General features: G+C 63.5%; 49 protein-coding genes and 3 pseudogenes (2 of these 52 running past the window's edge). 26 read left to right on the plus strand and 26 right to left on the minus strand.

Annotation, left to right across the window (positions count from 1 at the left end):
• A protein-coding gene (locus EN807_RS01335; RefSeq protein ID WP_135933590.1) for an NAD(P)/FAD-dependent oxidoreductase crosses the window boundary here: on the plus strand, positions 1–594 show its 3' portion. Its footprint begins 303 nt before the window's first position; the window shows 594 of its 897 coding nt (coding positions 304–897); its start codon lies off the left edge, out of view; the stop codon is at positions 592–594.
• Here the strand turns inward: EN807_RS01335 and EN807_RS01340 are convergent.
• On the minus strand, positions 591–1367 hold the full coding sequence (locus tag EN807_RS01340) for a DeoR/GlpR family DNA-binding transcription regulator (protein ID WP_127318215.1): 777 nt from the start codon (positions 1365–1367) through the stop codon (positions 591–593). The two genes, EN807_RS01335 and EN807_RS01340, sit on opposite strands and share 4 nt — an antisense overlap.
• 435 nt (positions 1368–1802) lie before the next feature.
• Here EN807_RS01340 and EN807_RS01345 point away from each other — a divergent pair, with 435 nt between their 5' ends.
• Entirely contained in the window at positions 1803–2687 is an 885-nt protein-coding gene (locus tag EN807_RS01345; protein WP_135933591.1) for a phosphotransferase family protein, read from the plus strand.
• Positions 2684–5137: an FAD-dependent oxidoreductase gene (locus tag EN807_RS01350; RefSeq protein WP_135933592.1), complete on the plus strand. Its 2454-nt coding sequence runs from the start codon at positions 2684–2686 to the stop codon at positions 5135–5137. The genes EN807_RS01345 and EN807_RS01350 overlap by 4 nt, the downstream gene beginning before the upstream one ends.
• Position 5138: 1 nt before the next feature.
• On the opposite strand, the pseudogene EN807_RS01355 reads toward EN807_RS01350, so the two are convergent.
• Positions 5139–5273, minus strand: a pseudogene (locus EN807_RS01355) (SAM-dependent methyltransferase); the annotation flags it as partial.
• 155 nt (positions 5274–5428) lie between these two features.
• On the opposite strand from EN807_RS01355, the gene EN807_RS01360 reads away from it, so the two are divergent.
• On the plus strand, positions 5429–6424 hold the full coding sequence (locus EN807_RS01360; RefSeq protein ID WP_082982110.1) for a methyltransferase domain-containing protein: 996 nt from the start codon (positions 5429–5431) through the stop codon (positions 6422–6424).
• Positions 6425–6687: 263 nt separating this feature from the next.
• Here the strand turns inward: EN807_RS01360 and EN807_RS01365 are convergent, their stop codons facing one another.
• Positions 6688–7320, minus strand: a complete 633-nt coding sequence (locus EN807_RS01365; protein WP_135933593.1) for a class I SAM-dependent methyltransferase — start codon at positions 7318–7320, stop codon at positions 6688–6690.
• 158 nt (positions 7321–7478) lie between these two features.
• Here EN807_RS01365 and EN807_RS01370 point away from each other — a divergent pair, with 158 nt between their 5' ends.
• Complete coding sequence (locus EN807_RS01370) at positions 7479–8381, plus strand: phosphotransferase family protein (protein ID WP_135935744.1); 903 nt, start codon at positions 7479–7481, stop codon at positions 8379–8381.
• Positions 8382–8421: 40 nt separating this feature from the next.
• Here EN807_RS01370 and EN807_RS01375 read toward each other — a convergent pair whose 3' ends face one another.
• From EN807_RS01375 to ilvD, 4 genes are all read right to left on the minus strand, one after another.
• Entirely contained in the window at positions 8422–9342 is a 921-nt protein-coding gene (locus tag EN807_RS01375; RefSeq protein ID WP_127318923.1) for a DMT family transporter, read from the minus strand.
• Positions 9343–9581: 239 nt separating this feature from the next.
• On the minus strand, positions 9582–9836 hold the full coding sequence (locus tag EN807_RS01380; RefSeq protein ID WP_127318925.1) for a hypothetical protein: 255 nt from the start codon (positions 9834–9836) through the stop codon (positions 9582–9584).
• A gap of 119 nt (positions 9837–9955) precedes the next feature.
• The gene (locus tag EN807_RS01385) at positions 9956–11242 is read right to left on the minus strand and encodes an amidohydrolase family protein (protein WP_135933594.1); all 1287 of its coding nucleotides are present in this window, start codon (positions 11240–11242) and stop codon (positions 9956–9958) included.
• A 28-nt stretch (positions 11243–11270) separates the two neighbouring features.
• On the minus strand, positions 11271–13115 hold the full coding sequence (gene ilvD, locus EN807_RS01390; protein ID WP_135933595.1) for a dihydroxy-acid dehydratase: 1845 nt from the start codon (positions 13113–13115) through the stop codon (positions 11271–11273).
• Positions 13116–13392: 277 nt separating this feature from the next.
• Between ilvD and EN807_RS01395 the strand changes: the two genes are divergently transcribed.
• Positions 13393–13866, plus strand: a complete 474-nt coding sequence (locus EN807_RS01395) for a VOC family protein (protein WP_127318931.1) — start codon at positions 13393–13395, stop codon at positions 13864–13866.
• Between the two features lie 171 nt (positions 13867–14037).
• Here the strand turns inward: EN807_RS01395 and EN807_RS01400 are convergent, their stop codons facing one another.
• Complete coding sequence (locus tag EN807_RS01400; RefSeq protein ID WP_189522316.1) at positions 14038–15630, minus strand: peptide chain release factor 3; 1593 nt, start codon at positions 15628–15630, stop codon at positions 14038–14040.
• 136 nt (positions 15631–15766) lie between these two features.
• On the opposite strand from EN807_RS01400, the gene EN807_RS01405 reads away from it, so the two are divergent.
• The gene (locus EN807_RS01405; RefSeq protein WP_135933597.1) at positions 15767–16843 is read left to right on the plus strand and encodes an FAD-binding oxidoreductase; all 1077 of its coding nucleotides are present in this window, start codon (positions 15767–15769) and stop codon (positions 16841–16843) included.
• Here EN807_RS01405 and EN807_RS01410 read toward each other — a convergent pair.
• The 3 genes from EN807_RS01410 to EN807_RS01420 all read right to left on the minus strand — a co-directional run bounded on the left by EN807_RS01410 (position 16837) and on the right by EN807_RS01420 (position 19449).
• Complete coding sequence (locus EN807_RS01410) at positions 16837–18210, minus strand: amidase (RefSeq protein ID WP_135933598.1); 1374 nt, start codon at positions 18208–18210, stop codon at positions 16837–16839. The two genes, EN807_RS01405 and EN807_RS01410, sit on opposite strands and share 7 nt — an antisense overlap.
• Positions 18211–18379: 169 nt before the next feature.
• The gene (locus EN807_RS01415; RefSeq protein ID WP_135933599.1) at positions 18380–19180 is read right to left on the minus strand and encodes a class II glutamine amidotransferase; all 801 of its coding nucleotides are present in this window, start codon (positions 19178–19180) and stop codon (positions 18380–18382) included.
• A gap of 14 nt (positions 19181–19194) precedes the next feature.
• Positions 19195–19449 carry a DUF6356 family protein gene (locus EN807_RS01420; protein WP_135933600.1) on the minus strand — a complete coding sequence of 85 codons (255 nt, stop codon included), beginning with the start codon at positions 19447–19449 and terminating at the stop codon, positions 19195–19197.
• 115 nt (positions 19450–19564) lie between these two features.
• Here EN807_RS01420 and EN807_RS01425 point away from each other — a divergent pair, with 115 nt between their 5' ends.
• The 6 genes from EN807_RS01425 (at position 19565) to EN807_RS01450 (ending at position 24073) form a co-directional block, all read left to right on the plus strand.
• Positions 19565–20035, plus strand: a complete 471-nt coding sequence (locus EN807_RS01425) for an Lrp/AsnC family transcriptional regulator (protein ID WP_135933601.1) — start codon at positions 19565–19567, stop codon at positions 20033–20035.
• An 84-nt stretch (positions 20036–20119) separates the two neighbouring features.
• Positions 20120–20605, plus strand: a complete 486-nt coding sequence (gene dut / locus EN807_RS01430; protein ID WP_127318944.1) for a dUTP diphosphatase — start codon at positions 20120–20122, stop codon at positions 20603–20605.
• A gap of 13 nt (positions 20606–20618) precedes the next feature.
• Positions 20619–21275, plus strand: coding sequence for an HAD family phosphatase (locus EN807_RS01435; RefSeq protein ID WP_135933602.1), 657 nt, complete (start codon positions 20619–20621; stop codon positions 21273–21275).
• A gap of 84 nt (positions 21276–21359) precedes the next feature.
• Entirely contained in the window at positions 21360–22208 is an 849-nt protein-coding gene (locus EN807_RS01440) for a hypothetical protein (RefSeq protein WP_135933603.1), read from the plus strand.
• Positions 22209–22277: 69 nt separating this feature from the next.
• Complete coding sequence (locus tag EN807_RS01445; protein ID WP_135933604.1) at positions 22278–23081, plus strand: oxaloacetate decarboxylase; 804 nt, start codon at positions 22278–22280, stop codon at positions 23079–23081.
• Positions 23078–24073, plus strand: a complete 996-nt coding sequence (locus EN807_RS01450) for a proline racemase family protein (RefSeq protein WP_135933605.1) — start codon at positions 23078–23080, stop codon at positions 24071–24073. The genes EN807_RS01445 and EN807_RS01450 overlap by 4 nt, the downstream gene beginning before the upstream one ends.
• A 145-nt stretch (positions 24074–24218) precedes the next feature.
• Here the strand turns inward: EN807_RS01450 and EN807_RS01455 are convergent, their stop codons facing one another.
• Complete coding sequence (locus tag EN807_RS01455; protein WP_135933606.1) at positions 24219–24914, minus strand: sulfate transporter family protein; 696 nt, start codon at positions 24912–24914, stop codon at positions 24219–24221.
• Positions 24915–25109: 195 nt separating this feature from the next.
• Between EN807_RS01455 and EN807_RS01460 the strand changes: the two genes are divergently transcribed.
• Positions 25110–26102 carry an adenosine kinase gene (locus EN807_RS01460; protein WP_135933607.1) on the plus strand — a complete coding sequence of 331 codons (993 nt, stop codon included), beginning with the start codon at positions 25110–25112 and terminating at the stop codon, positions 26100–26102.
• 64 nt (positions 26103–26166) lie between these two features.
• Here the strand turns inward: EN807_RS01460 and EN807_RS01465 are convergent, their stop codons facing one another.
• On the minus strand, positions 26167–28446 hold the full coding sequence (locus EN807_RS01465; protein WP_135933608.1) for an NADP-dependent malic enzyme: 2280 nt from the start codon (positions 28444–28446) through the stop codon (positions 26167–26169).
• A gap of 48 nt (positions 28447–28494) precedes the next feature.
• Between EN807_RS01465 and mutS the strand changes: the two genes are divergently transcribed.
• On the plus strand, positions 28495–31338 hold the full coding sequence (gene mutS / locus EN807_RS01470; protein WP_246683993.1) for a DNA mismatch repair protein MutS: 2844 nt from the start codon (positions 28495–28497) through the stop codon (positions 31336–31338).
• Positions 31339–31392: 54 nt separating this feature from the next.
• Here mutS and EN807_RS01475 read toward each other — a convergent pair whose 3' ends face one another.
• The 3 genes from EN807_RS01475 to EN807_RS01485 all read right to left on the minus strand — a co-directional run bounded on the left by EN807_RS01475 (position 31393) and on the right by EN807_RS01485 (position 35266).
• Entirely contained in the window at positions 31393–32238 is an 846-nt protein-coding gene (locus EN807_RS01475) for an aldo/keto reductase (RefSeq protein ID WP_135933610.1), read from the minus strand.
• Between the two features lie 80 nt (positions 32239–32318).
• Entirely contained in the window at positions 32319–32720 is a 402-nt protein-coding gene (locus EN807_RS01480) for a DUF305 domain-containing protein (protein WP_135933611.1), read from the minus strand.
• 44 nt (positions 32721–32764) lie between these two features.
• A complete protein-coding gene (locus EN807_RS01485) occupies positions 32765–35266 on the minus strand; it encodes a heavy metal translocating P-type ATPase (protein ID WP_135933612.1) in 2502 nt (833 codons plus the stop codon).
• A gap of 241 nt (positions 35267–35507) precedes the next feature.
• Between EN807_RS01485 and EN807_RS01490 the strand changes: the two genes are divergently transcribed.
• Together EN807_RS01490 and murJ are read left to right on the plus strand one after the other, a co-directional pair.
• Positions 35508–38309, plus strand: a complete 2802-nt coding sequence (locus EN807_RS01490; RefSeq protein ID WP_135933613.1) for a [protein-PII] uridylyltransferase — start codon at positions 35508–35510, stop codon at positions 38307–38309.
• Positions 38310–38355: 46 nt separating this feature from the next.
• Positions 38356–39939: a murein biosynthesis integral membrane protein MurJ gene (gene murJ / locus EN807_RS01495; RefSeq protein WP_135933614.1), complete on the plus strand. Its 1584-nt coding sequence runs from the start codon at positions 38356–38358 to the stop codon at positions 39937–39939.
• A gap of 46 nt (positions 39940–39985) precedes the next feature.
• On the opposite strand, the gene EN807_RS35375 is transcribed toward murJ, so the two are convergent.
• The gene (locus EN807_RS35375) at positions 39986–40147 is read right to left on the minus strand and encodes a hypothetical protein (RefSeq protein ID WP_164783944.1); all 162 of its coding nucleotides are present in this window, start codon (positions 40145–40147) and stop codon (positions 39986–39988) included.
• A 433-nt stretch (positions 40148–40580) separates the two neighbouring features.
• On the opposite strand from EN807_RS35375, the gene trpS reads away from it, so the two are divergent.
• From trpS to EN807_RS01515, 3 genes are all read left to right on the plus strand, one after another.
• Entirely contained in the window at positions 40581–41678 is a 1098-nt protein-coding gene (trpS, locus tag EN807_RS01505) for a tryptophan--tRNA ligase (protein WP_135933615.1), read from the plus strand.
• A gap of 133 nt (positions 41679–41811) precedes the next feature.
• Positions 41812–42303: a universal stress protein gene (locus EN807_RS01510; RefSeq protein WP_095493836.1), complete on the plus strand. Its 492-nt coding sequence runs from the start codon at positions 41812–41814 to the stop codon at positions 42301–42303.
• Between the two features lie 177 nt (positions 42304–42480).
• Positions 42481–43050, plus strand: coding sequence for a NifU family protein (locus EN807_RS01515; protein WP_029347737.1), 570 nt, complete (start codon positions 42481–42483; stop codon positions 43048–43050).
• Positions 43051–43166: 116 nt separating this feature from the next.
• On the opposite strand, the gene EN807_RS01520 is transcribed toward EN807_RS01515, so the two are convergent.
• Complete coding sequence (locus EN807_RS01520; RefSeq protein WP_135933616.1) at positions 43167–43784, minus strand: L,D-transpeptidase; 618 nt, start codon at positions 43782–43784, stop codon at positions 43167–43169.
• Positions 43785–44008: 224 nt separating this feature from the next.
• Here EN807_RS01520 and EN807_RS01525 point away from each other — a divergent pair.
• Positions 44009–44200, plus strand: a pseudogene (locus tag EN807_RS01525) (MerR family transcriptional regulator); the annotation flags it as partial.
• On the opposite strand, the pseudogene EN807_RS01530 reads toward EN807_RS01525, so the two are convergent.
• Positions 44192–44513, minus strand: a pseudogene (locus EN807_RS01530) (GYD domain-containing protein); the annotation flags it as partial. The pseudogenes EN807_RS01525 and EN807_RS01530 overlap by 9 nt on opposite strands.
• Before the next feature lie 147 nt (positions 44514–44660).
• On the opposite strand from EN807_RS01530, the gene EN807_RS01535 reads away from it, so the two are divergent.
• The gene (locus EN807_RS01535) at positions 44661–44960 is read left to right on the plus strand and encodes a DUF1330 domain-containing protein (protein ID WP_127317620.1); all 300 of its coding nucleotides are present in this window, start codon (positions 44661–44663) and stop codon (positions 44958–44960) included.
• 326 nt (positions 44961–45286) lie between these two features.
• Positions 45287–45547, plus strand: a complete 261-nt coding sequence (locus tag EN807_RS01540; RefSeq protein WP_135933617.1) for a hypothetical protein — start codon at positions 45287–45289, stop codon at positions 45545–45547.
• Positions 45548–45786: 239 nt separating this feature from the next.
• Here the strand turns inward: EN807_RS01540 and EN807_RS01545 are convergent, their stop codons facing one another.
• The 3 genes from EN807_RS01545 to EN807_RS01555 form a co-directional block, all read right to left on the minus strand.
• Complete coding sequence (locus tag EN807_RS01545) at positions 45787–45984, minus strand: hypothetical protein (protein WP_135933618.1); 198 nt, start codon at positions 45982–45984, stop codon at positions 45787–45789.
• Entirely contained in the window at positions 45981–46769 is a 789-nt protein-coding gene (locus EN807_RS01550) for a hypothetical protein (RefSeq protein ID WP_135933619.1), read from the minus strand. The genes EN807_RS01545 and EN807_RS01550 overlap by 4 nt, the downstream gene beginning before the upstream one ends.
• A gap of 657 nt (positions 46770–47426) precedes the next feature.
• On the minus strand, positions 47427–48368 hold the full coding sequence (locus tag EN807_RS01555) for an IS1595 family transposase (RefSeq protein WP_135933620.1): 942 nt from the start codon (positions 48366–48368) through the stop codon (positions 47427–47429).
• Between the two features lie 109 nt (positions 48369–48477).
• Between EN807_RS01555 and EN807_RS01560 the strand changes: the two genes are divergently transcribed.
• From EN807_RS01560 to EN807_RS01570, 3 genes are all read left to right on the plus strand, one after another.
• Entirely contained in the window at positions 48478–48978 is a 501-nt protein-coding gene (locus tag EN807_RS01560) for an MmcB family DNA repair protein (protein ID WP_135935745.1), read from the plus strand.
• Between the two features lie 186 nt (positions 48979–49164).
• Positions 49165–49911 carry an SDR family oxidoreductase gene (locus EN807_RS01565; RefSeq protein WP_135933621.1) on the plus strand — a complete coding sequence of 249 codons (747 nt, stop codon included), beginning with the start codon at positions 49165–49167 and terminating at the stop codon, positions 49909–49911.
• 43 nt (positions 49912–49954) lie between these two features.
• Positions 49955–50977 (plus strand): RNA polymerase subunit sigma-70, encoded by a 1023-nt coding sequence (locus EN807_RS01570; protein WP_135933622.1) that lies wholly within the window; start codon positions 49955–49957, stop codon positions 50975–50977.
• Here EN807_RS01570 and nhaA read toward each other — a convergent pair.
• The 4 genes from nhaA to hrpB form a co-directional block, all read right to left on the minus strand.
• Positions 50974–52164 carry a Na+/H+ antiporter NhaA gene (gene nhaA, locus EN807_RS01575; protein WP_135933623.1) on the minus strand — a complete coding sequence of 397 codons (1191 nt, stop codon included), beginning with the start codon at positions 52162–52164 and terminating at the stop codon, positions 50974–50976. The genes EN807_RS01570 and nhaA overlap by 4 nt on opposite strands.
• 201 nt (positions 52165–52365) lie before the next feature.
• Positions 52366–52929, minus strand: a complete 564-nt coding sequence (locus tag EN807_RS01580; RefSeq protein ID WP_135933624.1) for an ActR/PrrA/RegA family redox response regulator transcription factor — start codon at positions 52927–52929, stop codon at positions 52366–52368.
• A 64-nt stretch (positions 52930–52993) separates the two neighbouring features.
• Positions 52994–54319, minus strand: a complete 1326-nt coding sequence (locus EN807_RS01585; RefSeq protein ID WP_189522438.1) for an ActS/PrrB/RegB family redox-sensitive histidine kinase — start codon at positions 54317–54319, stop codon at positions 52994–52996.
• Positions 54320–54352: 33 nt separating this feature from the next.
• On the minus strand, positions 54353–56700 hold the 3' portion of the coding sequence (gene hrpB, locus EN807_RS01590; RefSeq protein WP_135933626.1) for an ATP-dependent helicase HrpB. The gene runs 259 nt beyond the window's last position; only the last 2348 of its 2607 coding nucleotides appear in the window; the start codon falls outside the window, past its right edge; its stop codon occupies positions 54353–54355.

Consider the following 56700-nt stretch of genomic DNA (forward strand, 5'->3'; position numbering starts at 1 on the left):
GCACGGCTGGTTCTTGCCACCGGCGTGCGCGATATCCTGCCCGATGTCCCCGGGCTTGCCGAGCATTGGGGAAAGAGCGTGCTGCATTGTCCCTATTGCCATGGCTTCGAGGTGGCCGGCGGGCCGCTTGGCGTGCTGGCAACCGGACCGATGGCGGTGCATCAGGCGCAATTGATCGCCGACTGGGGCGACGTCACGCTGTTCGCAAACGGCGTGTTCGAGCCTGACGCGGAACAGATGCTTGCGCTGGAAAGGCGGAACGTGCGGCTTGAGCCGGCCGGCGTGGCCGAACTGGAAAAGGATGGTTCGGGCGGGCTGACCGTCAGTCTCGAAGACGGCCGCAAAGGCGGCGTCAAGGCGCTGTTCACCGCGCCGCGCAACACCATGGCGAGTCCGGTTGCCGAACAGCTCGGCTGCAGCTTCACGGAAGGTCTTCTCGGTCCAGTGATCACCGTCGACGACCGCCAGCAGACGACAGTCCCAGGTGTCTATGCCGCCGGAGACGCGGCACGATCGATGCACAACGTCGCCTTCGCCGTATCAGATGGCGCCTTCGCGGGCGTATGCGCCCACCAATCGCTGGTTTTCGGTTAAATCCCGCTCTCGTCGCCGACAATGCTGAGCCGCGCGCCGGCTTGCCCCAGTGCAGCGGCAATGTCGCGCGGCGGCGACCGGTCGGTGGCAAGTTCGGAAAAACCGTCGAAGCCGCAGACCTGGACCAGGCCCTGGCGGCCGAATTTGGTGTGGTCGGTGATGACAAGCGTGCGCTGGCCGCGCGACAGCACCATGCGGGCGAATTCCGCCTCTTCCAGATCATAGTCCATGAGGCCCGTGACAGCATCGGCCGCGCCGATGGAGATCACCGCATGGCTGACGGAAAACCGGCTGACGAATTCGATGGCCGAGACGCCGAAGGCGGCGCCCGAATCGCTGCGCAGTTCGCCGCCGGCCATATAGACCTTGTTGCCGTTGACCGTAGCCAGCGTGCGGGCGATGTCGGAAGAGTTGGTGACCACCGTCAGCCGTCGGTGGCCGAGCAGTTCGCGAGCCAGGAAAGAGGTGGTGGTGCCGGTGTCTAGCATGATCGATTCGCCGTCGCGGATGGTCGCGGCAACCATGCGGGCAATGGCGCGCTTGGCATCGGCATTCTCGCGCATGCGCCGCTCGAATGGCGCCTCGCCGGCCATCGACGGCAGGCCGACGGCGCCATGCATCTTCAGGATCGAACCGTCAGTGGTCAGCGGCTTGACGTCGCGGCGCACGGTCTCCAGCGAGACGCCCAGCCGGTCGGCCAGGCTGGCGATGGTGACGGTGCCCTCTTCCTGCAGGAGACGCAGGATTTCGCCATGTCGCTTCGAATGCATCATCGGGTTCGCCCAATCGGATTGTTGCGCTACTGACTGCTTCTAAGGCAAATCGGCCACAGTTCACAAGGAATCCTAAAGGATTCGGGCAAGAAGACAGAAAAAGCCACAAGTTTTCGTTGACAAGCCGGATCACATGGCGTGACACTGGCTCGTGACAGGCTCGGAACTGCCACGGGAAAACGATGGCAGAGCCGCACCAAAATTCGCCTGCCCGAACGTCTGGAAAATCGTCTGACGTAAGGGAAAAGGACTGTTTCGAATCCGCGGGGGCGGATGCCGGCGTCGAAGAACCCGGCACAGGGGCTCGTCGGTGCGGTGCGGGATACCGATCCTGGCATCCCGCACCGACGAGATTTTCGCATTGCGCCCTCCTGCCGGCCGCCATCTTTGTCTCGCCCGCGGCGTCTTGAACCCCGCCCAACGAGGGATGAACCTGTGACCGCCGAGGACCGCATCCGCGCCCTGCCCTGCTGGACCGGCAGCATCGAGATCGCGCCGCTGCCGGGCGGCCTGAGCAACGCCAACTATCTGGTCAAGGACGCGGCTGGGCGGCATGTCGTGCGCTTTGGCCAGGACTTTCCATTCCACCACGTCTTTCGCGAGCGCGAGGTGATGACCGCGCGCGCGGCGCACGCCGCCGGCTTCGCGCCTGCGGTCCACCATTCCGAGCCCGGGATCCTGGTGACGGAATTTCTCGGCGCCAGGACCTATGTCGCGGAAGACGTACGCGCCAATATCGGCCGCGTCGCCGCCCTGATGCGCGGCTTCCATCGGGAGATGCCCAATCATGTCTCCGGCGCCGGCTTCATGTTCTGGGTGTTCCATGTCATCCGCGACTATGCGCGCACGCTGGAGGAAGCCGGCAGCCGCATGCGAAGCGAGTTGCCGCGGCTGCTGACGCTTGCGGACGAACTCGAACGGGCGCAGAAACTGCTGCCGATCGTCTTCGGCCACAACGATCTCTTGCCGGCTAATATTCTCGACGACGGCCATAGACTGTGGCTGATCGATTTTGAATATGCCGGCTTCAACACGGCGATGTTCGACCTCGCGGGCGTCGCCTCGAACGCAAGCATGAACGACGAGGAGTCCTTCGCCTTCCTGACTGCGTATTTCATGAAGGAGCCGGACGAGGCGATCCGCCGCTCGCATGCGGCCATGCAATGCGCATCGCTGCTGCGCGAGGCGATGTGGAGCATGGTTTCCGAACTTTATCTCGACGCGCCCGGCATCGACTACGTTGCCTATACCGACGAAAACCTGACGCGGCTCGATGCCGCGCTGGAAAACTACCGAACGAAATACGGACAGAAATCATGACATTGCCCGCTCACGCCGAGATCGTCGTTATCGGCGGCGGCATCATCGGCTGTTCAACGGCCTATCATCTGGCGCGTGACCACAAGGCCGATGTCGTGCTTTTGGAACAGGGCAAACTGACATCGGGCTCCACATGGCATGCGGCGGGGTTGGTCGGCCAGTTGCGGTCTTCGGCCTCTATCACCCGCGTGCTCAAATATTCGGTCGATCTCTACAAGGGGCTGGAAGCCGAAACCGGGCTGGCCACCGGCTGGAAGATGACCGGGTGCCTCAGGCTCGCTACCAATGCCGACCGCTGGATCGAGTATAAGAGGCTGGCGACGACGGCGAAAAGCTTCGGCATGGATATGCAGTTGCTGTCACCGGCCGAGGTCAAGACAATGTGGCCGCTGCTGGAGGCCGGCGATCTCGTCGGCGCCAGCTGGCTGCCGACCGACGGGCAGGCAAGCCCTTCCGACATCACGCAATCGCTGGCCAAAGGCGCGCGCATGCATGGCGCCAGACTGTTCGAGGATGTCCGCGTTACCGGCTTCGACATGAAGGATGGCCGCATCACCGCGGTAAAGACCAACAAGGGCGATATCGCCTGCGGCAAGGTGGTGAACTGTGCCGGGCAATGGGCGCGGCAGGTAGGCGCCCTTGCCGGCATCAACGTGCCGCTGCAGCCGGTGAAGCACCAGTACATCGTCACCGAAAGAATAGACGGGTTGGCGACCGATGCGCCGACGATCCGCGACCCCGACCGCCGCATTTATTTCAAAGAGGAGGTCGGCGGGCTGGTGATGGGCGGCTATGAGCCGAACCCGCAAGCCTGGACGACCGATCTTCCCGGCGGCGATGTCCCTGATGACTGGGAGTTCCGGCTGTTCGACGACGATTACGATCATTTCGAGCAGCATATGAACCAAGCGATCGCGCGGGTTCCGGCGCTCGAAACCGTCGGCGTCAAGCAGATGATCAACGGGCCGGAGAGTTTTACGCCGGACGGCAATTTCATTCTCGGCGTGGCGCCCGAATGCGCCAACATGTTCGTCGGCGCCGGCTTCAACGCCTTCGGCATCGCGGCGGGCGGCGGCGCCGGCTGGGTGCTGGCGCAATGGGTGGTCGACGGCGAGGCGCCACTCGACCTGTGGGTGGTCGATATCAGACGCTTTTCCGACCTGCACCGCGACCGGCAATGGGTCCGCGACCGCACGCTGGAAGCATATGGCAAGCACTACACGATCGGCTTCCCGCATGAGGAGTATGTCATGGGCCGGCCACAGATCGTGTCGCCGCTCTATGAACGGCTGCAAAAGCACCGCGCCGTGTTCGGCTCCAAACTCGGTTGGGAGCGGCCGAACTGGTTTGCGCCCGAAGGCGTCGAGCCGAAGGACATCTATTCGATGGGCCGGCAAAACTGGTTCGCGCCGGTCGGCGACGAGCACCGGCACGTGCGCGAGAACGTCGGTATCTTCGACCAGTCGTCCTTCGCCAAATACGAAATGACCGGTGCGGATGCGCTGAAGGCGCTCGACTGGATCTGCGCCAACGACATCGCCAAGCCGGTCGGCCGGCTCACCTACACGCAGCTTCTCAACACGCGCGGCGGTATCGAGGCCGACTTGACCGTGGCCCGGCTCGGCGAAGAACGATTCTACGTGGTCACCGGCACCGGTTTTAGGACGCATGATTTCTCGTGGATCGGCGACCATGTCGGCAACGAGCTCGACGTGACGCTTACCGATGTCACCGAGGATTACGGCACGCTGTCGCTGATGGGGCCGCGCGCCCGCGACGTGCTGGCTGCGGTGACCGATGCGGACGTGTCGAACACCGCTTTCCCGTTCGGACATGTGCGGGAAATCTCCATCGCCGGCCACACAGTTCGGGCGCTGCGCGTCACCTATGTCGGCGAGCTCGGCTGGGAGCTGCATATGCCGATCGCGGCGACGGGCGAAATCTTCGACGCGCTGATGAGGGCGGGCGAGAAGCACGGCATTCGCCCGGTCGGCTACCGGGCGCTGGAATCGCTGCGGTTGGAAAAAGGCTACCGCGCCTGGGGCTCCGACATCACGCCCAATGACACGCCGCAGGAGGCCGGCCTCGGCTGGGCGGTGAAACTTCGCAAAAATACCGATTTTCTCGGGCGGCGGGCACTGGAAGAGATCAGCGGCGCCGCGCTGAAAAAACGCTTTGCCGGCTTCACGGTCGAAGATCGCGAGATCGTGCTGCTCGGGCGCGAGACGATCCTGCGCAACAGCGAGCCGGTCGGCTACCTGACTAGCGGCGGCTATGGCTATACGGTCGGCAAGAACATTGGCTACGGCTATGTGCGCAACGCCGACGGCGTCAGCGACGACTTCCTCGCCTCCGGCGATTACGAGCTGGTGGTAGCGTTGGAGCGGACGCCGGCAAAAATCCATATCGAGCCGCTTTACGACCCGGCGGGAGCAAGAATCAGAGCCTAAATCAGCTCACGCGCAGAACGAGGCCGCGGCTCGGCACGGTGTCCGCCTCGCCCGGCATGGAGACATAGGGCGACGTCTCCTCGGCACGCGTGACGACGCGCTTCGTCTCGAGGTCGGCGATCCGCGCGGCAAAACCGGCGCCTATAAGCACTGAGCTTGAGTCCGTACGTCAGATCGAGAACCGCTCTAGGGTTACTGAGATAACACGCTATTCACTTTTCCTGAAACTTGTCTAGCGTTTCACCTGGATTCTACACGTTCGAGACTGTCTTTCTATGACGAGGGCACAATATGCAAATAAACGAAATCAAGGAGAAAAAGCAGAAGATTATCGAAAGGTTCGGCCCCTGGACGGCAGGTTCCATCCATCTGGCCGATCAAATTGACACGTTCGATGAGCCGCACTGGGACGCCCGATTGAGGCGCTTCGTGCAGATCGCTGCAGATCTTGCCGGGAAGCCGTTGGAGAAGCTTCGCGTTCTGGACCTGGCGTGTCTCGAGGGGCAATACGGGATCGAGTTCGCGCTCCATGGGGCCGACGTGCTCGCCATCGAGGGTCGGGAGGCGAACCTTGAGAAGGTGCACTTCGCTAAGGAGGTACTCTCCCTGGACAACCTCGAACTCGCCCTAAATGACGTGCGCAACCTCGACGAGGAGCGCCATGGTCGTTTCGATGTTGTTCTATGTTTGGGGATCCTTTACCACTTGGATGCTCCGGATGTCATGGACTTCGTGGAGAGAATCTCGAAGGTTTGCGGAAAGATATCAATAATCGATACCCATATCAGCCTCAGCGACGAAGCGTCATACACTTGGAAGGGGAAGACCTACTGGGGCAGGTATGGCAAGGAACACGATACTGATGCGACCTCCGAGGAGAAGCTGGCAGCGCTCTGGAACTCGCTCGACAACCCGAAGGCCTTCCTCTTCACGCGTGCATCGCTCTGCAACCTACTCCGACACGTGGGCTTCACGTCCGTCTACGAGTGCTTGAACCCCTACGAGTATCATAATCCCAACTGGCCGCTGGCTGCAGAAGGGGACAGGCATGTCGTCTGGAGGGATCGCATCACCCTGGTTGCTATCAAAGGGCGGAGTCAGCCACTGCTCTCCTCGCCCATTACGGACGCATCGCCCGAGATCGATCGCCCCGAAAGGCCAGAGTATATCGAGCAGCTCCCGTGCATTACCGGAGTGTCGCGCAGAAGGTCGAGAGGTCTGCGGTCGCGATTGAGCAGGTTCCTGCCCGGCCCTGTGAAGGCAGTGCTGAGGAGGATAATCCAATGAAATGTCGGACAGACGCCGGCGTTGACGCACCTTCACCGACGGCTGCAAGCCGCCTGACTTCCCCGGAGGCGTAAAGGAGGTCGGCTCTTGGGCACTTTTGATACTGCTGGCGAAGTCGGAAATAAGCCCAGTTCGGGGGCAACATGTTGCTTGTAAACTCGGGCTGTCAATTGTCTAGCCGCGGCCAAATTGGCTTCGCCAGCAGTATCACTTTTGGTGACATCGAGCGCACGGGAACCTTAACGAGGGGAATGGAAGAATGATCAGTTCACGCGCAGAACGAGGCCGCGGCTCGGCACGGTGTCCGCCTCGCCCGGCATGGAGACATAGGGCGACGTCTCCTCGGCACGTGTGACGACGCCCTTCGCATCGAGGTCGGCGATCCGCGCGGCAAAACCCGCATCCCACAGCGTGTTCTTGACGGTCAGCACGATTATCCCGCCCGGCCGGCAAATGCGGATCAGTTCGTCGAGCCCCTCGGCGCCGACATGGCCCGAGGTGAAGACGCCGGCCGATATGATCCCGGCATAGGCATTATCGGCGAAAGGCAGCGGGCCGCCGAGCGCCAGGCAGTGAAGCGCCGAATAGACGCCCTTGCGCTCCGCTTTGGCCAGCATGCCCGCCGAGATGTCGAGTGCCTCGACCTGCGGATAGCCCGCGATCTTCAGCCACTCGCCGATGAGCCCGGTGCCGGCACCGGCATCGAGGAGCGGTGCCGCGCCGCGCGGCAAGTGGCGGGCAAGCAGGGCGAGGCAGATGGTCGGATGGCGATAACCGGCCGCCGACATGTCGGCGTCGTAGGTGTCGGACCAGCGGTCGTAGAGCGCCGCCACTTCTTCAGGCCGCTTCGCTGCATAGGCCGCGGCGAGCGCGCCTTCATTTTTCCTGTCCGCCATCGCAGTCCCGTCCGCAAAATCAAAGTGCAGCAGCGTCCTTCCGCGTCCGACAGGACCGTGCGGCGCTGGAGTGAATCGCATGCCGCTGATGATAGCCAAACGGCGAAATTTGTGGAACCTTCGTGGCCACAAATAAAGACGCAAAGAGGGCGGAAGCGATGGTGGACGAGGAAGCACGTGCGGCGCTTGCAGCCATTCCCGTGCTGGCCGGCTACGAGGGACCGCTGGAGCGGCTTGGTGGCCTCACCAACCTCGTCTTCAGGGCTGGAGATGTCTGCCTGCGGATTCCCGGCAAGGGCACGGAGGAGTATATCAACCGCGCCAACGAGGCGGTGGCGGCACGGGAAGCCGCGAAGGCCGGCGTCAGCCCCGAGCTGCTGCATGTCGACGGCGAGACAGGCATCATGGTGACGCGCTTCGTTGCCGGCGCCGAGACGATGTCGCCGGAAAAGTTCAAGACACGGCCGGGCAGTCCGGCGCGCGCCGGCAAGGCCTTTCGCAGGCTGCACAGATCCGGCGCGGTGTTTCCCTTCCGCTTCGAGCTTTTCGCAATGATCGACGACTATCTGAAGGTGCTGTCGACCAAGGACGTCGCCCTGCCTGCCGGTTACCACGATGTCGTGCGCGAGGCGGAAACCGTGCGCTCGGCGCTTGCCGCGCATCCGCTGCCTCTTGTCGCCTGCCACTGCGATCCGCTGTGCGAAAACTTTCTCGATACCGGCGACAGGATGTGGATCGTCGACTGGGAATATTCCGGCATGAACGATCCGCTCTGGGATCTCGGCGACCTCAGCGTCGAAGGACAATTCGACGTCGCGCAGGAGGAAGAGATGATGCACGCCTATTTCGGTGGCGAGCCGACGCCGGCGGAGCGCGGCCGCGTCGTCATCTACAAGGCGATGTGCGATCTCTTGTGGACGCTGTGGGGGCTGATCCAGCTTGCCAACAGCAATCCGGTCGATGATTTCCGCGCCTATGCCGACGGGCGGTTCGCGCGCTGCAAGGCGTTGATGGAGACGGCCGATTTCTCAAGGCATCTGACGGCGGTGCGCGCGGGTTAGGTACCAGAAACCTGGACCTTAGGTACCAGAAATCTGGACCTTAGTTGACGCCCTTCGGCACGTTTTCCGGCGGCACAGTATCGACCACCTTCTGGCGATGGAAGATGAACAGGCCGGCCAGCACGATGATGCCCGAGCCGATCAGGATGCGCGGGCCGGGCATGTCGCCGAAGAAGGCCAGCCCGAAGATTACGGCCCACAGCAGCAGGCTGTAATGCAGCGGCGCCAGTGTCGAGGCGGGCGCCAGCTTCAGCGCCCTGGTAATCATCAGATGCGCGCCGCAGGAGACGATGCCGAGAAGCAGCATGGCGCCGAAATCGAGCGAGGACGGCGTCTGCCAGTTGCCGATGGTGAGAAAGCCGCCGACCAGCAGCGTGCCGATGGTTTGCCAGGTAACGAGCGAGGTGTCGCTGGTGCCACGCAGCCGCCGGTTGAGGATGATGGCGAAGGCGAATGAAATGCTACCGGCCAGCGCGAAGATCGACGACAGCGAAAACGCGGCCGAGGACGGTTCGAGCATGATCAGCACGCCGCAGAAGCCGACCAGGATCGCCATCCAGCGGCGCCAGCCGACCTTTTCACCGAGCAGCAGGTGGGACAGCGCCGCCACGTAGATCGGCCCCGCCATATAGAAGCTCATGACGTCGGCGAGCGGCAGATAGACGACGGCGGCATAGAACAGCGCCGTGTCGAGCGTCGTCATGACGACGCGCAAGACCTGCAGTTCCAGGCGCTCCATGCGGAACAGCTTGGCCGTGCCTTGACGCGCGATCATCGGGCCAAGCACGAAAAAGGCGCCGATGGAACGGATCAGCACGACCTGGCCGACGGAAAAGCTGGCGACCAGCCATTTGCCCATCGCATCGTTCAATGCAAACAGGAAATCGCCGGCCAGCATCAGCAGAATGCCAGCGAGCAGCACGTTCCTTATCGTCGAATTCTGGGCTGTTGGCTGTGCCATGCCGATGTCGCTTCCTCCCGCATGAAGGCTCGGTGAGCAGCGTCGTAGACGCAAGCAGCCGCTTTGACGAGCGGAAATCGGGAGACCGGCCAGACCAGAGCCGGAAATCGGCTGGGCCTACACCAGAGCAGCGGACTTCCAAATCGAATCGCACCGCCGCACTATCTTTTCAGCATCGGATTTTCCCAAAACGGTTATCCACTTTTGCGTCCGACGCTCTAGATCGTCGCTTCAACGGCCTACTTTGGCCGTGGCCGAATGATGACCGGACGATAGATCACCGGCCGGTCCCAAGGATCGAAAGCCGAGGCACTTCTCAGGTCCGCGCGGCGCGCGAGATCGATGCGCTGCAGACATTCGGCAAAGGCGTCATTCTTCCTGACGAAGCCGTAGGACCGGCATTTCGCCTCGTCCGCGGCACGACGGTCTTCGGCCGTCATGCAGCCTGCACAGGTCGCCGCCAATGCGACCACCATCGCCGTCTTGTGCCACATGGTATCCTCCTCGACATAAAGTGGAGGCTGACTGTAGACTTAAGATCAGGACCTATCAATCTGATCGACTGCGCGGCCTGATGCAGGCCCAACGTCCTGTTGTGCCTGCCAATTACTGGTCATGCAGTGGGCGGGCGATGCCTGCGGTTCACTGTTCCCGGCCGTCCCGCGATCGAAAGCCGCGTTTCCTGCCTAGCCCGCTCGGCCACCACCTTGCCCCTGGCGATAACGCAGAGGCGCTCGGGACGCAGACGCAAGGCTTCGACCGGATCGCCGGCATCGAGGACGACGAGACTGGCGCGCTTGCCGACCGCCAGGCCAAGATAGTCGAGGCCCATGATGGCGGCGTTGACGTTGGTGACCATGTCGAAGCAGCGCGCCATGTCGGCCGGGCTCGACATCTGGGCGACGTGAAGGCCCATGAAGGCGACGTCGAGCATGTCGGCGGTGCCCAGCGAATACCAGGGGTCGAGCACGCAATCCTGGCCCCAGCCGACGCGGATGCCGTGGGCAAGCATTTCCTTGACCCGCGTCAGGCCGCGGCGTTTAGGGAATGTGTCGTGGCGGCCCTGCAGCATGATGTTGATCAGCGGATTGGGGATCGCCGAGACGCCTGCCTCGGCGATCAGCGGCAACAGCTTCGAGACATAGTAATTGTCCATCGAATGCATCGAGGTAAGGTGCGAGCCGGCGACCCTGCCCTGCAGGCCGAGGCGTTGCGTCTCATAGGCCAGTTGTTCGATATGCCGCGACAGCGGATCGTCGGTCTCGTCGCAATGCAGGTCGACCATAAGGCCGCGCTCTGCCGCGATTTCGCAAAGTTCCGTCACCGAACGCGTTCCGTCGGCCATGGTGCGCTCGAAATGCGGAATGCCGCCGACGATGTCGACACCCATGTCGAGCGCGCGGATGGTGTTATCGCGCGCCATCGGCGAGCGGTAAAACCCATCCTGCGGGAAGGCGACCAGTTGCAGGTCGATATAGGGCGCGACCGTCTTCCTCACATCGAGCAGGGCTTCGACCGCCAGCAGCCTGGTATCGCAGACATCGACATGGGTGCGGATGGCGAGCAAGCCCATTGTGACAGCCCAGTCGCAATAGGCGAGCGCGCGCTCGCGCACCGCTTCGTGCGTCAACAGCGGCTTCAGTTCGCCCCACAGCGAAATGCCTTCCAGCAGTGTGCCCGACGCGTTGATGCGCGGGATGCCCAGCGAGAGCGTGGCGTCCATGTGAAAATGCGGATCGACGAAAGGCGGCGAGACCAGATTGCCATGGGCGTCGATCGCCGTGCCTGCGGTAACGTTCAGCTCGGGCTCGATGGCCGCGATCGTCTCGCCGATGATGCCGATATCGGCGATCGTGCCGTCGGGCAGCATGCCGCCACGGACGATAAGATCAAAAGTCATCTGTCGTCATCCCTTTGAAGAAGCCGACCTATTCCGGCACATACCTTACCGCACCCTTGGCAGCACTGGTCGCCATTGACGCATAGGCGCGCAAAGCCATCGTCACCTTGCGCTTGCGCTTTTCCTCTGGCTTCCAGGCGGCAGCTCCCTTGGCCTCCATCGCTGCGCGGCGGGCGGCCAGTTCGGCATCGTCGACGGCAAGCCGGATGGTGCGGTTCGGGATATCGATCTCGATCGTGTCGCCCTCATGCACCAGCCCGATGAGCCCGCCTTCCGCCGCCTCGGGAGAGGCATGGCCGATCGACAGGCCCGAGGTGCCGCCGGAAAAGCGGCCGTCGGTGACCAGCGCGCAAGCTTTGCCGAGGCCCTTCGATTTCAAATAGCTGGTCGGGTAGAGCATTTCCTGCATGCCGGGGCCGCCGCGTGGCCCTTCGTAGCGGATGACGACGACATCGCCGGCCTTGATCTCGTTGGACAGGATCGCCTTGACGCTGGCGTCCTGGCTTTCGAACACCCTGGCCGGGCCGGTGAATTTCAGGATCGATTCATCGACGCCGGCGGTCTTGACGATGCAGCCGTCCAGCGCAAGATTGCCCTTCAGCACGGCAAGGCCACCGTCCTTGGAAAAAGGATATTGGGCCGAGCGGATGACCCCCTTCTCCCGGTCGAGATCGAGTTCGTCCCAGCGGCGATCCTGGCTGAAGGCGACCTGCGTCGGCACGCCGCCCGGGGCCGCCAGAAAGAAGTCGCGGACATTCTGGCTTGACGTGCGCGAGATATCCCAATGGTCGAGCGCTTCGCCGAGCGTTCGCGTATGTACGGTCGGCAGGTCGCGGTTGATCAGTCCGGCGTTATCGAGCTGACCGAGGATCGCCATGATGCCGCCGGCGCGGTGGACGTCTTCCATGTGCACATCCGCCTTGGCGGGGGCAACCTTGCATAACACCGGCACGTTGCGTGACAGTGCGTCAATGTCGTCCTGATCAAAATCGATCTGGCCTTCATGCGCGGCAGCCAGGATGTGCAGCACGGTGTTGGTCGAGCCGCCCATGGCGATGTCGAGCGTCATGGCGTTCTCGAAGGCACCTTTCGAGGCGATGCTGCGCGGCAGCGCGGTGTCGTCGTCCTGCTCGTAGTAGCGCTGGGCGAGATCGACGATCAGATGGCCGGCCTCGACGAACAGCCGCTTGCGGTCGGCATGGGTGGCCAGCGTCGAGCCGTTGCCGGGCAGCGAAAGCCCGAGCGCCTCGGTCAGGCAGTTCATCGAATTGGCGGTGAACATGCCTGAGCAGGAGCCGCAGGTCGGGCAGGCCGAGCGCTCGATGGTCTTGACGTCCTCGTCGGAGACTTTGTCGTCAGCGGCAGCGACCATGGCATCGACGAGATCGAGCGCCTGCGCCTTGCCGGCGAGCACCACCTTGCCGGCTTCCATCGGGCCGCCGGAGACGAAGACGGTCGGGATGTTGAGACGCAGCGACGCCATCAGCATGCCCGGCGTGATCTTGTCGCAATTGGAGATGCAGACCATCGCGTCGGCGCAGTGGGCATTGACCATGTACTCGACCGAGTCGGCGATCAGCTCGCGTGACGGCAGCGAATAGAGCATGCCGTCATGACCCATGGCGATGCCGTCGTCGACAGCGATGGTGTTGAACTCCTTGGCGACGCCTCCTGCCTTTTCGATCTCTCGGGCGACCAGCTGGCCGAGATCCTTGAGATGGACGTGGCCCGGCACGAACTGGGTGAAGGAATTGACCACAGCGATGATCGGCTTGCCGAAATCGGAATCCTTCATGCCGGTGGCGCGCCACAGGCCGCGGGCGCCGGCCATGTTGCGGCCATGGGTGGTGGTGCGGGAGCGATAGGCGGGCATACATTGTCCTTGTTGTCTGCGTCGCGCCCGGACAGGCGCGGAAAACCGGAATTGAGCGGCGTTATATACGCCGCGGTCTGGTCTGGCCACGGTTTTGCGATGCGCCGGGATCTTGAGCCAAGACAGTAAGCCGGCCCAGGCAGTAAAAAAGTCAGAGGCGCTGTCGGATCGTGTTTTGCCCGGACGTCCTTGGACAGACGGCGGGAACCGGCATCAATCGCCAGTCGCCGTTTTACGAGTGACAACAAAGGCAAATCCCAGCCCGAGGAGCAAGCAAATGCAAAAGATCACCCCCTGCCTGTGGTTCGACGACCAGGCCGAGGAGGCCATGAACCACTACATCTCCATCTTCAAGAACTCGAAGGTGCTGAGCGTGATGCGCTGGCCCAAGGGCAGCGGCGATAATGAGGGCAAGGTGCTGGTGACCTATTTCGAGCTCGACGGCGTGCAGTTCCAGGCGCTCAACGGCGGGCCGCAATTCAAGTTCACCGAGGCGGTCTCACTGTCCATCGACTGCAAGACGCAGGAGGAGGTGGACTATTTCTGGGACAGGCTCATCGAGGGCGGTGGCGAGCCCAGCCAATGCAGCTGGCTGAAGGACAAATTCGGCGTCTCCTGGCAGGTCGTTCCCGAGCAGTTGCCAAAGCTGCTGCAGGACCCCGACACGGAAAAGGCCGGCCGTGTCATGCAGGCGATGATGCAGATGACCAAGATCGACATCGCCAAGATCGAAGAGGCAGCCAGGGGGTGAGCGAGACGTCCGATCTTCCCTTCTCCCCTTGTGGGAGAAGGTGGATCGGCGCGCAGCGCCGAGACGGTTGAGGGGTGTTGGACAGAATGAGGCGTCGGTGTTCCCTGGAACACCCCTCATCCGTCGCCTTCGGCGACACCTTCTCCCACAAGGGGAGAAGGAGAAGAGTGCTCAAGCCGCCTTGTCGCGGACCTGATAATCCTTGACCGCGGCGAAGCGGATCGCCTTCCAGCGCTCGGCCTCGTAGTTGAGCGAAAAGGCGTGCTGGGCCAGGAACACCGGGTCGTTGTCGAGATCGCGGGCAATGTCGCCGCGATGCGCGTCGATGAAGCGATGCACCTCGGCCTTGTCGTCAGCCGATATCCAGCGGCAGACGGAAAAACGCGACATCTCGAAATCGACGGGCAGCGTGTATTCGAAGTTCAGCCGCTCCTTCAGCACGTCGAGCTGCAGTGCACCGACAACGCCGACGATTGCCGGTGAACCATCCTCCGGCGAGAACAGTTGCACGACGCCTTCCTCGGCCATCTGGTGCAGCGCTTCCTTCAGCTTCTTGGCCTTCATCGCGTCGCCGAGGCGAACGCGGCGCAGGATTTCCGGCGCGAAGTTCGGCACGCCGCGAAACAGGATCTCCTCTCCCTCGGTCAGCGTGTCGCCAATGCGCAGCGTTCCGTGATTGGGGATGCCGACGACGTCGCCGGCGAAAGCCTCGTCGGCGGTGACGCGGGTGCGAGCGAAGAAGAATTGCGGCGCCGACAGGCTCATCGGTTTTCCCGTGCGCACCAGCTTGGCCTTCATGCCGCGCTCGAGCTTGCCCGAGCAGACGCGGACGAAGGCGATGCGGTCGCGGTGGTTGGGATCCATGTTGGCCTGAATCTTGAAGACGAACGAGGTCATCTTGCCCTCGGTCGCCTCGACCTTGCGGGTATCTGCCTCCTGCGCGCGCGGCGGCGGCCCGTAGGCGCCAAGCGCCTCGATCAGGTCGCGCACACCGTAATTGCGCAGCGCCGAACCGAAATAGACCGGCGTCAAATGACCCTCGCGGAAGGAATCGATGTCGAGCCGACGGCAGGCTTCGCGCGCCAGCTCCAGCTCCTCGATAAAGCCTTCGCGCTCGTTTTCCGGCAACAGGCCGGCGACGCGGTTGGAATCGGGACCGTTGACCGGCGTGCGGTCCTTCTCGGCGTCGCCCTTGCGTACCGCGTTCAGCGCCAGATGATAGGTACCGGAAAAGGTTTTGCCGCGGCCGATCGGCCAGGTGATCGGCGCGGTGTCCAGCGCCAGCTTCTGCTCGATCTCGTCGAGGATCTCGAACGGGTCGCGGCTTTCGCGGTCCATCTTGTTGACGAAGGTGATGATCGGGATGTCGCGCAGCCGGCAGACCTCGAACAGTTTCAGCGTGCGCGGCTCGATACCCTTGGCGGCGTCGATGACCATGACCGCCGCATCGACTGCCGACAGCGTGCGATAGGTATCGTCGGCGAAATCCTCGTGGCCGGGCGTGTCGAGCAGGTTGAAGACGTTGTCCTCATACTCGAAGGTCATCACCGAGGTGACGACCGAAATGCCGCGCTCGCGCTCGATCTTCATCCAGTCCGACCGGGTCTGGATGCGATCCTTCTTGGCCTTGACCTCGCCGGCAAGCTGGATGGCGCCGCCGAACAGCAGCAGCTTTTCGGTCAGAGTCGTCTTGCCGGCGTCCGGATGCGCGATGATCGCGAAAGTGCGGCGGCGCGCCACCGCGTTCGTGATGTCTTCAGCCAATTTATGGAATCCCATGTGGTGCGCGGGCTTCTAGCAGCGCTTTTGCAGCCTGTCGAACAATTTTGGGCGGATGGCCGGTCTTGAGATAGGGTCGCCGCAACGACATCAGAAGACCCGATTCGACAAAGGACCATCCATGAGCGCAGCCAAGCGAGTCATCGTCGTCGGCGCCGGCATCATCGGCGCGTCTGTCGCCTGGCATCTGGCGAAGGCCGGCGCGAACGTGACGGTGGTTGCCGACAGCGGCGCCGGCGGCGTCGCCACCCCGAATTCCTTTGCCTGGATCAATGCCAGTTGGGGCAATCCAGAGCCGTATTTCCGGCTGCGTACCCGTTCGATGGCCGAATGGACGCGGCTTGCGCATGACGTGCCCGGCATTCCGTTGGAATGGTGCGGCGGCCTGTGCTGGGACCTGCCGCCGGCCGAGTTGGAGGCCTATGCCATCGAGCATTCCGGCTGGGGCTACGGCATCGAGCGAGTCGACCGCGTGGGAGCCGCACGTATAGAACCCAATTTGACCGAGCTTCCCGATTTCGCCCTTCACGTGGCAGAGGAGGGCGTCGCCGAGCCGGTCGCGGCCACGCAGGCGCTGCTGGTGGATGCCGAGCAGCGCGGCCTGCGGGTGGTGGGCGGAACGGCCGTGACCGCGTTGGTGCAGACCAATGGCAGGATTACCGGCGTGGATATGTCAGGCGGACGGATCGCTGCCGACGAGGTGGTGATCGCAGCGGGCGCCGGCTCTCCGGCAATTGCGGCGACGGCCGGGTTAAAACTGCCGATCGAGACGCCGCCCGGCCTGATCGTCCATTCACGCCCCTACGAAAAGCTGCTCAACGGCTTGGTGATCGGCGATCGGCTGCACATGCGCCAGACTGCCGAGGGCCGCATCATCGCCGGCTCGGATTTCGGCGGCGCCGATCCGGGAATGGATACCGCAGCCACCGGTCGCGAGCTGTTTGCGGCGATGAAGAGCATGCTGCGCGACGCCGACCGGCTGGAACTGGATTTCCACACCGTCGGCTATCGGCCGACGCCGATCGACGGCTTTCCGATCATCGGACGGGCTGAAGGCCTGAGCGGCCTTTATGTCGCGGTCATGCATTCCAGCATCACACTGGCTCCAGCCGTCGGCCTGTTCGCCGCCCGGGAAATCCTCGACGACGCGCGCGACCCGCTGCTTGAGCCGTATGGGCTGACGCGGTTTGCTCAATAGCCGGGCGGACGGCGGAAACCGCCGCTCAGCAGCGCTATTGCCCTGGCGACGCCGAGCAGCCGCGCTTCCGACCAGCGGCGGCCGACCAGTTGCAGGCCGATGGGCAGGCCGTCGCGGTCCTGCCCGCAGGGCATCGACAGTGCCGGGTGGCCGCTGTAGTTGAACACCGCGCCGTAGGCCGGCAGCATCCAGTAGCTCTGCTCGCTGTCATCGACCTTGATCGGCGTTCCCGGCTCGCAATGCGGGAAGGCCGTGGTCATGGCGACGGGGCAAAGCAAGACATCGCAACCTTCGAAAAAGCGGTCCCAGGCAAGAATTGACTGGTCGCGGCGGGCGAGCGCCTCGAACCAGCGCGAGACCGGTGTCGGTTCTTCCGGCGGCTCCAGCTGCGCAGCCTCCAGCATCATGCCGATCAGCGCACCGCCTTGCGTCAGATCGTCATGCAAGTCGAGCGTCGGCAGTCTTGCTTCCTCGACAGTCGCGCCTGCAGACTGAAGCTCCCTTGCCAGATTCTCGACCGCGGCCCTGATCTCGCCGGCCACCGGAAACTCCGGAAATGCCGGCGCGAAAGCGATGCGCAGGGTCTTGAGATCAAGCTTCGGCATGTCCTCGACCGGCACCGGCTTAAGGTCGGCGTCGCTGCCATCCGGCCCTGCGATGATCCCCAGGATCAGCGCCAGATCTTCGACGTTGCGGGCCAGCGGACCGATACAGGACATCAGCCGCACACTGCGCGGCGCACCATTGGGATCGGGAAAGGCGCCGGCCAGGGAGACGCGGTGCTCGGTCGGCTTGAGGCCGTAGACGCCACAGAAGTCGGCAGGCAGGCGGATCGAATTCTGCATGTCACTGCCGAGTTCGAATGGCGTCATGCCCGTGCAAAGTGCTGCCGCGGCGCCGCCGCTGGAGCCGCCGGCGGTGCGCGATAGATCCCAGGGATTACTGGTGCGGCCAAACAGCGGATTGTTCGACTGCCAGTCGCCCAGCATCGTTGCGACATTCGTCTTGCCGACCAGCACGCCGCCGGCCGCCTTCAACCTGAGAACGACCGGGCTGTCATTTCTCGCCACATAGTCGGCAAAGGCCGGGAAGCCGACCGTGGTCTTTATGCCTGACGTTTCGTGCGTGTCCTTCAGCGTGAACGGCACACCGTGCAGCGGCCCGAGAACGTCGCCGCGCGCCTGGGCTTCGTCGGCGTTCTTCGCTCGAGCGCGAGCCCCTTCCCTGTCGAGCGCGACGACTGCGTTGACCGCCTCATTGTGCCTGTCGATCTCACCCAGATGCGCGTCCAGCGCTTCCACGGCGGAAATCTTGCGGTCGCGGATCGCGGCGGCGAGTTCGATAGTCGAGGAAAAGACGAGGTCCATGACCATTGCTCCGGCTTGCTAGCGGCGCCAGCCTCGCCAAATGGCGGGCTACGGCGCGTCTTCAAGCCGAATTCAGCATTCGAGGACTGGCGGTGCTTGATCGGAATTGCGCTGCGAGGGTCTGCTGAGATCGGCGCCGTCCCGCGATGTTGCCGCGATAGCGAGGGATCTACACGGCCAGCGCCAGTCTTACCGGCTTCGGCGCAAACGGGCGAATGATCATGCCGTCTCTGGTGATGGTGACGAAGCTGGAGGGCGGTATCGGCTGCCAGTCGCCGCCATCACGGTCGAAAGGCTCCGACATAAGGCATCGCCCGCCGCCATCGCGGAAGACGGAGGTGTAGAGCGTCGGCGCGTGGGCATCGGTCGCATAGCGCACCGCGTGGAGCGATTCGCCGTCCGACAAGGCGGCGGTAAGTCTCAGCGCCGGTTCGAAGCCGGCGTGGCGCGAGGCGTCCATAACGCGGCTGGTGGCGCGGAGAACAGCGCCCTCCGGATCACCCGACAACCCTTCGTCGATCATCAGGAGAAAGAAGAGTTCGGAATCGGTGGTGCCTTCGCGCTGGGCGAAGACCGCGTCAGAGAGCGAATTTTCCAGCGCGCGGCGGATTGTTTCGAAGCCGCCGATCTGGCCGTTGTGCATGAACGACCAGCGGCCGGCAGTGAAGGGATGACAGTTCATGCGGCTAGTGGCGCCGCCGGTCGAGGCGCGCACATGGGCAAGGAACAGGCTGGACCTGATCTGGCGACACAGGCTCTTCAGATTGGGGTCGGACCAGGCCGGCAGGATGTCGCGATAGAGACCCGGTTCGGGCCGGTCGCCATACCAGGCAAGGCCAAAGCCATCGCCGTTGGTCGGCGACTTGGCTTCCTGGGCGCAATGACTCTGGGCGATAAGCGAATGGCAGGGCGCCGTGACGATGTCTTCGAGGAAAACCGCTTCGCCAAGATAGGCCGCCCAGCGGCACATCGCTTACTCTTCCCTCAGGCGCGATCCATGAGAGCCGCATTCTCCTTGATCGCGTGTGTGCCTCTGTTGTGCGTGCGCTCATAGAGCTCGCGAACGATTCGGCTGGCCGTAGTCTCAAACAGAAACGGCAAGAAAGCGTGAATGAGCGCGGCGAACGCTGCCATGAACAGGCGCGAGCAGAACCACGCCGCGAAGGCCATATGGCTGAAATAGGTCTCGCCCACTTTGGCCGGGTGCGAGGTGAAAAGTCTTGCAAGCCGTGTGCTCATGCTGGTCCCCTTTCAGCGCGTGAAGTCCCGATCTTGCGCATCTTGACACGCCTCGCCGGTTCATTGATCCCAAAATATCCTTGTATTTTGCCAATCATTGGGACAAAAATCCCACATGCCGCTGGAAATCGATGAGATCGACCGAAGATTGCTGGCCGAACTGCAACGCGACGGTACGCTGTCGGTCGACCAACTGTCGGAAAGGGTGTCGCTATCGCGCAACGCCTGCTGGCGCCGGGTCAAGCGGCTGGAAGAAGACGGCGTCATTACCGGCCGGGTGGCGCTGGTCAATGCGGACAAGCTCGGCCTCGGCCTTTCGGTGTTCGTCCTGATCCGGACCTCCAATCACGATCCGAACTGGCTGCAAAAATTCCGGGCGGCAGTCACCGGTTTTCCCGAGATCACCGGCGTCTACCGGATGTCCGGCGACCTCGATTACGTGCTGCGTGCCCGCGTCGCCGACGTGAAGGCGTATGACCGGCTCTATCAGCGACTGATCGCCAAGGTGGCGCTGTCGGATGTTTCGGCCTCCTTCGTCATGGAGGAGATCAAGGAGACGACGGTCGTTCCCGTAGAACTGCGCTGAAGTGGAACTGCGCTGAAAGAAAGCCGTTGATAGCATTGCCGCCGAGTTGACCGAATCGGCGTTGGTAGCGATAGGATCAGCCTCATGCGCGCAGCCCTCTACACCTCCTCCGTCATCGGTCCGGCCGTCGGCTTCGTCAGGCTGCCGCATGGCGAGGGCCTGCCGCTTCCCGCCTATGAAAGCCCGGGCGCCGCCGGCATGGATCTGCGCGCCGCGGTGCCGGACGATCGGCCGCTGCTGATCCTGCCGGGAAAACGCGCGCTGGTGCCGACCGGGCTGATCCTGGAGATCCCGGAGGGCGTGGAAGGTCAGGTCCGGCCGCGCTCAGGCCTCGCCTTCAAGCATGGCCTCACCTGTCTCAACACGCCGGGCACCATTGACAGCGACTATCGCGGCGAGGTCAAGGTGCTGCTGATCAATCTCGGCGACGAAGATTTCGCAGTGACGCGCGGCATGCGGATTGCCCAGATCGTCTTTGCGTCCGTGATGCAGGCGACGGTCGAGGAGCGCACATTGGCCGGCGGCACGACGCGCGGCTCGGGCGGCTTCGGATCGACCGGCACGGCCTGATGAGCATAGTGAAATGAGAATGCCCAAACTCGTCATCTTCGATTGCGACGGGGTTCTGGTCGATACCGAGAACCTGGCCAATCGACGCCTCGCCGAATGGCTCAGCACTGCCGGCTACCCGGCCAGCTTCGAATATTGCCGCAAGAATTTCTCTGGCCGCTCCATGGTCTCAGTTCAGAAGGAAGTCGAGGCGACCGGCGTCAGCCTCGGCGCCGATTTCGTCGAACGCTGGAACGCCGGCCTGCCGGACCTGTTCGCGCATGGCGTCGAAGCCGTCCCCTATGTCAGGGAGTTCATCGAAGCCGTGCACGCTGCCGGCATAGCAACTTGCGTCGCTTCATCGGCACGGGTTTCGAAAATGCACATCACGCTCGGCCAGACCGGGCTGCTGCAGCTGTTCGAGCATGCGCTGTTCAGCTCGACCATGGTTTCGCGCGGCAAGCCGTTTCCCGACCTGTTCCTGCATGCTGCAGGCACGATGGGCTTCGCGCCCGCCGACTGCATCGTCATCGAGGACAGCGTCGCCGGGACGTTAGCCGGCATTGCCGCCGGCATGCGCGTATTTTCCTACTACGGCGACCCGCATTCCGACCGCGACGGCCTGACCGAGGCCGGCGGCATCCTGTTCGACGACATGCGCGAACTTGCCGGGTTGGTGCCGATCCACTGATCTGATATTCGAGCTTGTTATCCGACTGTACGCCTCGGTCGTCCGTGCTAGCTTGCGAACGCTCGACAGTGGAGGCGCCAGCGCATGAATTCCATCCTGATTCGCTTCATTCTCGCCTGTTTGCTGCTGCCGTGCCTGTGGACCGCGGCCGGCGCCCAAGGCGTCAGTTTCCCGGACCTTGGCCGCGCCGTTCCCAGCCACAAAGACACGACCTATCTCGACCTCGCCAGGATGGTCATTCCCGATCTGGCGGCGGACAAGGACGGCTTCTATCGGGGCTCCATGCCGATCGAGATGCGCCATATCGAGGGTCCGGATAGCGGTGGCTCGCCGCCCGTAACGTCGGGCTTTTCTGATGCTGGCGTGCTCCCGATCAAGGCAGGCGGCAAGGATCGGCTGGCCATGCTGTTCGACCTCGGGAGCTCCTCCGACAGCGCCGAGGGTTTTGCGGTGCTGGCGCTCTACGATCTTGCCAGCAGGCCGAGACTGCTCGACGCTGTCAATGTCGCCGTCGACCGGAGCACCTATTTCCGCGATCCGGGCAAGCTGCCGATTGGGCCCAGCGATGACGCCATCATCACCCTGAGCACGCATTTCAATTCGAGCCAGGGCTATGTGAGCACGCCGCTGATCCTGGTCCGCGACGACAGGTTCGAACTGATCGACATGATCTACACGTTCGACGAGTCACTGTGCGCCTACAAGCGCACGCAGGAGTTGGCGTTTCAGACCATTGCGGACGGCCAGCCCTATGCGGCCATCAAGGCGACGGTGACCGATGCCACCCTGCCGAATGGCGAAAGCTGCGACGAACCGGCGCCCGAGCCTTCCTCGCGCGACATCTCCGTCACCTACCATTGGAATGGGACCGCCTACGTCAAGGGGTCCGACGCACTGGACAAATTGGCAGGAGAGAACGCCAATCGCTTCTGAGCTAATCGCATTCGTTTGCCCGGCGGGCAGTGGCGGGATAAAATGCGCTTCGCACTCTGGGGAGCATCCATGGACAAGGGCAAAATCTTTCGCGACCTGCACAGCTCGATCTTCGTCATGCCCAACCCTTGGGACGTCGGCACGACGAAACTGCTGGCTTCCTTCGGTTTCAAGGCGCTGGCGACGACCAGCGCCGGCTTTGCCTTTTCGCGCGGCATGCCCGACGGCGCGGTGACCTTCGAGGCGATGATCCACCACTGCCGCGAGGTGGCGGCGGCGACCGGCCTGCCGGTCTCGGCCGATCTCGAAAAGGGCAAGGGCGACAGCGCGACAAGTGCATCCGAAACCATCTTCGCGGCCGAGGCCGCGGGCCTCGCCGGCTGCTCGATCGAGGACCACACCGGCGAGCCCGACAAGCCGATCTATGATTTTTCGCATGCCGTCGAGCGCGTCGCCGCCGCAGCGGAGGCGGCACGGGCGCTGAAGCACGATTTCGTCTTCACCGCGCGGGCTGAGAATTTTCTATGGGGCAAGCCCGACATCGACGACACGATCAAGCGGCTGCAGGCCTTCGAGAAGGCCGGCGCCGACGTGCTCTACGCGCCGGGCATCAGTGACATCGAGACGGTGCGAACCGTCTGCTCGGCGCTGACCAAGCCGGTCAACGTCATGGTGAGGCCCGGCTTCACCATCGCCGATCTTTCCCTGGCAGGCGTCAAGCGCATTTCGCTCGGGCCCTGGCTGACCAATTTCGCCTTCGGCATGCTGGAGACGGCGGCGCGCGAGATCCAGCAGGACGGCACCTTCGGCTTCACCCGCACCGCCATGCCTTTCGGCAAGCTGCAGGCGTTGTTTGCCGAACCCAACGCATGACACTCACCGTCGTCGACATGCACACCGGCGGCGAGCCGCTGCGGATCGTCACCGGCGGCTATCCCAAGATCCCTGCAGGCACGATCCTGGAAAAGCGCGCCTATGTGCGCGACCACCTCGATCATCTCAGGAAGATCCTGATGTTCGAGCCGCGCGGCCACTACGACATGTATGGCGCGCTGCTGGTGGAGCCCGACCTGCCCGGCGCCGACCTCGCCGTGCTGTTCATGCACAATGAGGGCTATTCGACGATGTGCGGCCACGCCATCGTCGCGCTCGGCCGCTACGCCGTCGACGAGAGGCTGGTGGCGCGGCAGGAGCCGGTGACAACAGTCAATATCGAAGCGCCGTGCGGGCTGGTCGTCGCCTCGGTCGAGGTGCAGGACGGCAAGGCCGGCGCGGTGTCGTTCGAAAGCGTGCCGGCCTTTCTGTTCGCCCGCGACCAGGAGATCGAATTGCCGGGCTTCGGTTCGATCGGCTTCGACATCGCTTATGGCGGCGCCTTCTATGCGCTCGCCGATTGCCGCCAGTTCGGGCTGGAATTCGGCAGGAACCGCGTGCGCGATTTCGTCGATGCGGCGACAATGCTGACCGGGAAACTGAAGGCCGAGTTTCCGCTGTCGCATCCCGACCATGCCGACCTTGCCTTTCTCTACGGCACCATCCTGACCGACGGACAGGACGCATTTTCCGATACCCCGACCAAAAACATCTGCGTCTTCGCCGAGGCCGAGGTCGACCGTTCGCCGACCGGCTCGGGCGTCACTGCGCGGCTGGCGGCAATGCATGCCAAGGGCGAAATCGCCGGCCAGACGCGGCTGTTCGAGAGTGTTGCAGGCTCGCGCTTTTCCGGCAGCGTGGCGAGGACCGCGAAAGCCGGGCTGCATGACGCCATTATCGCCCGCGTCGGCGGCCGCGCCTACTACTGCGGCCGGACCGAATTCATCGTCGAACCCGACGACGAGCTGGGACGCGGTTTTCTTTTACGCTAGCGCCGGGGGTGTGCTGAGATTCAGGTCAGCCCGCGCTGAGAAAGGTGGGTTCCGAGAACCGGAACGGAGCGTAACGTTTGGGTGCGTACCGGAAGCATAGGAAACCGCCATTCGCAAGCCGGCAGCACCCGAATATCAGCACGCCCTAAGCCGCTTCCCGCGCACTGATCGCCTTGTGCAAATGCACCATCATGGCGGCGGCGAAGAGCGGCGTCAGAAGGTTGAGCAGCGGGACAGTGAGGAAGGCAGCGATAACCAGCCCGGCGAGGAACACCGTGACGGCATGTTTTTTGCGCAACGCCCGTGCCTCGGCCTCCGGGCGAAAACGCATGGCGGCGAACTCGAAGAACTCACGCCCCAGCAGATAGCCGTTGACGATGAAGAACGCAGCGATGTTGATGCCCGGCACCAGCAGAAGCAGCAAGGCCACGATGTTGCCGACGATGACGACGCCGAAGAATCTTATCGCCAGCACCATCGAGCGCAGTGCCGGCATGGCGCGGCCGGTCGGGTCATTGGGATAGTCGGTGCGCTCGACCACTTCGGCGACGTCGTCGAGGAACAGGCCGGCGATGATCGCCGTCACCGGCGCGATCAGCAGCGCCAAACCCAGCGCGAGACCGATCCCGGCGACGATGACGCCCAGCCATCCGGCCCAGGACGGCAGGCTGGGCAGCCATGCGTCGATCCATGGCCAGGCCAGCCATTCGAACAGGCCCTCGATGGCGAACCACAGCGCGGCGAGCGCCAGCAAGGTCAGGCCCAGCGTCTTCACGAACACCGAGCGAAATTCGGGCGAGAACAACCGGCTGGCGGCGGCGCGGGCGGCGCTAGGGATCACGGCGTTTCCAATCCATGGCTGGTATCCCCGAGGCAGGCGGAGACAGGGCAAGGCTCAGGCACAGCACGATGCGGTGCATCTGCCGATCGACCAGATAAATAGATCCCGACCCTAGGCAAAGCCGCATCAAATCGCTAGACCCGCCCGCGGCCGGTGTGCCAGAAGGCCGGTGGTTTTTCGCGGAGACACTCATTGATGCCGACCTATGACGTGCTTTGTATCGGTAATGCCATTGTCGACATCATCGCCCAGTGCGACGAGGCATTCCTGGAGACGAACGGCATCATCAAGGGCGCGATGAACCTGATCGACACGAGGCGCGCCGAGCTGCTCTACAGCCGCATGGGCCCGGCCATCGAAGCCTCCGGCGGCAGCGCCGGCAACACGGCGGCGGGTGTCGCCAGCTTCGGCGGACGCGCCGCCTTCTTCGGCAAAGTCTCGAACGATGCGCTCGGCGAAATCTACGCTCATGACATCCATGCGCAGGGCGTCGCCTTCGACACCAAGCCGCTCAAAGGCGAACCGCCGACGGCGCGCTCGATGATCTTCGTCACGCCCGACGGCGAGCGCTCAATGAACACCTATCTCGGCGCCTGCGTCGAGCTCGGACCGGAGGATGTCGAGGCAGACAAGGCCTCGGGGGCGGCGGTCACCTATTTCGAGGGCTATCTGTGGGACCCGCCGCGCGCCAAGGAAGCGATCCGGCAGACGGCGAAGCTCGCGCATGCCGCCGGCCGCGAAGTGTCGATGACTCTGTCGGATTCGTTCTGCGTCGACCGCTACCGCGACGAGTTTCTGGACCTGATGCGCTCGGGTACGGTCGACATCGTCTTTGCCAACACCCACGAGATCAAGTCGCTCTACCAGACTGCCTCCTTCGACGAGGCGCTGGCCCAGATCCGCAAGGACTGCAAGATCGCCGCCGTCACCCGCTCGGAAATGGGCTCGGTCATCGTGCGCGGCGACGAGACCGTCACCGTCGATGCGACCAAGATCCGGGAACTGGTCGACACCACCGGCGCCGGCGACCTCTATGCCGCCGGCTTCCTCTACGGCTACACGCAAGGGCGCAGCCTGAGGGAGTGCGGCGATCTCGGCTCGCTGGCGGCCGGGCTGGTCATCCAGCAGATCGGGCCAAGGCCTCGGCAGAATTTGCGCCGCGAGGCCGAGCTGGCAGGGCTGATTTAGGGCTCGACGTCTCTTCCTTGCCCCACTTGTGGGAGAAGGAGGGGCGCGCGCTGCTGCCCGTTTCTCAAGCCCCCGCCGTATACGCCGCGATCGCGGCCATATTCACGATATCACTATCCTTGGCGTTGAGCGAGACGATCTGAACCGGCTTGTCCAGGCCGACCAGCAGCGGGCCGATGACCGTCGAGCCGCCGAGTTCCTGCAGCATCTTGGTTGAGATCGAGGCCGAGTGGAAGGCCGGCATGATCAGCACATTGGCCGGGCCGGTCAGCCGGATGAACGGGTATTGCGCCATGGCGCGCGCATTGAGCGCCACGTCGGCGGCCATCTCGCCGTCATACTCGAAATCGACGCGCCGCTTGTCGAGGATACGCACCGCTTCCTGGACGCGTTCGGAGCGCTCGCCCTGCGGGTGGCCGAAGGTGGAATAGGCGAGCATGGCGAGCCTTGGCTCATAACCCATGCGGCGGGCAAAGCCGGCGGCTTCCTCGGCGATGTCGGCAATCTGTTCGGCATTCGGCATGTCGTGCACGGCGGTGTCGGCGACGATCACGGTTCGGCCGCGCGCCAGCACGATCGAAACGCCAATGACGCGGTGGCCGGGCTTTGCGTCGATGACACGGCGGATGTCGTCGAGCGCCGTGGAGTAGTTGCGGGTGACGCCGGTGACGATGCCTTCGGCATCGCCCAGCGCCACCATGCAGGCGGCGAAATGGTTGCGGTCGTTGTTGATCAGGCGCTGGCAGTCGCGGAACAGGAAGCCCTTGCGCTGCATGCGCTCGTAGAGATAGTCGGTGTAGACGCCATTGCGGCGCGACAGCCTGGCATTGATGATCTCGATGCCTTGCTTGTTCAGCTCGATTCCGGCGTTCCTGGCATTCTCCTTGATGATGTCGTCGCGGCCGAGCAGGATGGCGGTGCCGAGCCGCTGGTTCACGTAGGAGACGGCGGCGCGCATCACCTGCTCCTCCTCGCCCTCGGCGAAAACGATGCGCTTGGGCTGGCGGCGCACGCGGTCGTAGATGCGCTGCAGGGTCGAGGCGATCGGATCGCGGCGGGCGGAGAGCTCCTGCGCGTAACGGTCGAGGTCGAGGATCGGCTTGCGCGCGACGCCGGACTCCATCGCTGCCTTGGCAACCGCGATCGGAATGGCCGAGATCAGGCGCGGATCGAACGGCACCGGGATGATGTAGTTGGGGCCGAATTTCGGCCGCATGCCCTGGTAGGCGGCGGCGACATCGTCGGGGACATCCTGGCGCGCCAGTTCGGCCAGCGCCCGCGCCGCGGCGATCTTCATGTCGTCGTTGATAGTGGTCGCCCGCACGTCGAGCGCGCCGCGGAAGATGTAGGGGAAGCCGAGCACGTTATTGACCTGGTTCGGATAATCCGAACGCCCGGTGGCCATGATGGCATCGGTGCGGATTTCGGCGACTTCCTCGGGCGTGATCTCCGGATCGGGATTGGCCATGGCGAAGATGATCGGCTTCTCGGCCATCGACTGCACCATCTTGGTGGTCAGTGCGCCCTTGGCGGACAGGCCGAGAAACACGTCGGCGCCGTCCAGCGCCTCGGCTAGCGAGCGCGCGTCGGTCTTGACGGCATGCGCCGACTTCCACTGGTTCATGCCTTCGGTACGGCCCTGGAAGACGACGCCCTTGGTGTCGCACAGGATGATGTTTTCAGGCGCAAAGCCCATCGCCTTCATCAGCTCGATGCAGGCGATGCCAGCCGCACCCGCGCCGTTGCAGACCATTTTCGTGGTCTTCATGTCGCGGCCGGTGATTTCCAGCGCGTTGATCAGGCCGGCGGCCGAGATGATGGCGGTGCCGTGCTGGTCGTCATGAAAGACCGGTATGTCCATCAGCTCGCGCAGCCGCTGCTCGATGATGAAGCACTCCGGCGCTTTGATGTCTTCCAGGTTGATGCCGCCGAAGGAGGGCCCAAGGAAACGCACGCAATTGATGAACTCTTCGGCGTCCTCGGTGTCGACCTCGAGATCGATGGAATCGACATCGGCGAAGCGCTTGAACAGCACCGCCTTGCCTTCCATCACCGGCTTGGCGGCCAGCGCGCCGAGATTGCCGAGGCCGAGGATGGCGGTACCGTTGGAAATGACGGCGACCATGTTGCCGCGCGCCGTGTAGTCGAAGGCGCGGCTGGGATCCTCGGCGATGGCAAGCACCGGAACCGCGACGCCCGGCGAATAGGCAAGGCTCAAGTCGCGCTGGGTGGCCATCGGCTTTGTGGCGACGATCTCCAGCTTGCCGGGGCGGCCCATGGCGTGGAATTCCAGCGCCTCCTGCGCACTGACGGAGGGTCCGGGGTTTTCGGTTTTCCTGGCCATTATGCTTTCGATTTCCTCACCCGTGCGGCACCGCTTGAGGCGGGTGCAATGCTTTCTTTTGTGGAACGTTCGGGATTAAGGCTACACTTCGCCGCTGTAAACCGCCAAGCAGATGGCCTGGAAAATTTTGGAAGCAGCTTCTTGAACGACGAAACGCCCATCCGCAGCGACAGCGCTACGCCGGCCTTTGCGCCGGCGACGCCGATGATGGAGCAGTATATCGAGATCAAGGCGGCGAACCCGGATTCCCTGCTGTTCTACCGCATGGGCGATTTCTACGAGCTGTTCTTCAACGATGCCGAGAAGGCGAGCCGGGCGCTCGGCATCGTCTTGACCAAGCGCGGCAAGCACCAGGGCCTCGACATCCCGATGTGCGGCGTGCCGGTACATGCCGCCGACGATTACCTGCAGAAGCTGATCGGACAAGGCTTCCGTGTCGCCGTCTGCGAGCAGATCGAGGATCCGGCCGAGGCGAAGAAGCGCGGCGGCAAATCGGTGGTGCGCCGCGACGTGGTGCGGCTGGTAACGCCGGGTACCATCACTGAGGACAAATTGCTGGCGCCGTCGGAATCGAGTTTTTTGATGGCGCTTAGCCGGGTCAAAGGCGGGGCCGAGGCAAGAGGCGGGGAGCGCGGCAGCGCGACAGGGAACCAAGGAAGTTTTGCGCTGGCTTGGATCGAGATCTCGACCGGTGCCTTCCGCGTTGCCGAGACCACCGCAGACCGGCTGCTCGCCGATGTCTTTCGCGTCGACCCACGCGAGCTGATCGTCGCCGATCCGGTGTTTTACGATCCCGAGCTGAAACCGGTGTTCGACGTGCTCGGCCGGGTCGCCACTCCGCAGCCGCCGAGCCTGTTCGACTCGGCGTCGGCCGCCGGGCGGATCGCCCGTTTCTTCGAGGTGGCGACGCCGGACAGTTTCGGCACGTTTTCCCGCGCCGAGCTGTCGGCGATCTCAGGCGCCATCGCCTATGTCGAAAAGACGCAGAAGGCCGAGCGGCCGCCGCTGTCGCGGCCCGAACGCGAGGAGCAAGGCTCGACGCTGTTCATCGATCCGGCGACGCGCGCCAATCTGGAACTGCTGCGCACCCTGTCCGGCAGCCGCGAGGGCTCGCTGTTCAAGGCGATCGACCGCACAGTGACGGGCGGCGGCGCGCGACTGCTGGGCGACCGGCTGATGGCGCCGCTGACCGATCCGGCAGCAATCGGCGCAAGGCTGGATTCGATATCGTTCTTCCGGTCCGAGACACAACTGTGCCAGGCGGTGCGGGCGAGCCTGAAGAGCGTCGCCGACATGCCTCGCGCCCTGTCGCGGCTGGCGCTCAACCGCGGCGGCCCGCGCGATCTCGGCGCGCTGCGTGCCGGGTTCGAGGCTGCCGGCACTATTGCCGGACTGTTCGGGGCGACCGCCCTGCCGCAAGAACTGGCGGCGGCGCTGGCGTCGATCGAGGCGCTGCCACGTCCGCTGGCCGAGCATCTGACGCAGGCGCTCGGCGACGAGCTGCCGCTGCTCAAGCGCGACGGCGGCTTCGTCCGTTCCAGCTACAACGTTGAACTCGATGAAATGCGGGCACTGCGCGACGAGTCGCGAAAAGTGATTGCCGGGCTGGAGCGCTCGCTGATCGACGAAACCGGCATCCGCTCGCTGAAAATCCGGCACAACAATGTGCTTGGCTATTACATCGAAGTCACCGCCAACCACCATGCGATCATGACGAGCAGCGATGGGGCGAAGGCGCGCTTCATCCATCGCCAGACCATGGCCAATGCCATGCGCTTCACCACGACCGAACTCGCCGAGCTGGAATCGAAGATCGCCAATGCCGCCGACCGGGCGCTGGCGATCGAGCTTGCCGCCTTCGACAGGCTGACGGCGGAAGCGGTCGGCCAGGCGGACAAGATCCGCGCTGGCGCAGAAGCGCTTGCCGTGCTCGACGTGTCGGCGGCACTTGCGCTGCTTTCCGAAAGCGAAGCCTGGTGCCGGCCCGTGGTGGACGCCAGCCTCGCCTTCGCAATTTCGGGCGGACGGCATCCGGTGGTGGAACAGTCGCTGCGGCGTTCGGGCGAAGGACCGTTCGTCGCCAATGATTGCGATCTATCGCCGGAAGGCGATGCCAAGAACGGCGCGATCTGGCTGCTGACCGGCCCCAATATGGGCGGCAAATCGACCTTTCTCAGGCAGAACGCGCTGATCGCCATCCTCGCCCAGACCGGCTCCTTCGTGCCGGCGGCATCAGCCCATATCGGCGTCGTCGACCGGCTGTTTTCGCGTGTCGGTGCCTCCGACGATCTGGCGCGCGGCCGCTCGACCTTCATGGTCGAGATGGTCGAAACGGCGGCGATCCTCAACCAGGCCGGCGAACGCGCGCTGGTGATCCTGGATGAGATCGGCCGTGGCACCGCTACCTTCGACGGCCTGTCGATCGCCTGGGCGGCGGTCGAGTATCTGCACGAGAAGAACCGCTGCCGGGCGATCTTCGCCACCCATTTCCACGAAATGACGGCGCTGGCCAGCAACCTCGCTCGGCTGCACAACGTAACCATGCGGGTCAAGGAATGGGAGGGCGACGTGGTCTTCCTGCACGAGGTCGGCAAGGGTGCCGCCGACCGCTCCTACGGCGTGCAGGTGGCGCGTCTGGCCGGCCTGCCGGAAGCGGTGGTCGGGCGGGCCAGGGAAGTACTGCACCAGTTGGAAGCTGGCGAGGTTTCGGGCAAGGCAAACCGGCTGGTCGACGATCTGCCGCTGTTTTCGGTGGCGGTGAAACAAGAGGCGCCGAAGCCGGCAAAGAGCGATGGACTGAGCGCGGCGCTAGGGGAGATCAATCCCGACGAGATGACGCCGAGGGAGGCGCTGGAAGCGCTGTATCGGCTGAAGGGAATGGCGGGGAAGTAGTCAGGCTTCGTACGATAGCGCAGGGAACGCGACCTTGGGTCCTGCGGCAAACCCTCAAATCATCTGCAGCCCGCGCTTGCGGGTCGGCGGCGGGAAGGCACGGTCGATTTCTGCGGAATCTTCCGAGGTGAGCTCGATGTCCAACGCAGCGACATTCTGGCGGACATGCTCTTGCCTGCCGGCCTTTGGGATGGCGATGACGCCGTCCTGTGCCATCAGCCAGGCCAGCGCCAACTGAGCCGCCGTGGCATTGTGGCGGGCGGCGATGGCTTCGAGCCTGGTATTGCGCGCCAATACGCCCTGATCGACCGGCGAATAGGCCATCAGCGGAATGCCGCGTTGCCGGCTCCAGGGCGCAAGGTCGAATTCGGGGCCGCGCTGGGACAGATTGTAGAGGATCTGGTTGGTCTGGACGCTGTCGCCGGCCGGCAGGCTGACCAGTTCCTCCATCTCATGGGTGTCGAAATTGCTGACGCCCCAGTGGCGGATCTTGCCGGCCTTTTTCACCGCGTCGAAGGCCTCGACCGTTTCCGCCAGCGGCATGCTGCCGGGCCAGTGCAGCAGATAGAGATCGATACGGTCGGTGCGCAGACGCCTGAGGCTTCTGTCGCAGGCCGCCGGCACGCCGGTGCGCGAGGCGTTGGACGGCAGCACCTTGGAGACCAGGAACACCTCGTCGCGGCGCCCGGCAATGGCATCCGCCACCACCTCCTCGGCCCCGCCGCTGGCATACATTTCGGCGGTGTCGATCAGCGTCATGCCGAGATCGAGCCCGAGCTTCAGCGCGTTGACCTCATCGGCATGGCGGCTGAAATCCTCGCCCATTTTCCACGTGCCCTGACCCAGCACTGGAACGGCTTCGCCCGAGGGCAATGTAGTGGTTCTTATCGTTGATGGCATGGCGCGCTCCAGTCGACGCCCGATGGCAGCACACCCTTCGCGAGAAATCCACCCCGGATTTCCCGCGCGCTGCCTGATGTCTACTTCACCGGGTGGGCGGCCAGCCAATCCTGCATCTGCTTGATCTCGGCTTCCTGCGCCGCGATCACCGCTTCGGCCATTTTGCGCATTTCCGGATCCTTGCCATTGGCAAGCTCGACCTTGGCCATGTCGATTGCGGCCTGATGATGCGGGATCATGCCGCGGGCGAAATCGACATCGGCATTGCCGGAAAGTGTGATCGCCATCATGGCGGTGTGCATCTTGTCCATCGCCGCCTTGTAGCCGTCGGTCGAGGGGCTTTGCGCGCCCATCGCGCCCATGTCGTGCGCCCCCATGTCGTGTTTCATCTCCTGGGCTTGCGACGGAATGCTTTCGAGGAAAACGGCAAGCAGCATTCCGGCCGCCATCAGCAGCAGCACGATCTTCTTGGCCAAGGTCATTCATGATCTCCTTTTTTGAACGAATTTCTATCTGGAGGCTTGGCTCAGAGTTTCAACGTCCTGAGCCGCAACGCGTTGGTGATGACCGAAACCGAGGACAGGCTCATCGCCGCTGCCGCAATCATCGGCGACAACAGCGTGCCGGTGAGCGGATAGAGCATGCCGGCGGCGACCGGCACGCCAAGCACGTTGTAGAGGAAGGCGAAGAACAGGTTCTGGCGGATGTTGCGGATCGTCGCCTGGGCGAGCGTGCGGGCCCGGACGATGCCGTTGAGATCGCCCTTGACCAGCGTGATCCCGGCACTTTCGACGGCGACATCGGCGCCGGTGCCCATGGCGATGCCGACATCGGCGGCGGCCAGCGCCGGCGCGTCGTTGACGCCGTCGCCGGCCATGGCGACGCCGGCGCCCCTGGCGCGCAACTCCTCGACCAGCGCGCTCTTCTGTTCCGGCAGCAGGCCGGCACGCACCTCGTCGATGCCGAGTTTGCTGGCGATGGCTTTCGCCGTGCGTTCGTCATCGCCGGTCGCCATGATGATCTTGAGGCCGCGGTCGTGCAGCGCCTTGATCGCTTCTGATGTCGTCGCCTTGATCGGGTCGGCGACGGCGACGATGCCGGCCAGTTTCTTGCCGACGGCGACGAACATCGCAGTCTTGCCCTCGGCCTGCAGCGCCTCGGCGCTGGTCGAGATGGATGCGATATCGATTCCGAGAGCGGCCATCATCGCCGCGTTGCCGAGCGCGACGTTCTTTCCCGACACCGTGCCGGAAACGCCCTTGCCGGTCACCGCCTCGAAACCGCCGGCGTCGGGAATTTTTACCCCGCGTTCACGGGCGCCTTCGACGATCGCCTCGGCCAGCGGATGCTCCGAGCCTCTTTCGAGGCCGGCGGCAAATGCCAGCAGATCATCCTGCGTTATGCCTTCGGCGACGAAGTCGGTCAATCTCGGCCGGCCTTCGGTCAATGTGCCGGTCTTGTCGACGATCAGCGTGTCGACCGAAGCAAAGCGTTCGAGCGCCTCGGCATCCTTGATCAGCACGCCGGCATGCGCGCCGCGCCCCGTGGCGGTCATGATCGACATCGGCGTGGCAAGCCCCAGCGCGCAAGGACAGGCGATGATCAGCACCGAGACCGCAGAGACGATGGCAAAGATCAGGCTGGGTTGCGGCCCGAAGGTCGCCCAGGCGATGAACGCAACGATCGCAACCACCACGACGGCCGGGACGAAATAGAAGGAGACGCGGTCGGCCAGACCTTGGATCGGCGCGCGCGAACGCTGCGCCTTGGCGACGAGCTCGACGATCCGCGCCAGCGTGGTTTCGGCGCCGATCCTCTCGGCGCGCATGATCAGCGAACCGTTCTTGTTGAGCGTGCCGCCGGTGAGGGGGTCGCCTTCGGTCTTTTCGACCGGCAGCGGCTCGCCTGACAGCATCGATTCGTCGATGGAAGAGCGGCCTTCCAGCACGATGCCGTCGACCGGCACGGCATCGCCGGGGCGGATGCGCAGGCGATCGCCGGCCTTGACCGTGTCGAGCGGCACGTCGTTTTCGGAACCGTCCTCGCCGATCAGCCGCGCGGTCTTCGGCGCGAGGTCGAGCAGCGCGCGGATCGCCGAGCCGGTTTTCTCACGGGCGCGCAACTCCAGCACCTGGCCGAGGAAAACCAGCGCCACGATGACGGCGGCCGCCTCGAAATAGACCGGCACCGTGCCCTCATGACCGCGGAACTGGTGCGGAAATATATCCGGGAACAGCGCGGCGACGACGCTGTAGAGATAGGCCGCACCAACGCCGAGCGAAATCAGCGTCCACATGTTGGGGCTGCGGTTGAGAACCGAATCCCAGCCGCGATGGAAGAAAGGGAATGCCGCCCACAGCACAACCGGGCTGGCCAGCGCCAATTCCACCCAGATCTTCGCCGAATCCTCGACGAAGGCGCTAAACGTCACCCCGAGCATTGGCGCCATGGCGAATATCAGCAATGGCACCGACAACACGGCGCTCACCCAGAACCGCCTCGTGAAGTCGACCAGTTCCGGGTTCGGCCCCTCATCGCCGGTCGGCACGCCCATCGGCTCCAGCGCCATGCCGCAGATCGGGCAGGCGCCTGGCTTGTCGCGGACGATTTCGGGATGCATCGGGCAGGTGTATTGCGTGCCTTTCGGCATCGCCTGCGGCTCTGGCTTGTCGCCAAGATACTTTGCCGGCTCCGCCTCGAATTTCACCTTGCAGCCGGCCGAACAAAAATAAAAGCCCTGGCCTTCATGCCGGGAAAAGTGCTTCGCGGCGGCACGGTCGACACGCATGCCGCAGACCGGGTCGGTGGCGGTAAGGTACTTTTCCGGCTCGGCCGTGAATTTCGAACGGCAGCGCTCGCTGCAGAAATGATAGAGATGGCCGCCATGCTCAGCTGTCGGCTTGCCGGCGGCCGGATCGACGGTCATGCCGCAGACCGGATCGCGAATGACGGCGTCGGCGACGGACGGAACAGCTTTTGCCGCGCAGCAGCCGCTATGGGCGTGATGGTCATGGTCGGAATGCGTCATGCGGAAATGCCCCTGTGTCTCGGTTCTGAAACGGAGGTAGTGCTTCCAGTGACTGGAAGGTCAAGAACCAAATTTCTGTTTTTCTTGCCGAGGCGCGCCAAACCACCGGCGGACAATCCCGCATCCAGCCGCCGCCGCATGCCATCGACGACTTCGTGGAGAGCGTGTCCGTCCGCCCCATACCCAGCGCCGCGAAAACGCGCTATAGACGCCGCCAAAACGGCGAGGCCGAACGGCACTTATGGCAAGAATCTCTCTAAAGCTCGATGAACTGATCGACAGCCAAGCCTTGCGCTGCGAGATGACGGCGCTGACCGCGGCCACGGCAGGCGACGGCTCCGGCAAGGCTGCGCGCGCCGGTGTTCTCCAGCTTCTCAAGGGCAGGCTGACCGCCGGCCGCAGCATCGCCGAACGCATGCTGATGGACGACGGCAGTGGCACCGCCTGCGCCGCCCGGCTGTCGCATCTCATGGACGAGATCATCCGCGCGCTCTACGATTTCGCCGCCACCCATGTCTATCGCGTCAAAAACCCGTCATCGGCCGAACGCATGGCCGTCATCGCAGTCGGCGGCTATGGCCGCGGCACGCTGGCGCCGGGATCCGACATCGATCTCCTGTTCCTGCTGCCCTACAAGCAGACGCCATGGGGCGAGCAGATCGTCGAATACATGCTCTACATACTTTGGGATCTGGGGCTGAAGGTCGGCCACGCCACCCGCAACATCGACGAATGCCTGCGGCTGTCGCGCATCGACATCACCATCCGCACCTCGATCCTGGAAGCGCGTTTCCTGTGGGGCGAGCAGAAGCTCTATGACGAGCTCTTGCAGCGTTTCGACCGCGAGGTGGTGCGCACGACCGGGCCCGAATATGTGCAGGCCAAGCTTGCCGAACGCGACGAGCGCCATGCCAAGGCCGGCGAAAGCCGCTATCTGGTCGAACCCAACGTCAAGGACGGCAAAGGCGGCCTGCGCGACCTGCAGACGCTGTTCTGGATCGGCAAGTATTTCTACCGGGTGCGCACCGGCGAGGAGCTGGTCGACAAGGGCGTCTTCACCGGCACCGAATACCGGGAGTTCCAGAAGGCCGAGGATTTCCTGTGGGCGGTGCGCTGCCACATGCATTTCCTCACCGGCAAAGCCGAGGAACGGCTGCATTTCGACATCCAGCGCGAGATCGCCGAGCGGCTGGGCTATACCACACATCCGGGCCTGTCGGCGGTCGAGCGCTTCATGAAGCATTACTTCCTCGTCGCCAAGGATGTCGGGGATCTCACCCGCATCTTCTGCGCTGCACTCGAGGAAGAGCAGGCCAAGCATGTGCCGGGCTTCAACCGCATCTTCCTCACCTTCTCGCGCCGTAAGCGCAAGCTTGCCGGCACGTCCGATTTCATTATCGACAACCATCGCATCAACGTCGCCGACGACCTGGTGTTCGAGCGCGATCCGGTCAATCTCTTGAGGCTGTTCTGGTTCGCCGACAAGCACGGGCTGGAATTTCACCCCGATGCGCTGAAGCTGCTGACCCGTTCGCTCGGCCTCGTCGGCAAGGCGCTCAGGCGCGACGAGGAAGCCAACCGGCTGTTCCTCGACATATTGACGTCAGACCGCAATGCCGAACTCAATCTCAGGCGCATGAACGAGGCGGGACTGCTGGCAAAGCTGATCCCGGATTTCGGCAAGATCGTCGCCATGATGCAGTTCTCGATGTATCACCACTATACGGTGGACGAGCACCTGATCCGCTGTATCGGCGTGTTGGCCGAGATCGAGCGTGGCGACGGTGAAAAGATCCACCCGCTTGCCCACACGCTGATGCCGGGGCTGAAGAAAAGCCGCGAGGCGCTCTACGTCGCGGTGCTTTTGCACGACATCGCCAAGGGACGGCCCGAGGACCATTCCGAAGTGGGTGCCCGGATCGCGCGGCGCATCGGCCCGCATATGGGGCTGTCGGCGGCCGACACCGAAACAGTTGCCTGGCTGGTCGAGAACCACCTCGTCATGTCGATGACGGCACAGACCCGCGATCTCAACGACCGCAAGACGATCGAGGATTTCGCCGCGATCGTGCAGTCGGTCGAACGGCTGAAGCTACTGCTCATCCTCACCGTCTGCGATATCAGAGGCGTCGGGCCCGGCGTCTGGAACGGCTGGAAAGGCCAATTGCTGCGCACGCTCTACTATGAGACCGAATTGCTGTTGACCGGGGGATTTTCGGAAGTGTCGCGCGCCGAGCGAACGGCGGCGGCACGCGAGCGGCTGGCCGAAGCGCTTGCCGATTGGTCCGAAAAAGCCCGCAAGCGCTATGTCGGCCTGCATTACGAGAACTACCTGCTGACGGTCGATCTCGCCGACCAGCTTCGCCACGCCGAATTCATCCGGGAGGCGGATGCGGCGGGCAAGAAGCTCGCCACGATGATCAAGACCCATCAGTTCGAGGCGGTGACCGAGATCACCGTGCTGGCCCAGGACCATCCCCGCCTGCTTTCGGTCATTGCCGGGGCATGTGTGGCGGCCGGCGGCAACATTGTCGACGCGCAGATCTTCACCACCGCCGATGGCCGCGCGCTGGACACCATCCTGATCTCGAGGGAATTCGACCGCGACGAGGACGAACGCCGCCGCGCCGGGCGCGTCGGCCGCCTGATCGAGGATGTGCTGTCGGGCAAGAGCTGGTTGCCGGAGATGATCGAGAAGCGCACCAAGCCGCGGCGCGGCGCCAAGGTCTTCCGCATCCCGCCGCGCGCCGAAATCCGCAACACGCTGTCGAACCGGTTCTCGGTGATCGAGGTCGAGGGGTTGGATCGGCCGGGCCTGCTGTCCGAGATCACCGGGGCGTTGTCCGACCTGTCGCTCGACATCGCGTCGGCACACATCACCACCTTCGGCGAAAAGGTCATCGATACCTTCTATGTCACCGATCTCACCGGCCAGAAGATCGACAGCCCGACGCGCATGGCCGCCATCCGAAACAGACTGGTCGCGGTTCTCGAAGGCACCGTGCCGGAGCGCGGTGGCAAGGCCAAGGCCGCGGCCGAGTGACAACCACCATTTATTTGTCCCAATCCTGCAGGCAGTCTCCAGACGCATGAGCCTTGTCAAAAAGTTCGCGACGGTCGCTTCCGGCACGCTGATGAGCCGTGCCCTCGGCTTCGGCCGCGAGATGCTGATGGCGGCCGCACTCGGCACCGGGCCGATCGCCGACGCCTTCAACGCGGCGTTCCAGTTTCCCAATACCTTTCGCCGGCTGTTTGCCGAAGGCGCCTTCAATGCCGCCTTCGTGCCGCTGTTCGCCAAGGAAATCGAGACCCACGGCACCGATGGCGCCAGACGCTTTTCGGAAGAGGTGTTCGGCGTGCTGTTCACGGCGCTGCTGGCGCTGACCATTGCCATGGAACTGGCGATGCCGCTGATCGTGCGCTACCTGGTGGCGCCGGGCTTTGCCGACACGCCGGGAAAATTCGAGATGACGGTCCGGCTTGCGACCATCATGTTTCCATACCTGATCTGCATGTCGCTCGGCGCCATGATGGCCGGCATGCTGAATTCGCTGCGCCGCTATTTCGCCGCGGCTGTGGCGCCAGTGTTCCTCAATATCATCCTGATCGGCGTGCTCGCCTATTCCTGGCACAAGGGATCGGACGCGCGCACCGTCGGCTTCGCGCTGGCCTGGGGCGTGCTGGCGGCGGGGCTGGTGCAACTGGCGATCGTCTGGGTGGCGGTGCGCCATGCCGGCATCTCGATCGGTTTCCGCAGGCCAAAGATGACACCCAATGTCAAGCGGCTGCTGATCCTGGCGCTGCCGGCGGCAATCACCGGCGGCATCACTCAGATCAACCAGCTGATCGGCACCGCGATCGCCTCGGCGCAGGACAGTGCGGTGTCGTCGCTCGCCTATGCCGACCGAATCTACCAGCTGCCGCTCGGCGTCGTCGGCGTCGCCGTCGCCATCGTGCTTCTGCCCGAACTGTCGCGGGCGCTGAAGTCAGGCAATCTGATCGAAGCGGCCAATCTGCAGAACCGGTCGGTGGAGTTCACCTTGTTCCTGACCTTGCCGGCGGCGGCGGCACTGCTGGTCATGTCGGAGCCGATCGTGGGGCTGGTCTACGAACGTGGGGCATTTGCCGCCAACAACTCGACGCCAATCGTGGCGGCAATCCTGGCGATCTTCGGCTTGGGTTTGCCGGCCTTTGTGCTGATCAAGGCGTTCACGCCCGGCTATTTCGCCCGCGAAGACACGCGCACGCCGATGATCTTCGCCGCCATCTCAGTGGCGGTGAACATTACCACCGCGCTGACGCTGTTTCCGCAGATGGGCGCGCCGGGCATCGCCGTCGCCTCGGCCGTCGCCGGCTGGGTCAATGCGCTGATGCTGCTCGGCGTGCTGATCCGGCGCGGTCACTGGGGCCGCGACGTACCACTCATGAGACGCATCCCACGGCTGGTGCTGTCGGCGGCGGTGATGGGGGCGGCGCTCTATTTTGCCGAGCACTGGTTTGCCGCCCAACTGGCCTCGGGCTCACCGCTGGTCGTCAAGGCTACGACGCTTCTCGCGCTGGTTGCCGGCGGAGCGTTGCTTTATTTCGTCACCGCCTTCGCCACCGGCGGCGCCGATTTCGGCATGATCCGGCGCAATGTCAGGCGGAAGGGCTCCCCTTCGACTAGGGAATAGTCTCCAGATCCGTAAACCTAGCCGTAGCGACCCCCGTCGACAAGCATCAGTCTTCGCCGGACAATTCGTCATAGACCGGGCGCGGCAGCGGCTTACGTGCCTGCTTGTTAAGTTCGATCCCGAGTTCATCCCGAAGTCGCGCCGCTGTCTCCAGTGGCGTCTCGCGGCCATGTCGGCGCTCCAAAGCTTTCTCGTTGGAGACGGTCATCCATTTCCCGTCAGATCGTTTGCAGAATATGTTCCACCCTATCATACATATTCGGCGCCGCCCCTCATTGCCCTGCCGGGCATTTCTCCCCGTAAACGGGGGGAAAGAAGCTGGCTGCCCCTCGGCGCCCTTCCTGCAACGCTTGTCGTTGGCGAAACCGTCGATGACGCTGTCTTTCTCCCCGTCACTATACTGTCACTATACGGGGAGAAATGCCCGGCAGGGCAATGAGGGGCAGCGCCGACCTGTCAAGCCGAGACAGGCGCTAGAAGCGCGGCGCCAACAACATCGAACAAGCAATCGGACCTGAAGCAAATTGCTCTGCCGCGATCGCCAACAGCCTCTTGATCCGCTCCCCGCTCTCGTCCATAAGCGCGCCGTCGAAAGACTTTCGCCGCGCGCGAAACGGCCCTCCACAAGCCAGGGAAACACCATGACTGACTCCAATCAGCCCGCCTTCAATCAGCCTGCCTTCAAGCCACTTGTCTTTTCCGGCGTCCAGCCGACCGGCAATCTGCATCTGGGCAACTATCTCGGCGCCATCAAGAAATTCGTCGCCCTGCAGGACACCTCCGATTGCATCTATTGCGTCGTCGACCTGCATTCGCTGACCGCGCAGCTTGTCCATGACGATCTCAAAGACCAGACGCGCTCGATCACCGCGGCGTTTCTCGCCTCCGGCATCGACCCGAAGAAGCACATCGTCTTCAACCAGTCGCGGGTCATGCAGCACGCCGAGCTTGCCTGGATCTTCAACTGCGTGGCCCGCATCGGCTGGATGAACCGGATGACCCAGTTCAAGGACAAGGCCGGCAAGGACCGCGAGAATGCATCGCTCGGGCTGCTTGCCTATCCGAGCCTGATGGCGGCCGACATCCTCGTCTACCGCGCCACCCACGTGCCGGTTGGCGATGACCAGAAGCAGCATCTGGAGCTGACACGCGACATCGCGCAAAAATTCAACAACGACTTTTCGGACCGCATCGCCGGCCTTGGTGTCGGCGTCGAGATGAAGGTCGGCGAGGAGACGGTGAACGGTTACTTCCCGCTGACCGAACCGATCATCGGCGGACCGGCGGCGCGCATCATGTCGCTGCGCGACGGCTCGAAGAAGATGTCGAAATCGGACCCGTCGGACCTGTCGCGCATCAACCTGACCGACGATGCCGACAGCATCTCGAAGAAGATCCGCAAGGCCAAGACCGACCCCGAGGCGTTGCCCGGGGAATTGGACGGCTTGGTCAACCGGCCGGAAGCCGAAAACCTGGTCGGCATCTATGCGGGTCTGGCCGAGATATCGAAGGAGGCGGTGCTGGAGGAGTTCGGCGGCCAGCAGTTTTCAGTGTTCAAGCCGGCGCTGGCCGACCTTGCCGTGGAAAAGCTGGCGCCGGTCGCCGGCGAGATGCGCCGCATTTGCGATGACCGCGCCTATGTCGACGCGGTGCTCAGGGATGGCGGCGAGCGGGCCGGCGCCTTGGCCGAGGCGACGATGAAGACGGTGCGCGACATCATCGGCCTGCTGCAAAGCTGAACCTTAAGCGCCGCGCATCCGTTTGGACGCGCCAAGGACGCTCTAACGCACCAGCATCGCTACATCTGCCGGTCGCTTGCGGCCGGGCCGTGGCGGTGGCAGATTGCGACCGAAACCATCGAACAGGGTGACTATGGTCTCCAAACGCCTCAGCCGCGAAGCCGGCCATCGCCGCAAGTTCCTGGCGATCATCGACGACACGCCCGAATGCGAGAGGGCCGTCGTCTACGCCTCGAAGCGCGCGCAGAGCACCAACGGCGTTCTGGTGCTGCTCTACGTGATCGAGCCGGATGATTTCCAGCATTGGCTGGGTGTCGAGAAGATCATGCGCGAGGAGGCCACCGCCACCGCGCGGGCCGCACTTGATGCATACGCCAACAAGGTGCGCCAGAAACTCGGCATCGAGCCGGAACTGGTGGTGCGCGAAGGCAAGCCGACCGAAGAGATCCACAAATTGATCGAGGAAGACCAGGATATCGCCATCCTCGTGCTTGCGGCCGGCGCCGGCAAGGAGGGGCCGGGTCCGCTGGTCGGTGCTGTCGCCGGCAAGGGCGCCGCCTTCCCCATTCCAGTGACGGTGGTGCCGCAGAACCTGTCGGACGAAGAAATCGACAGCCTGGCCTAACGCAAAATCAAAGTGCTACAGCTTGCTTTGCGCGTCCAATTGAACGCACGGCGCGGTAGAAGAAAATTCATTCTCTCGGGCGGCCGTTCCGGCGATGCCTTTCGCTTGAATGTCCCGCCGATAAGGCCTATTTAGAATTATTCCAAACTATCTGCCCGAATGGGCACGGAGACATCCATGTTCATCCAGACCGAATCGACGCCAAATCCGGCGACATTGAAGTTCCTGCCCGGCAAGGAAGTACTTGTCGAAGGCACCGCCGATTTCCGCGATGCCGACAGCGCCGCTACGGCTTCGCCGCTGGCCGGCCGGCTGTTCGAGATCCCCGGCGTCACCGGCGTCTTCTTCGGCTATGATTTCATCACCGTGACCAAGGACGGCCCCGACTGGCAGCATCTGAAGCCGGCGATCCTCGGCGCCATCATGGAGCACTTCATGTCCGGCGCGCCGGTGATGGCCAAGGCCGGCCCCGCTGCCGAGACCAGCCAGACCGGCGAATTCTACGACAAGGCCGACGAGGAACTGGTCATCACCATCAAGGAACTGCTCGACACGCGGGTGCGCCCGGCCGTCGCCCAGGATGGCGGCGACATCACCTTCCGCGGCTTCGAGAACGGCACCGTGTTCCTGCACATGAAGGGCGCCTGCGCCGGCTGCCCGTCGTCGACGGCGACGCTGAAGCACGGCATCCAGAACCTGCTCCGGCATTTTGTGCCCGAGGTGCAGCAGGTCGAACAGGTCTCTTAACGACTCAAAAAACGTCAATTCGCCTGTCGCGCGATAACAAAAAACCGGGCTAAAGTGCCCGGTTTTCTGTTCTGCGACGTCCATTTGTTGCCTAGACGGTCCGCGTAAGAAAGTTTTTACAAGACTATCACTTTAGCGCCGACGGAGGTGCGGTCGTAAAGCTCGATAATATCTTGATTCATCAGCCGGATGCAGCCCGACGACATCGCCTTGCCGATTGAGTTCCACTCCGGGCTGCCATGCAGGCGGTAGCCCGAATCGCCGCCCCTGTTGAACAGATACAGGGCGCGCGCGCCGAGTGGGTTGGTCAATCCCGGCTCCATGCCGCCGGCAAACTTGGCGAGCTCCGGCTGGCGCTTGATCATCGCCGAAGGCGGCGTCCAGGTCGGCCATTCGCGCTTCACCGCGATACGGGCGGTGCCGCGCCATTCAAAACCCTCGCGGCCGACGCCGATGCCGTAACGCATCGCCTCGCCGCCGCCCATGACGTAGTAAAGAAACTTGTTCTGCGTATCGACGACGATGGTGCCCGGCTTTTCATCGGTGTCGTAGCTAACGACCTGCCGACGGTACTTGAACGGCACCTTTTCGATCGGAATGCGCGGCAGTCGATAGCCCGCATCGGTCATCGGGCCATAGTTGTTGGTGAATATCTGCGAGCCGATGGTGCTGCAACCAGCAATAGCCGTCGACAGCGCAAGTGCGGCGACGATTGCGAATGACTTCATGCGCATGAAAAGGTCCGATGCCCCGCCCAAAGGTAGCGGCACGAGACGGCCGCTTTGTCGCCATCATTCATGCTGGCATTTGCTTTGCTTGCCAAGCGGGCGATGCCTATATGCAGGGGCTTACGTGCCGGTAAGTCGGCAACTGTGGCTTTTCGGCAACGGCTACCATAAGATTATGTAATGAATTCAATGGGGCGGCCCGCCAACCCGCCGGAAGTCGAGGAGCTGTCATGAATGCCGGAGATGCCGCCCAGCGTTCCGGTCTGCCGGCCAAGACCATCCGCTACTATGAGGAGATCGGCCTGATCCGTCCGGCGCGCGCCGGCAACGGCTACCGCGATTATTGCGGCGACGACATCCACCGGCTGACTTTCTTGCGCCGCGCGCGCAATCTCGGCTTCTCGATCGACGACTGCCGCCGGCGGGCGATACCGGATCGACTTAGCCTTCCCAAGCGCTTGCATCGTCTCTTCGACGCTTAGGAGGACGGTGGTCTCATACGAGCTGAGCGCCCCGCCCGCACCGATAGCCAGCATGACAGATGCCATCGAAACGTTGTCTGGAGCCTCCCATAGATTCCAGCCATCGTGCTCTCCGAAGGCGTACCAGAACCCGTGTAGCTTTCCGCCCACCGATTCGATGTAGAACGGGCCGCCTCGCGTCGATCCTCGGGGTTTTCGATCAAGCGCGCCCAGGTTCGGGCGTATAGCTGAATTGCGTGAGATACATCGGCATGGCTCGTCTCCTCCCAGAGCTGCCCCCAACGATTGTAGTAAAGCGCCCGATACAGGGAGAGGCGAGTCGTTTCCGAGGCGTAGTACCGGTGGCTTAGTTGCGGGGCCGCTAATGGAGGTGCTTCACTGGCTTCAGGGAGTAAGGCCAATGGCAGCGTATCTCATTGCTGATGTAGACATAACCGATGCCGCCGTTTTCGAGGAATACCGCCGGGATGTGCCAGCAACCGAAGCGCGCTATGGGGGACGGTACATCGCTCGTGGCGGAGCCACCAAAGTGCTGGAAGGCGATTGGGAACCTCATCGCCTGGTCATTGTCGAGTTTCCGGACATGGCCTCGCTCATGGCATGGTACGGCTCTCCAGAGTACAGCCGGCTCAAAGCTATCCGTGAACGCTGCGCAAAGACGAGGATCATTGCTCTGGAGGGCGTGATCCCCGTTGGTTGAAGGCCGGGTTTGTCAACCAGATAATCGCCTGAAGAAAGGCGATTACCTGGTTGACAAACCCAAGGCGCTGAATAGTGTTGGGCCAGCGCTACAGGACTTGTATCGGCCTGCCCCTCCACAAGGCGGGCCGTTTGCGTTGGAACCTGCGTCCGATTTCACAGTTTGGTAAGGACCAATATGGCACCATGTCGCGCATTCGCAGTTGCGAAATAGTTTGCTGCGATGCAATAACTACGCCATATTGTGTGGATAAACGTGTTCGCATACACTCCGACGATAAACGCAAGGGAGGACTTCCCCGGTCGAACGTCGGAGAAGGAGCGTTAATGATGGACAAGACCGCAATTCGGTTGGTCGTCTTCAAAGACGGCGACCACTACATCGCCCAAGCCTTAGAGGTTGATATCGCCGCTCAAGGGGACACCCCCGAAGAAGCGTCGCGGCGTCTTGGCATTGCGCTGAACGCGGAAGCTCGCGACGCGAAAGCGGAGGGCCGCAATTTGCTTGACCTTGGGCCGGCTCCTGAGACTGTTCGTGTCCTATACGAGGACCGAGTAGTGAGCCGCGAACAAAAGATGGTCGCGTAAAGGGTGGCAACCCTCGGCCAGTACATGTTCTGGCTGAAGTCTCAAGGTGGCGGAACTTGTCGTTCTGGTATTCAAGCGGACCCGGATATCGGCATGGTCCCCGTGACCAAGCTGGTTTCGAAGGATGGGTATGTTGTTTACCCCGGCAATGACCAGAGCGAAGAGCTATCACCATACATGATTGAGTACTTTGACCGCCGCTTGCGCGTCATCTCGCCCTTTCGGTCGGTCCCGCGCGCCTAATCCTTCGCCTGTTCGCGCTTCCGGCGCACCAGTTCTTTTATCGCTTCGTTGGTGAGTTTCGGCGCCTTCGCGATCTTGTTCACCACGGCTTCAAAGGCGGCGTCTGACTGATCAGTTTTCAGTTCACGCGCGGCTTCGCGAAACTTCTCAATCTGCGTTTTTCCCGCCGCCTTCGGCGCGGACTTTTTCGTCACTGGAACGCATCTCCCGACTTGCTGTCATCCTCATAGACCAGATCGAAGCTATTTTCGAGGATTTGGAGCCAGAGCTTCCTCTTTGCCTTCGGCCAGTCGGTTCCTGGTGGCGGCAGGCGATCTATCAGGCCCTTGATAATAGGATCTAGCGTTGGCGCATCACCGCCGTTACCGGTGCCTCCGCCGCTCCCACTGCCGCTGCCGCCCTTGCTGCCGCCCTCATCGCTGGCCTTAAAGGAAGCTGATGCCGGTATCACCAAGCGATTGCGCCCACTCTCATAAAATCCCGCTTCCTCTGCGGAGCGCTCCAATGCTTGACGAGCGCGTGATGTCTGCTTCGGAGCCACACCCCAAGTTTTGATATCCCGCTCGAATGCCGCCGCCGGCGGCACGACACCGCCTTTGTAGTTTTCGTAAACAAGCTTGTAGAGGGGGACCGTCAAGAAGGCTTCGACCTTTGCCTTGCGCTCCTGAGCGGGATCGGCTGACGCGCGCCCAAGCGCTGTCAACTTGAGACCGGGCCCATTCGGTTCCATGAGGCCGAACGTTCGCGTCGTTCCAATACGCACTCGGAAGCCGCTGCTCTTTGGGCTGAGGTTCATCCATGCCGCAAGCTGGTCTTCGGTAGCTTCACCCTGCCCGACGTTGTCATGGAGCGTTCGAACCACGTCGAGCGCATCGGAAAGAGACATGTAGGGGAATTGTATCGTTGAGCGCTCGCGCTCCTGCGGTCCAGAACTTTCTTCCGTCGTCTGCTCTTCCTGATGTTCAAACTCTGTGTTCATCGGAGAGGCTCCCTTTCTTCAAAAAAATGAAAAGAACAATTATCGAACTTTGGATAGCCTTCATATAGATATATGCGGAAATTGGCAATAGCAGAATGTTATGCCGAAAACGGGTTAGCGCGCACTAAGCGGTGGCTTGGCCATTGACTGACGAAGGCAGATGTGGCCTATTCCCGCGCGCGGCAAGCCGCCAACATGATTCCGAGAGGATCTGGAATGAAGAGACCTGCTTAGCCCCTCGCGCTCTGGCCATTGGCGTCAGAGGGGAGACTAAGAGAAAAGCCGCCAAACCGGTTGCAACGGTGAGGCGGCTCTAGAATGACCAGCAGTCGGAAAGGGCGGTAAAGCCCCGCGACCCAGGATCACAACACCCTGAGAATCGCATCTTTGCCGCCTCTTTTCAAGGCCCACACTCTGAAAAGAGGGTGTCGCGATGATATGGGTCAATCCCTACACGCGCTTCCGTTTCGGACGCATAGAATCCGTCTGCGGCCACTATCGCAGCCGATAAGACGGCGCTAGCGGCGTAGCCGCCTAGCCGTTCCGACCAACCTAACTGCCGGGGACTAGGTCCCCGGCCTTTTCTTGCTGCGCCTCGCATACCGCCAAAGTGGAAGCTCCAATTGCACGGATTTGCGGAAGTGTCGTCGCTTGTCGTCAAGCAGGTCTATAATAGGTGAGGCGCTTACCGGCGGCACCTTTCAACGCGATAAAGGCGCGGGTGCCGTCATCAACGCCAAGGGCAATGCGGTTGCTGTAGCGGAAATCGAATTCGGCAAGGTAGCGGTGCAGGTGGTGCTCGGCGTAATGCTGATAAACGCCCTTCATGCCGCGCTTGAAGATTGAATAGAAGCCTTCCACCGTGTTGGTATGGATGGTGCCGCGAACATACTCGTCTTTGGAGTGCGTCACAAAATCGTGCGATGCGAATTCTTGGCCTACGCGGCGATAGATGCCGGACTCGTCGGTCATGAGTGCGCTTTCCTTGGCGATGTTGGCGCGGACGATTGGCATGATCGTTCCAATGCGGGCCGTATCGACATGAAACGAACGGGCGCGGCCACCGCGCTCGACAAGCGTAACCACAGTGTTCTTGTGAGCGCCACCACCACGCCTGACCGGGGTGCCCTTGAGGCGTCCGCTGTACGTCTCGTCTACTTCGACGGTCTTGCCGTTGCCACCAAGCGGGGAGAGGTCGCCAGACGCCATAGCAAGGCGAATGCGATGGCACAAGAACCAAGCGGCTTCATAGGTGCATTCGAGTATGCGGTGCATCTGGTGAGCGCTGACGCCCTTCTTGGAGGCGCACATGAGGTGAATAGCCTGTAGCCACTTGGTCAGGGGCAAATGGCTTTCCTCGAAGATCGAACCCATGCGGACGGTGAACTGCGCACGGCAAGCGCTGCACTTATAGAGACCGTGCCGTTCGACGCCGTTCGGGTTCTTCTTGGAAGGCTTGGTGCGGATGCCCTTCAATTTGTAGTGCTTGTCCACAGAGCCGCATTTCGGGCAAACCGGACCATTCGGCCACAAGATCGCCTCGACGTGTTCGAATGCCTTGGCTTCGTCGTGGAATTCGGGGCGGGACAGAACGGACATGGAAATCTCCTATGCCCTTACCCTACGTAATCACGTTGGGTTTGTCAACCATATAATCGCCTGAAGAAAACGGGTTCAAACCGTGAACAGAATCTGGCATGGTGCCGCCATGCCAATCATCTCGCCTGTCCCTCTCAACCCCCTTATCGACGGCCGTCAGTCGGAGCGCGCGATGCTGGTTCGGCGCGGCGTGCAGCGGCTGCTCAAGGAAATGGGCGCGCATGTGCTGCCCGAACTGTCGCTGGCGACCGGGCGCCGCGCCGACCTCGTCGCGCTGACCCGGCAGGGCGACATCTGGATCATCGAGATCAAGTCCTCGATCGAGGATTTCAGGGTCGACCGCAAATGGCCGGACTACCGGCTGCATTCCGACCGTTTCTTCTTCGCCACGCATCCCGGCGTGCCCTCGGAGATCTTTCCGCAGGAATGCGGTTTTATCCTTTCCGACGGCTATGGCGCCGAAATCCTGCGCGATGCGCCCGAGCACCGCATGGCCGCGGCGACCCGCAAGGCGCTGATGCTGAGGATCGCGCGGGCCGGTGCAGCGCGGCTGCTCGCGGCGGAACTCGCCGGCGTGGCGGTGCCGGCGCTGGAGGGCGAGAGCGAGTAGGAGTGCGCCGCGTCGGCGACAGGCCTCGCACGTCGCCACCTAGCGTTGGCGTCGGACCACGCCTTCATGCGGGCCTGCCGATCCTCTCGATACAATTTTTGATCTCGCACCGATGATTTCCGCCTGCCTGCGCTGTCCTGATCAATAGGCGCTGGAATGGTCCGGCGGCGGAAAGAGAGGTGATCCATGGGATCGTTACAGGGTCAGAATGTCGTCGTCATCGGAGGCAGCCGGGGTGTCGGCCGCTCGATCGTGGAAGCCGCGCTTGGCGAGGGAGCAACAGTCCTTGCCGTTGCTCGTGGCACAGCCGCCCTGAAAGAGCTCTCCCGGGAAACACCAGGCGTGAAGACGCTTGCGGTCGACGCCACCGAAGAGACCGCACCCGATGCGGTTTTCGCGGCGCTTGAGCCAGACGTCCTGGTGATCTGCGCCGGCGCCCTCGCGCCGTCCGCGCCCGTCCAGGAGCAGAGCTGGGAGGACTTCTCGGCAAACTGGGAAATGGACGTCAAGGCATCGTTCCTGTTCTGCAAGGCGGCACTCCAGGGTCGGCTCAAGCCGGGGAGCCGGGTGGTTCTGATCTCCAGCGGCGCGGCATTCAGCGGCGGACCGCCGAACTCTGGCGGCTATGCCGGCGCAAAACGCATGCAGGTGTTCCTCGCCGGTCATAGCCAGAAGGAATCGGACCGACTTGGTTACGACCTGCGTTTCATGGCGCTTTCGCCGGCGCGTATCATGCCGGGCACCGGCGTCGGCGATCGCGGCATCGACGGCATTTCGGCCTATGTGGGCATTAGCCCGGCGGACTTCCTGGCGAGCATGACCGACATGCAGACGCCGGCCGATGTCGCACGAGCTGCAATCGCGCTCGCCACCGGCCAGGCTCAGGGCAGCTCGTTCGTGGTGAGCGGCAGTGGACTTGCGGCGGCGGCATGAGGCGCGCAGGATGCCAGCCGACTTCAGCACCGCCGGGCTTCCCATGACAGACGCTCCTGGCCCTCTTGAGCCATCGGGCCGGTCGGTCCTCGATCGGCTGGCCTTCGAGCGCTTGACAGTGGCTCATCGCCGCGAGCTTAAGCTCCACTGCTACCGGATGATGGGCTCGTTGCACGAGGCGGACGACCTCGTGCAGGACACCTTCCTGCGGGCGTGGCGCGCACGGTCGCAGTTCGACGGACGAGGCTCGGTTCGCGGCTGGCTCTACACGATCGCCACCAATAGCTGCCTCAACGCCATCAAGGCGAGGTCGACAGCGCATCGCATTCTCCAACAACCCGAACGGCCGCCCTCCGACGGGCGGGCCGTCGACGGGTCTGCCGAGTTCACCTGGCTGGAGCCTTATCCGGACGCCGAGCTTCCGAACCTCGTTGACGGCGAGCCCGGTCCGGAAGCGCGCTACGAGACCCGTGAAGCGGTTCAACTTGCCTTCGTCGCGGCGATCCAGCTTCTGCCGCCCAGGCAGCGGGCCGCCCTGTTGCTTTGCGACGTGCTGGGGTGGTCTGCGGTCGAGACGGCGCAATTGCTGGGTGGATCGACCGCTTCGATCAACAGCGCCTTGCAGCGGGCCCGCGCAACGCTTGGCGAGCGATACCCTCAGGGACGCCCCGTGCAGTGGCCACGGTCCAGTCCGGAAGAGGGCCTTCTGCTCGAACGCTACATGCGGGCCTGGCAGACCGCCAACCTCGACGGCTTCATCGAACTCTTGAGGGAAGACGCCACCTACCACATGCCGCCATGGCGGGAATGGTACCAAGGGCGCAAGGCGATTCGCGATTTCATCGAGACCGTGTGGGGCAATTTTGCGGGCTATCGCACGGTGGCCACCCGAGCCAACGGCCAGCCCGCTGTCGGGGTCTATGCACTGGACCATCGTGACCTTGTATGGCGACCCCACTCGCTGCATGTTATTGAACCCGCCGACGGCAAAATCGCCTCCCTGACGACCTATGTGCCGCCGCTCGGACCCGAACTGTTTGCAGCCTTCGGCCTGCCGCCGGTCTAATCCTCTTCCGCCCCATTCGCCGCCGGCGCGACCAGCAGCACGGCGGCGCCGAGTATCGCGGCGATGAAGGAGCCGGCGAGGATGCCGACCTTAACCGCGTCCTGCAGCTCGACATTGCTGGCGAAGGCGAGCAGGCCGATGAACAGGCTCATGGTGAAGCCGATGCCGCAGAGCAGCGAAATGCCGATCATGTGCAGCCAGCCGGCATTGACCGGCAGATCGGCAAAGCCGAGCCTGATGGCAAGTGCCGAGGAGCCGAACACGCCGACCAGCTTGCCGGCGACGAGGCCGGCGGCGACGCCCAGCGTCAGCGGCTCGACCAGAGCGGCAGCGCTCAGGCCGGCCAGCGAAACGCCGGCATTGGCAAAGCCGAAGATCGGGACGATAACGAAAGGCACTATCCTGTGCAGCCCGTGTTCGAGCCGATGCAGCGGCGAATGGTCGAGATCATGGCTGATACCCGGGGAGATCTTCAGGGGTATGGTCAGGGCCAGCGCTACGCCGGCGAGCGTGGCATGAACGCCCGATTTCAGCACCAGCACCCACAGAATGACGCCAAGCACAAGATAGGGCAGCAGCGTCAGCACGCGCATGCGGTTGAGCATGATGAGCAGAGCGATGACCGCGAAGGCAGCGCCGAGAAAGGCGAGCGACAGGCCGCTTGTGTAGAACACCGCGATGATGACGACCGCGCCGAGGTCGTCGAGGATGGCCAGGGCGGTGAGGAATACCTTCAGCGACCCCGGCACGCGAGTGCCGAGCAGCGACAGTACGCCGAGCGCAAACGCGATGTCGGTGGCGGTCGGGATCGCCCAGCCGGACAGAGCGGCTGGATTGTCGCGATTGATGGCGATGTAGACAAGCGCTGGAACCAGCATGCCGCCGGCGGCGGCGATGCCGGGCAGGACGCGCCGCGGCCAGGTCGAGAGCTGTCCGTCCAGCATCTCGCGCTTGATCTCGAGGCCGACCAGCAGGAAGAAAACGGCCATCAGGCCGTCATTGATCCAGTGCGATACGCTGAGCGGTCCCAGATAGGCGTGAAGGGCGTCGAAATAGGCCTGGGACAGCGGCGAATTGGCGACGATCAGGGCAAGGGCTGCGGCTGCCATCAGAACGATGCCGCCGGCCGCCTCGCTACTGAGAAATTCGCGAAAAATGGAAGCCGGCCGCTGCTTCTGGTCCTGCATCTGCTCTCCGTCCTATCGGCCGGCAGGGCCGGTGTTGCCTCGTGCGATGATGCGCAAACACCGACGGCAGGGCAAGTCTCTACAGCGCCGCGCGTCCTTTGGGACGCGCAAAGGAGGCTGTAGCACTTTGATTTTGCGCATGATCCCCAGCGAAAGCCGATTCCGCCATTCGCCGACACGAACCTTCGGTTCGGTCAGGCGTCAGCGCGGCGCGCGCTTGGCGAGTATCCGCTGCAGCGTGCGACGGTGCATGTTGAGCCGGCGCGCGGTCTCGGAGACGTTGCGGTCGCACATTTCGTAGACGCGCTGAATGTGCTCCCAGCGCACGCGGTCGGCCGACATCGGGTTTTCAGGCGGCGCGGCGCGTTCGCCCGCGGTGCGGGTAAGGGCCGCGAAAACGTCGTCGGCATCGGCTGGCTTCGACAGATAATCAACGGCCCCCAGCTTCACCGCCGTCACTGCGGTGGCGATGTTGCCATAGCCGGTGAGAATGATGGCGCGGGCGTCGTCGCGCTTCTCGCGGATGGCGGCAACGACGTCGAGGCCGTTGCCGTCGGCGAGCCGCATGTCGACCACGGCATATGCGGGCGGGTTGGCGCGCGCCTTGGCCACCGCCTCCTCGACGCTCTCGGCGGTCTCGACCACGAAACCCCTGGCTTCCATGGCGCGGGCAAGGCGCGTGAGGAACGGCTTGTCGTCGTCGACGATCAGCAGCGAGGTGTCCTCGCCTTCAACCATTGCGCCAGTCGTTTCGTCGCCGTTCATCGTCTTCTAAATTCCTGCTGCCCGATTTTTACGCAGATATAGTTTTGGAGCGCTATTGTCCAATTCAAGCCGTGTCAAACATGGTGGCCGAAGCCGATTCAGGGTTGAGGAAGACGCTGCGCGGCCACGATATTTGCACGACGGCGCCCTCGCCCGGTTCGTTTGAATTGCGGAAATCGAGCGTGGCCCCCGAGCGTTCAAGCAAGGTCTTGGCGATGAAAAGCCCCAGACCGAGGCCGCCGCCGGCCTCGGTGCCCTGCCGCGTCGACATATAGGGCTCGCCGATGCGGTCGATGATTTCAGGAGGGAAACCCGGCCCGTCGTCAGTGATCGAGAAGGTGACGGCGGCCTCGTTCCAGCTCCAGCGCACGGTGACGCTCTTACGGGCAAAGTCGACGGCATTCTCGACCAGATTGCCGAGGCCGTAGATTACGCCGGGATTGCGCCGCCCGACCGGTTCGGGGCCGATGCGCTCGCCAGGGCGAAGCTTGATCGAGATGCCGAAATCGCGGTGCGGGGCCGTCATCTCCTCGACCAGCGAAGTCAGCGGCATGCGGGAGAGATGCGCCTCGCCCTCGGAAGACAGGCTGGTCAGGCGCATGAGGATTTCCCGGCAACGCTCGCTCTGCGAGCGCAGCAGCGTCACGTCCTCGCCGTATTTTGGGTCGTTGCGGAGCGCCTTCTCCATCTCCTTGGCGACAAGCGTGATGGTGGCCAGCGGCGTGCCGAGCTCATGCGCGGCGGCGGCGGCCAGACCGTCCAGCGCCGACAAATGCTGCTCGCGCTGCAGCACCAGCTCGGTGGCGGCAAGCGCGTTGGCGAGCAGCCGGGCTTCCTCGGCCACGCGGAAGGCATAGATCGCGGTGAAGGCGATCGAGGAAAACACCGCCATCCACATGCCGGCGACATAAATGAACGGCATCTCCAGCGGCGCGCCCTCGTACCAGGGCAGCGGCAGATGGAAGAAGACCAGCAGGCTCGCCGCCATCATCACCAGCGCGCCGAGGATGGCGGTCAGGCGCAGCGGCAGCGACGTCGCCGAGATGACCACGGGCACGGTGACCAGCACTGAAAACGGATTGGTGAGGCCGCCCGTCAGGTAGAGCAGGCCGGCAAGCTGCAGGCTGTCGATGGTCAGGATGGCGAAAGCCGGCAGCGGGGTCAGCCGATGCGCCGCCGGATAGCGGAAGGTCAGCAACAGGTTCATCCAGGCCGAACAGGCGATCAGCGCGAAGCAGGGACTGACGGGCAGCGGGAACTTCAGCCCATAGGCAACGACGATAACCGCCAGGCTCTGGCCGACGATGGCAAGCCAGCGCAGCCTGATCAGCGTGTTAAGGCGCAGCCGCTGGCTTTGCTGGAAGTCGGGCGCCCGCAGGATGTTTATCATGGCCAAGGATTTATAGCCGGAAAAGGATAAAGGCTAGGTCCCCCGCGGTTTGGCGCGGCTGGTGGCTGTGGCGAGAAGCGGGTTCTCCGGCCAGACGTGCCGGGGATAGCGGCCACGCATCTCGGCCCGCACATCGGCCCAGGAGCCGCGCCAGAAGCCGGGCAGGTCGCGGGTTGTCTGGATCGGCCGGTGCGCCGGCGATAAAAGCTCGAGCGTCAGCGGCACGGTGCCACTGGCGATCGCGGGATGCCGGTCGAGACCGAACAACTCCTGCACGCGGATCGCCAGCACCGGCCATTCGCCATCATAGCGGATCGGCACGCGGCTGCCGGACGGAGCGTCGAAATGGGTCGGTGCCAGTGCCTCGATCCTGCGCTGGAGATCGTGCGGCACCAATGCCATAAGGCCGGCCGAAAGCACGCCCGGATCGATCGCCGCAAAGGACGCCGCGCCGGAGAGATACGGCAGCAGCCAGTCGTCGAGGCTATCGTCGAGCGCGGCGTCGGAAACATCGGGCCAGGGCGGGCCGAGGCCGCGATGCAGCCAGCCGAGCCGTTGACGCAGCGTTTCAGCCTCCTTGCCCCAGGGCAAAAGCGACAGCCCGTGTTGGCGCAAGGCGTCGAGGATGGCGCGATCCGCCTCAGTGCCGGCCGGCGGCGGCAGCATACGTTCGGACAGCGTGATGGCGCCGAGGCGAACGGTTTCGCACACGCGCACCGCGCGCCTGTCGCGGTCGAAGCTGGTTTCGCGGCTTGTCTCGATTTTTTGCGCAAGCGAAGCGCGAATGTCGGTCTCATCTATCGCCGCTGCTGCCGTGATGCGGGCGTTCTGCGCCTTGCCCTGCAGATCGGCGACGACGAGCCAGGCCGCGCCCGCCAGCGGATCGGCGGCGTCGAGCATGGCGCCCGAACCGTTGGCCAGCACGAAACGGCCGCGCTCGCCGCGCGCCTTGGCGACGCGATCCGGCCAGGCATAGATGAGGAGCGCGCCGGCGCTGCTACCCTCCCCCCTCGAGGGGGAGGTGCCGCCAAAGGCGGCGGAGGGGGTCACCTCAGAAGGCACCGTTTTGCGGTCGCGCCCTTCGCTACCGACCCCACCCCGTCCCTCTCGCTTCGCTGCGCTCAGCTCGGTCGCCGACCCTCCCCTCGAGGGGGAGGGTGAGGGTGAGGCCTGTTTCGCCAACCGCTCGGCGAGCTGCCGCGCGGCGGTGGCGCGCGGCGATCTTTCGGATCGGAACCGCATCAGCCGCCGTTCGAGGTCGGCGCCATCGCCGCCAAGGCCACGCTCGGTGAGCAGCACGGCAAGCATGACCGCTTCGAACGCCTGGCCGGTCTTTGCCGCGTCGGCGACCATGTGTGCCAGCCGCACCGGCAGCGCCAGCCTGCGCATCGCAGCACCCGATTCCGTCAGGCGCCCTGCCTCGTCGATGGCGTCGAGCGCACGAAGCAGCGACCTTGCCTCGTTGAGTGCTGGGGCCGGCGGCGGATCGAGGAACGAAAGGCTCACCGGGTCGACGACACCGAAGGCGGCGCAATCGAGCATCAACCCCGACAGATCGGCTTCGAGGATTTCCGGCGGGGTGAAGGCGGGAAGCGCCGCCGTCTGCTCGGCCCGCCACAGCCGGATGGCGACGCCCGGCTGCGTGCGCCCGGCGCGGCCGGCGCGCTGGTCGGCCGAGGCTTTGCTGACCCGCACCGTCTCCAGCCGCGTCAGGCCGCTGGCCGGTTCGTAGCGCGGCAGGCGCGACAGGCCGGAATCGATGACGACGCGCACGCCGTCGATGGTGATCGAGGTCTCGGCGATCGAGGTCGCCAGCACCACCTTGCGGCGGCCGGACGGCGCCGGCTTGATCGCGGCGTCCTGCGCCTTGTTGTCGAGCATGCCGTAGAGCGGCACGATATCGGTGTCGGCACTGACGCGGCCTTGCAGCCGCTCGGCCGTGCGCTCGATCTCACGCTGGCCGGGCAGGAACGCGAGCACGCTGCCGCTCTCATCGGCAAGGGCCGCGCGGATCGCCTTGGCCATGGCGTCCTCGATGGCGATGCCGGCCGGCCGCTCGTCGTAGCGGATGTCGACGGGAAAGGCGCGGCCCTCGCTCTCAATCACCGGGGCGCCGGAAAGCAGCCGCGCGACACGTGCTCCGTCGAGCGTCGCCGACATCACCAGCAATCGCAGCTCGGGCCTCAGCGCACCTTGCACGTCGAGCGCCAGCGCCAGCCCGAAATCGCCGTCGAGCGAGCGCTCATGGAACTCGTCGAAGAATACCGCCGAGACACCGGGCAACTCCGGATCGTCGAGGATCATCCGCGACAGCACGCCCTCTGTGACGACGAGAATCCTGGTCCTCGCAGAAGTGCGGTTTTCCATGCGCATGGCGTAGC

The organism is Mesorhizobium sp. M5C.F.Ca.ET.164.01.1.1 (genome assembly GCF_004792125.1).
Lineage (GTDB): Bacteria > Pseudomonadota > Alphaproteobacteria > Rhizobiales > Rhizobiaceae > Mesorhizobium > Mesorhizobium wenxiniae.

What these genes read in the sequence shown, in the direction of transcription:
- EN807_RS01340 (WP_127318215.1), bottom strand. Translation starts at nt 1,367, where the DNA reads ATGATGCATTCGAAGCGACATGGCGAAATCCTGCGTCTCCTGCAGGAA.
- EN807_RS01350 (WP_135933592.1), top strand. Translation starts at nt 2,684, where the DNA reads ATGACATTGCCCGCTCACGCCGAGATCGTCGTTATCGGCGGCGGCATC.
- EN807_RS01360 (WP_082982110.1), top strand. Translation starts at nt 5,429, where the DNA reads ATGCAAATAAACGAAATCAAGGAGAAAAAGCAGAAGATTATCGAAAGG.
- EN807_RS01365 (WP_135933593.1), bottom strand. Translation starts at nt 7,320, where the DNA reads ATGGCGGACAGGAAAAATGAAGGCGCGCTCGCCGCGGCCTATGCAGCG.
- EN807_RS01370 (WP_135935744.1), top strand. Translation starts at nt 7,479, where the DNA reads ATGGTGGACGAGGAAGCACGTGCGGCGCTTGCAGCCATTCCCGTGCTG.
- EN807_RS01375 (WP_127318923.1), bottom strand. Translation starts at nt 9,342, where the DNA reads ATGGCACAGCCAACAGCCCAGAATTCGACGATAAGGAACGTGCTGCTC.
- EN807_RS01380 (WP_127318925.1), bottom strand. Translation starts at nt 9,836, where the DNA reads ATGTGGCACAAGACGGCGATGGTGGTCGCATTGGCGGCGACCTGTGCA.
- EN807_RS01385 (WP_135933594.1), bottom strand. Translation starts at nt 11,242, where the DNA reads ATGACTTTTGATCTTATCGTCCGTGGCGGCATGCTGCCCGACGGCACG.
- ilvD (WP_135933595.1), bottom strand. Translation starts at nt 13,115, where the DNA reads ATGCCCGCCTATCGCTCCCGCACCACCACCCATGGCCGCAACATGGCC.
- EN807_RS01395 (WP_127318931.1), top strand. Translation starts at nt 13,393, where the DNA reads ATGCAAAAGATCACCCCCTGCCTGTGGTTCGACGACCAGGCCGAGGAG.
- EN807_RS01405 (WP_135933597.1), top strand. Translation starts at nt 15,767, where the DNA reads ATGAGCGCAGCCAAGCGAGTCATCGTCGTCGGCGCCGGCATCATCGGC.
- EN807_RS01410 (WP_135933598.1), bottom strand. Translation starts at nt 18,210, where the DNA reads ATGGACCTCGTCTTTTCCTCGACTATCGAACTCGCCGCCGCGATCCGC.
- EN807_RS01415 (WP_135933599.1), bottom strand. Translation starts at nt 19,180, where the DNA reads ATGTGCCGCTGGGCGGCCTATCTTGGCGAAGCGGTTTTCCTCGAAGAC.
- EN807_RS01420 (WP_135933600.1), bottom strand. Translation starts at nt 19,449, where the DNA reads ATGAGCACACGGCTTGCAAGACTTTTCACCTCGCACCCGGCCAAAGTG.
- EN807_RS01425 (WP_135933601.1), top strand. Translation starts at nt 19,565, where the DNA reads ATGCCGCTGGAAATCGATGAGATCGACCGAAGATTGCTGGCCGAACTG.
- dut (WP_127318944.1), top strand. Translation starts at nt 20,120, where the DNA reads ATGCGCGCAGCCCTCTACACCTCCTCCGTCATCGGTCCGGCCGTCGGC.
- EN807_RS01435 (WP_135933602.1), top strand. Translation starts at nt 20,619, where the DNA reads ATGAGAATGCCCAAACTCGTCATCTTCGATTGCGACGGGGTTCTGGTC.
- EN807_RS01440 (WP_135933603.1), top strand. Translation starts at nt 21,360, where the DNA reads ATGAATTCCATCCTGATTCGCTTCATTCTCGCCTGTTTGCTGCTGCCG.
- EN807_RS01445 (WP_135933604.1), top strand. Translation starts at nt 22,278, where the DNA reads ATGGACAAGGGCAAAATCTTTCGCGACCTGCACAGCTCGATCTTCGTC.
- EN807_RS01450 (WP_135933605.1), top strand. Translation starts at nt 23,078, where the DNA reads ATGACACTCACCGTCGTCGACATGCACACCGGCGGCGAGCCGCTGCGG.
- EN807_RS01460 (WP_135933607.1), top strand. Translation starts at nt 25,110, where the DNA reads ATGCCGACCTATGACGTGCTTTGTATCGGTAATGCCATTGTCGACATC.
- EN807_RS01465 (WP_135933608.1), bottom strand. Translation starts at nt 28,446, where the DNA reads ATGGCCAGGAAAACCGAAAACCCCGGACCCTCCGTCAGTGCGCAGGAG.
- mutS (WP_246683993.1), top strand. Translation starts at nt 28,495, where the DNA reads ATGCTTTCTTTTGTGGAACGTTCGGGATTAAGGCTACACTTCGCCGCT.
- EN807_RS01475 (WP_135933610.1), bottom strand. Translation starts at nt 32,238, where the DNA reads ATGCCATCAACGATAAGAACCACTACATTGCCCTCGGGCGAAGCCGTT.
- EN807_RS01480 (WP_135933611.1), bottom strand. Translation starts at nt 32,720, where the DNA reads ATGACCTTGGCCAAGAAGATCGTGCTGCTGCTGATGGCGGCCGGAATG.
- EN807_RS01485 (WP_135933612.1), bottom strand. Translation starts at nt 35,266, where the DNA reads ATGACGCATTCCGACCATGACCATCACGCCCATAGCGGCTGCTGCGCG.
- EN807_RS01490 (WP_135933613.1), top strand. Translation starts at nt 35,508, where the DNA reads ATGGCAAGAATCTCTCTAAAGCTCGATGAACTGATCGACAGCCAAGCC.
- murJ (WP_135933614.1), top strand. Translation starts at nt 38,356, where the DNA reads ATGAGCCTTGTCAAAAAGTTCGCGACGGTCGCTTCCGGCACGCTGATG.
- EN807_RS35375 (WP_164783944.1), bottom strand. Translation starts at nt 40,147, where the DNA reads ATGACCGTCTCCAACGAGAAAGCTTTGGAGCGCCGACATGGCCGCGAG.
- trpS (WP_135933615.1), top strand. Translation starts at nt 40,581, where the DNA reads ATGACTGACTCCAATCAGCCCGCCTTCAATCAGCCTGCCTTCAAGCCA.
- EN807_RS01510 (WP_095493836.1), top strand. Translation starts at nt 41,812, where the DNA reads ATGGTCTCCAAACGCCTCAGCCGCGAAGCCGGCCATCGCCGCAAGTTC.
- EN807_RS01515 (WP_029347737.1), top strand. Translation starts at nt 42,481, where the DNA reads ATGTTCATCCAGACCGAATCGACGCCAAATCCGGCGACATTGAAGTTC.
- EN807_RS01520 (WP_135933616.1), bottom strand. Translation starts at nt 43,784, where the DNA reads ATGCGCATGAAGTCATTCGCAATCGTCGCCGCACTTGCGCTGTCGACG.
- EN807_RS01535 (WP_127317620.1), top strand. Translation starts at nt 44,661, where the DNA reads ATGGCAGCGTATCTCATTGCTGATGTAGACATAACCGATGCCGCCGTT.
- EN807_RS01540 (WP_135933617.1), top strand. Translation starts at nt 45,287, where the DNA reads ATGATGGACAAGACCGCAATTCGGTTGGTCGTCTTCAAAGACGGCGAC.
- EN807_RS01550 (WP_135933619.1), bottom strand. Translation starts at nt 46,769, where the DNA reads ATGAACACAGAGTTTGAACATCAGGAAGAGCAGACGACGGAAGAAAGT.
- EN807_RS01555 (WP_135933620.1), bottom strand. Translation starts at nt 48,368, where the DNA reads ATGTCCGTTCTGTCCCGCCCCGAATTCCACGACGAAGCCAAGGCATTC.
- EN807_RS01560 (WP_135935745.1), top strand. Translation starts at nt 48,478, where the DNA reads ATGCCAATCATCTCGCCTGTCCCTCTCAACCCCCTTATCGACGGCCGT.
- EN807_RS01565 (WP_135933621.1), top strand. Translation starts at nt 49,165, where the DNA reads ATGGGATCGTTACAGGGTCAGAATGTCGTCGTCATCGGAGGCAGCCGG.
- EN807_RS01570 (WP_135933622.1), top strand. Translation starts at nt 49,955, where the DNA reads ATGACAGACGCTCCTGGCCCTCTTGAGCCATCGGGCCGGTCGGTCCTC.
- nhaA (WP_135933623.1), bottom strand. Translation starts at nt 52,164, where the DNA reads ATGCAGGACCAGAAGCAGCGGCCGGCTTCCATTTTTCGCGAATTTCTC.
- EN807_RS01580 (WP_135933624.1), bottom strand. Translation starts at nt 52,929, where the DNA reads ATGAACGGCGACGAAACGACTGGCGCAATGGTTGAAGGCGAGGACACC.
- EN807_RS01585 (WP_189522438.1), bottom strand. Translation starts at nt 54,319, where the DNA reads ATGATAAACATCCTGCGGGCGCCCGACTTCCAGCAAAGCCAGCGGCTG.